This is a genomic window from Rhodococcus sp. IEGM 1354 (assembly GCF_030056855.1).
Taxonomy (GTDB): domain Bacteria; phylum Actinomycetota; class Actinomycetes; order Mycobacteriales; family Mycobacteriaceae; genus Rhodococcoides.
In genome coordinates this window covers 1-56,436 of record NZ_JASHKT010000008.1, presented here as the reverse complement: position 1 = coordinate 56,436, position 56,436 = coordinate 1, and the positions used below count along the sequence as shown (strand labels likewise).

The following is a 56,436-nucleotide window of genomic DNA, read 5'->3' as shown; positions in this document are numbered from 1 at the left end:
CTGGACCTTCTCCCTCGCCGTGGCCGGTCGGGGTTACGCGACCGAGGCAGTGAAAGCGTTGATCGAGCACGTGTTCTCGCTTCCCCAGATCCACCGAATCAGCGCACAGCTGGACGGACGCAACGACGCGTCGGCCCGGTTGGCGGCGCGGGTCGGGATGCGTCAGGAAGCGCACTTCCGCCAGAACTGGTGGTGCAAGGGTGAGTGGACCGACACGCTCGTCTACGCACTGTTGCGCGAGGATCGCTGACGCACATCACGCGACGTTCACCTCCGAGTCGGTTCCCCGACACCGGCCGGTGACCGCGGTGCGACAGTCTCGGAAAACTTCACTTTCCGAACTCTGGGAGTTTCACGAATGGCATCGCGTCGAAGAGCTGCTCTACTGGGCATCCTCGCACTGGTCTCTGTCGTCTCCACGTCGATGGGCGGCGTCGCCACTGCTGGCCCGGCACGGACGGCGTCGCCGCTGTGTCAGGTCGCAGACCTGCTCCCCAGTGGATCGTCGTCGGGCCTCGGTTACCAATGTGCCGAGGCGGGTGAGCTTCTCGATCTCCCGATCGGTGATGTGCGCGCGACGCAACCCTCTCTCGGATACGACGAGGTGTACTACAAGCTCGGTCGCTACACGCTCGGCAAAGACGAGATCAACAAGAAGTTCGACGACTGGTGCGAGGCCAACGGCCAGGAGGAGGCCGCCTCGGCATCGCCCGTTGCGCGACTGGACAATCCGTCGTCGTTCACCTGCACAGTCCCCGTCGGGCAGGAAACGCCCGACACCATCGCGCCCATGAAGACCGTCGTCATCGGGCCGGGCGGCGTGCCATACCTGACCGACGGACACCACACGCTGACCTCGTTCTACGAAACAGCCGACGGTGGGCCGAATCTGCACCTTCGTCTGCGGGTGGTCGCGAATCTCAGTGACCTGAGCCCAACTGATTTCTGGGCGCGGATGAAAGCCGAGAAGTGGGTGTGGAACTACGACGTCGACGGCAACGAAGTTCCGGTGGAGCAGCTTCCGTCGGGAGTGGGTCTCGCCAAGTTCCAGAACGACAAGTACCGCAGCCTGATGTACTTCGCCCGCGACATCGGCTTCAGCCCCGGCACCATCCCCTTCCAGGAGTTCTATTGGGGCGCATGGGTTCGCGACTCGGCGGAAGTCGACATCAGCGGATGGGACAGCAACAATCTCGCGAGCTACCTCAGCACCGTCGAGTCGGTCTCCCGCGCTCAGGTCGCCGCCCCGAAAGACGCGGTGATCGAGAGTGGCCGCACTGCAGCCGAACTCGGCGCTCTGGATGCGTGGAACGACGGCAAAGCAGCCAACAAGGGTGAATTCGGAAAGCTTTCGGCACTGTACTCGGACGCCAAGCCGGGCAAACTGGCGTATGCCTTGCAGTACAAGTCGGGACTGCCGCGCTAACTCCGCGTCGCGGTAGGTCTACGTCATGTCGCCGGGCTGGCGTCGGGCATTGCATACGTGATCGACCAGGTCCAGTTCGTGGCGTCCGGTACCGTCTCGCGTCATGAACCTGAAGCTGTGTGTGCTGCTGTGGGCGGCGGACGGACAAGCAGACGCGCTCACCCGCTACGAGGACACGGTGCTGGACCTGATTCCGAAGTACGGCGGCGAAGTAGTGAGCAGAGTCCGCCGAGTCGACACCGGCGACGGACCACTCGAGGTGCAGGTCATCCACCTACCGGATGATTCGGCCTTGCAGGCCTACATGAAGGACCCGGAGCGGCTTGCGCTCGCCGACGTCCATCGGCGGGCCGTGGCGAGAACCGAAATCATCCCCGTGGAGACGCTCGTCTGATGGCTGCGCCGGGCCGATGCGCCTACCAGCGATCGACGTGCAGAACCGTCTCGATCGGATCCCGCGGAGCAACCTTGAACGTCTCACCCGTGTAGTACGCCGTCGGAATGAGCGCACCCTGATGAAAATCCTCGGGAATGCCGAGTAGCTCGGATATCTCCCGCTCACGGGCGAGATGAATTGTGGTCCAGGCTGTTCCGAGGCCACGGGCGCGTGCGGCCAGAGCGTAGTTCCACACCGCCGGCAACAGCGAGCCCCACAGACCGGCCTGATTACCGGCCGGAAGCGTCTTACCGGCTTGGATGCACGGAATGAGCAGCACCGGAACCTCACCCATGTGCTCGCCGAGCCACCCGGCACTGTCGCCGACGCGCTTCTGTACCGATGCGCGCTCCGGATCGTCGGCGAACAAAGCCGACGCGGAATGCTTCGACGCCTGATATGCGGCGAACAATTCGCCGTAGATCGCGCCGATGCGAGCACGAAGATCAGGGTCGGTGACGACGATCCACTGCCAGCCCTGCTTGTTCGATCCGGACGGGGCCTGCAGCGCGATCTCGAGACATTCCTTGATCAGCTCCATCGGCACCGGCCGCCTCAGGTCCAGACGCTTACGCACAGTTCGCGTGGTGGTCAGCAGCTCGTCGGGAGTCAGATCAACGATCGGGAAAGAAGTCACCCTTCGATCATGCACCATTCGGCCTCTGCAGGGCCCGGTCGGTCAATTCTTCGTTCGCAGCGTCCCAGCGCGCCGCCATGGACAGTCCCCCATGCCCGTCGCCCTCATCGATGACGAGTGTCGACCCGGGCCAACGTCGGTGTAGATGCCACGGCGTGACAGCCGGTCCGGAAACATCCTTTCGGCCATGGATCAGGACGCCCGGAACATCTCGCAGACCGTCGGCACGATCGAGCAAGGGTGGATCGCAGAACCCGTCGTGCGACCAGTAGTGCGCGGCCAGCCGCACGAAGGCCAGCCGGAACCGGTCGTCGTCCCATCGCGGATTGCGCCGCACGCCATCGGTACCGATCGAGATGTGGACGTCCTCCCACAGCGCCCATTCCCGAGATGCGCTGTCTCGCAACTGTAAATCGGTCGAATTGAACAGGCGGTCGTACGCGTCGACTATGCGGCCCTCACCGCGTCGATAGCCGACTCCGGCCTGCTCGGCAAATGCGGCGAACCGATCCCACGCCTCCGGGAAGACCGCGCGGACCCCCTCCGTAATCCAGTCGACCTCAGCCCTACCTGTCGTCGTGACAGCAACGAGCACCATGCCGAGAACCCTTGTCGGATGCGCGAGAGCATAGGCAAGAGCGAGGGTGGATCCCCAGGACGCGCCGTTGACGATCCACGCCTCGACGCCGAGGTGAACACGCAGCGCTTCGATATCGGCGATCAGATGCGCAGTGGTGTTGGTAGCCAACGACGTCGAAGGATCCGACGCGTGCGGGATCGACCGTCCGCACCCGCGCTGCTCGAATCCGATTGCGCGAACACGGGACAGGTCGAAGTGGCGACGAAACTGACTGGAGTTCAGGGTCCCGCCCGGTCCGCCGTGCAAGTAGACCGCCGGGACGCCGTCGGACGGACCCCATTGCTCCCAGTAGATCCGTTGCCCGTCCCCGACATCGAGCATTCCGTGCAGTGTCGGTTCGTCCTCCGGTGTCATAGCGCCATCACATCATTCGAGAGGCAGCATCTGTCGGATCACTGCCCATGCGGACGCGTTGACCCATGAGGGGTTGGACTGCTGCGGCGACCGGAACACCTCGAGCATCGACAGTTCCGCAACGGCCTGCAGATCCGACGCGAGGATCGGCTCATCGAACAGCGCGATGTCCGTCGAGACCTTCCACTGCGGGCCGGGGACCGGGGTGCCGGTCAATCGACCCGCACCCCAGATCCCGCGTCGCGGGTGGCTGCTGACCCAGAACAACACAGGCTGCCCAGGTGCCATCAGACGAGTTCGATAGTTGTTCGCGACGCACCAATTCTCTTCCGCACGTGCAGCTTCGACCATCGGTGCAAGGTCGGTCTTGTGCGGATTGCACTTGATCACCCATGCGCCGAGCGTCTGGTCCGTTATCGCCCGTGCCGTCACACTTGCAATCCTAATGACGAACTACGCCACCGCGTCGTTGCCCTGCGCAGGGACAATTACCAACCCACCTGGTGTGGATGGCAGCTCGTTGGGATCTCCCACTCGCCGGCGACGCCGGTCGGTCATCCATTCAGGCGGTGGCTCTCGCACCAGCTCGTGAACCATTTCGTGCCGCCACTACTCTGGCCTCATGTGTTCCAGCGACACCGAAAGGACACTATGACGACCCTGGTACGAGGCGGCAATGCCCTGATCGAGGCACGAGCGTTCGAGGTCACCGTCGACGATGCCAACGGTCTCGACTTACTTGCGTTCCAGGTGAACACGGGTCGAAAAGTGCGCAACGACGACGATTTCGTGTTCTTCAACCAACCATCGTCGCCCGAGGGCGCGGTTCGGCTGTCATCGACGCGTTCGTTGAGCATCGACCTGCGTCTCGTGCCTACCGCCGTCGACGCCATCGTCGTCGCGGTTGCGTCGGACAGCGCACTGTCGACTCGCGCCGGAATGACCGTCAGGTCGAGCGACATCGTCAGTCCAGCATCGGGTTTGACGACGGAAACTGCAGCAGTCCTGGTCGAAATTTATCGCCGCGGCGGCGACTGGAAGGTGCGCAATGTGAGCGCCGGCTGGGACGCGGGCTTTGCCGATCTCGTCCGCGAACACGGGGTCGACGTCGAGGACACCGATACCCCGACAGTGCGTTCCGCAGCGGGCGAGGAAAAGCTCTCGATGGTCAAACGCGAGAAGCTCGATCTCCGCAAGAAACATGTACACAAGGTGTTGCTGACGAAAAATGCCGTGGGACTGCGGGCTCGGATCATTCTTGTCATCGACAAAACCGGCAGCATGAGCAAGCAGTACTCGACGCGCGTAGTGCACAGAGTCGTCGAACGAATGGTTCCGGTTGCGACCCAGCTCGACGACAACGGCGAGCTCGAACCCTACCTCTACGGCTCGTGGTACGCGCAGCTGCCAGTCATCACCGTCGCAGGCACCGATTCCTGGGCCGACACCTACCTCCACCTGTACGGCCACCATGGCGGAATCGACTACTCGTCGATCGGCGGCACCAACGACGAACTGCCGATCATGAATCAGATCCTGTCCACGGTGGCCTCGCGCCAGCCCACGTTGGTGCTGTTCTTCACCGACGGTGGCTTCACCAAACGCGGGCCGATCGCGAGCTTCATGCGGACGGCGTCGAGCGCGCCCATCTTTTGGCAGTTCATCGGTGTCGGCAAAGCGAACTACGGCGTTCTCGAAAAGCTGGACACCATGGAAGGCCGGCTCATCGACAACGCCGGGTTCTTCGCGCTCGACGACATCGACAAAGTCTCCGACGCCGAACTGTACGAACGAATCCTCAGCGAATTCCCGGATTGGATACGTGCAGCCCGGGCGGCGAAGATAATCGACTGACGACGGACACCCGACCTGATAGAAGTCAGACCGCCTGTCGTGGGCTCAGGCGGTACCGACCGCGTCGTTGCCCTGCGCAGCCGAGACCACCAGATTGTTTGCCGTGAGGCCGTTTCCGTTCTTGACCGCGTCGATCCACTGGTCGGTCGTCGCCACCGCTGCGAAATTGGACTGGTAAAGCACCATCAGCGCCTTGTGGAGTTGTTCGGCTGAGACCGTCCCCGCCTCGTTCGAGAGGTTGATCGCGCCGGTGGCGTCGGACAGAATCTCGACGGTCAGGTCCAGTGCTTCCGCGTCGGCGCTGGTGGCGAGATCGCAGTTGTTGGTCATGTATCCGACGATCGTGACGGTGTCGACATTGTTGCCCTGCAACCACTTCGCCACGTCGGTGCCAGCGAAGACGCTGCTGTACTGCTTCTCGACTCGCTCGAAGGACGGCTGCACGACGGCCTGAATGTCGGGATGAAGCTCGTACGTCGGGGTTCCCTTGACGAAAGCAGGCGAGCCTTCGGGCATCTCGTGCTGCACGATGGCCACCGGAACATCCTGCGCCACAGCCGCTTCGATGGTACGAACGATGTTGGCCAACGACTCGTCGCGAGGCGGGTACTGGATCTTCAGCACTCCCTCGAAGTACTCCTGCTGTACATCGATGACGATGAGGGCTCTACGCGGTGCGGTCATGAACGTTCTCCTTCAAGTGGCGTACTCGGTCGATACCCATACTTCGGCACCGACCTTGCGTTCGCGAGTGGCACGGATGCATACTTTCGATGAAATTGCGCCAATTCGTCGATCGGAGATATATGCGCGTCGCTCTGTACGTGTTCGACGGCATCACCATGTTCCACCTCGCCGCACCGTTGATGGTGTTCGGCGAGGTGACGCGCCTCGGGCTGGCCCCCGACTGGGAGACGCGGGTGTGGTCCGACAGGCCAGGGTCGATCCGCACCGAGGAGGGCTTTCCCGTCGGCGAGATCGAGGGCCCCGACATCGCCGATTGGGCCGACATCGTGATCGTGACGTCGTGGCCGGAGTCGTTGCCACACATCGGCGCTCACCTGTCCACCGCTCTTCGAGGTGCCCACAGACGGGGAGCCCAGATCGCAGGACTGTGTCTGGGGTCGTTTGCCGTCGCCGACACCGGACTGCTCGCGGGACGCCCTGCCGTCACCCATTGGTCCAAGATGACCGAACTGCGCGACCGCAATTCGCAACTAGGCCTCGACGAGTCCGTGCTCTACATCGACCACGGCGACGTCATGACCTCCGCGGGCACGGCATCGTCGATAGATTCCTGCCTGCACATCGTCCGCAAACACCTCGGCGCGGCAGCGGCTACGCGGGTGGCACGCAGCCTCGTCGTCGCACCCCATCGCGACGGCGGTCAGGCGCAATACATCGAACGGCCGGTCATCGAGGCGTCGGAGGACTCCGCGATCGCCGACGTCCAGAGTTGGGCGCTGGAACGACTGTCCGAGCCACTACCGATCGAGCGGCTCGCCGAGCGGGCACGTATGAGCCGGCGTAGCTTCATTCGGCAATTTCAGTATGCGACGGGAACCACGCCCGCGCGCTGGGTACTCGACCAGCGGCTCGACGCCGCCCGCAGCCAACTCGAAACGACCGGCCACAGCATCGAGACCATCGCTGCCTCGTGCGGATTCGGCAGCGCCGTCACCCTGCGTCAGAACTTCCACTCGGCGTTCGCCGTCACGCCGACGGCCTATCGGAAGCAGTTCGCGGTCGGTTGTGCAACCACGGACACCGCCGACAGGCGAGGATGAGCAACGTGATCCTGTGGATAGTTGCCGGAGTCGAGCTCGCCGCCATCATCGCGCTCGGTGTTGTCGTGATCGTCTCGCGCCGAAAGTTGAAGCACACGCGCCGAGCACTCGACCGCGCTCTCGAATCGCAGCACCGCCGTAAGCGACGCGGCCTGGTGCCCTTTGCGATCAGAACCGCCTTCCACACCACGGACCTACTCATCAACAAGGGATTCGGCGCAACTGTCCGCAACTCCGTCGAAGACCTCGCGGGTTGGGCCAAGGTGGAACGCCCCGATCTGGCGCGCATGACGGCCGACGGCGACATTGTGGTCATGTTCTCCGATATCGAGGGGTCCACCGCACGCAACGAGGAACTGGGCGATCGCGGCTGGGTGAAACTGCTCGAGAAGCACAACAAGCTGATCCGCAAACACGTCGACGACCACGGCGGCCACGTGGTCAAGAGCCAGGGCGACGGTTACATGATCGCCTTCTCCGACCCGGCCGAGGCCGTGCGCTGCGGGGTGAAAGTGCAAGAAGCACTACTGAACAATCCCGATCGGTGGGACCGCATCCGGGTGCGTATGGGCGTGCACGTCGGCAGCTCGGTGCGCCGAGGAGACGACCTGTTCGGCCTCAACGTGGCCATGGCGGCACGGGTTGCGGGACAGGCCGAGGGAGGTGAGATTTTGATCAGCGAACCGGTGCGCAATGCCATCAGCACGGCCGCCGATCTGCCCCTAGGCCTGCCCCGTGAAGTCGAATTGAAAGGAATGAGCGGAAGCTTCCAACTGTTTCCGGTCGAGCTCCCAGCGCTTCCCAGCGCACAGGTCGCCCTGAACGAATGATTCGCCTATTCACACCGGTCCCTTCCACTGGCTGCTATTCACCAACGGGATTGACAAGGCAGCGCGCGCCAAGCGTCCAAGAGCCGTCTCACTCGAGCCCGAACAGTTTCGAAAAAGTCGCCGCCGCACGGCCTCTGAGCTGTTCGCCCGACAGATCGTCCGGGCTATCGCGCAGCACCGGATCCGAAACGTAACTGTCTACATCGAAAAACAGCTTCTCGAGAAGCACGAACTCATTCCCCTGAACCTGAAAATTATCCTTGGTGAAGGTGTGAAGATATTCTGTCTCGAATTCATCCGCCGAAATTTCTTGTTTCACAAATTTCTCGATCAGTTCTCTGTATTGGCCCAGCATTGCTTCGACCGATCTCTGATGCTCCGCCATTGCTCACCTCCCCAGGATTCGCATGTCAGAGCGCATCGCTGACTTGTGAACGCGGATCAACGCGAGATCGACACTATCCATCTCGACTCAACTGACGGAGTTGCTCCAACGCTCCGGTCGCACATGTAAGCAATTGCCCTGCGTCCAGATCGTCATTGCCACGCAACCTGTCCTCAGCGACGTAAGCGTCCACATCGCCGAACAGGCCGTTGACGATTTCGGACACTTCCCTTTCAAGAATCCCCGGCGTCCGCTTTACGAGCCTCGAGTATGCCTCCTCGAAGTCATCGGCGGTGCAACTTCCATCGACGAAAGCCTCGATAGTGGGAACAAAAATCAAAGCCTGCTCGACCACCCTCCCCATAGCACTCATCAGTGCCGTCCCCCCTCGCTGAGAACCGACGCCATCTTGTCCTTACTCATTTCCCGTCCACTGACGAACCCTCCGGCTGAGCGTTGAACCACAATAGGCTTGGTGATTACCGGTCAGCGCACTGCCGCGGTGGGGAGCACCGGCACAGTCAGGGATGAACCTCCGAAGCCAGTGCGGACGGTGACATCTCCCGCAGGGGCGTCATCGGTGATGTCGGGGTAGTCGTCACTACGAACCTGGACCTGCAGCCGATGTCCGGCCGGCAACCGGAAGTGTGTCGGCCACGCCCGTACGTCCATTTCGTACTCCTGCCCGGGTATTACGGGCTCGCGCGCAGTGGATCCTTTGCGATGGCTTGCCTTGAGCCAGCCCTGAGTGATTCGCTCCACGGTGCCGTCCGGCGCGACGTCGTCGACAATGACAGCGAGGTTGCCGTCGGACGCGGTGAAGGTCGCGGAGACCTTCGCCGTCGGGGACCCTGCGATCACCACATCAGCGGGTAGCGGAGTGGTCGAAAAGACCACCGCGGCTTCGGCAGCGTCGGTGTGGTCCGTCGGCACCGTGTATGCGCGACTGCCCTGCTCGGTCGACACCGGACTCAGACCACCATCGGTTCCCATCGCCAGCGTCAGCTCGGTGGATTCGGCGGGCGGCCACTGGCCGAATTCCTGCCAGCCACGCTCGACGGGCTCCGAGGAGATCTCGTAGGAATTGATCCGCTGCTCAGGCAGAGGTGCGGAGCCGTCCTCACGGAGCCACCTGTCCCACCATGCCAGGTACGCCCCGGTACCGATATCGGCCCTCTGGCCCGCCGGCATCCCGTGTTTCCACGGCCCGGCAACGACCCACGTCAGATCCGGATGTGCGGAGTAGTTCTGCATCATTGGATCTCGGTAGCGGTCGTACCATCCCCCGACCTGCAACATGGGGACATCAATGTTCTGCCATTTCGCCTTGACGCTGCGGTCGATCCAGTACTCGTCGTACAGCGGATGCTCGTCGTACGGACCCTCGGTGGCCGGAGCTGTGCTCGCTTGCCACGTACGGATGGTGTCGGATCGAATTCCGCCGCGGTAGATGGTGTTCTCGTACCAGTCACTGAATGCATCGACCGGGATGACCGCAGCCAGGTGCGGTGGGTTGTTGGCCGCTGCGAGCATCGACGTGTGACCGCCATAGCTGACACCGGATTGTCCGACCTTGTCCGTCGACCATGGCTGTGCCGCAGCCCATTCGACGAGATCGTAGTTGTCCTGCTGTTCCTGCAGTCCGAACGGATCCAGTACGCCTGGAGAATCTCCGGATCCCCGGACGTTGCACAACAAAATGTTGTAACCACGTTCGACCAGATACGCCGAGTCCACTGCCAACTGGTCGAGGCCGTCGTAAGCGTTGAAGTCGTAGACAATGGTCGGGAACTTCTCTGCGACTGGGACGTTGCCGTCATCACCGGGTCGGTTCACGTCACACGCCAGCGTGGCACCGTCGCGCATCGGAACATCCATGCGCTCCGAGGTGACCGTGTATTCGGCCGCCCGCCCATAGGCGAAGAACGGGTCTGTCGGTATTTCGCGGGGTGCCGCCGCAGCAGTACCGGCTGCCTGTCCAAGGAGCACTACAGCAAGAGTCAGGGCCAGGGGTATGCGGGTGATACGGATGTCGATCTCCATCCATCGGGCGGCTGGGCCGCGAGAGTCGGGAAGCAGGGTCAAAGAGATTCGGGCACAGGCATACTGAGCAGGTGGTAGCTCAGGCACTTGCCGTGTCCGTCGAGAACAGGGCTACCCGTCACTCCCCCGCCGAGTACGCCGGGCAACTCGAACACCAACCCGGAGACCAACGGCATTTCAGTGCGGCGCACGTCTCCGGTGACGAGCGGTGCAAAGTGTGTGGCAACGGCATCGACAGTCAATTCACGGGACAACAGCTCGTAGCCTTCGTCGGTTCGTGGGAAGACAGCGAGAATGAGGGTGTCGCCCTTGTCCCCGGTTCGCACGTTGGCGAGATCGTCGACAGTCCTCATACCGTCACCTCCGTGATGTGCACGGCGGTCGACACCTGTGCACGTGGTATCAAACACGATCTGATGGCAAGAACCTCGGTGCTGCTGCGTCGTGCACCACCGCCGCCGGCCGGGCCGTTGGTATAGAGGCTTTCGACTTCCCATCCCACCAGTGCAGCGGCTTCGGCGTCGGGCACCTTTGCGGTCACACGCAGTCGCACTTCGCGGACATCGGTCATCGACGCAAGTCCGCGGAATGCAGCACCCGCCCCGATGTACTCGATGCCGACGTTCCCCGTCGGAATGCCGTGTACCTCCCACAGTCGTTGCTGCACAATCTCTCCGGCGAGCTGCGCGCGTTGCAGAGCGCGTGGCCCGGCGTAGCTGATCTGCCCCTCACCGAGCCAACCGCCGCGGAATCCGAGTGTCACTTTCAGCTCCTCGGGCCGCGTGCTGCCCGTCGCTCCGGACACCGCTACCCGATCGGGTCCGAGCGTCTCGAAGTCGACTCCGGTGAAATCGGCGGTCACGTCCGGCGTCAAGTATCTGGCTGGATCACCTACCTCGTAGAGCAACTGCTCGGCGCACGTTCGCCGAGACAACTCCCCGCCGGTGCCGTCGACCTTGCCGAATTCGGCTGTGCCGTCGGCACGTACGTCCCCGAACGGGAAGCCCAGATTTGCCAGACCCTGCACCGGCTTGGTGACCGGATCGGCGAAGTAGCCACCGGTCAGTTGGCCCGCGCATTCGAGTAGATGTCCGACGGCCGTCCCAGCGCCGAGTGTCTCCCAATCCTGCCCGGCCCAACCGAACTCGTGCATCAGGGGCGCGAGATACAGCGCCGGATCGGCAAGACGGCCGGTGACGATCACGTCGGCACCGACGTCGAGTGCGGGCAGTACCGCATCGGCCCCGATATAGGCGTTGGCCGATACGAGTTCCTCGGAATGCTCCGACAGCGGGCGGCCGGTCTCCCACACCACCGGATCGATGCGACGTACCGCGTCGAGCACGTCGTCGCCGGTGACAGCAGCGATGCGCACCGAACGCGAGCACACCTGCTCCGCCACCTGCGCGACGACCGCGGCTGCCGCAACAGGATTCGCGGCTCCGGAGTTGGTGACGACGGTGATGCCCTGCTCCGTCGTCGCGCCGAGTACTGCGCGCATGCGCGCTCCCAAGAGTGGGTCGTAGCCCGCCGTGGGGTCGAGCAATTTTCGGGCCTGCCCTGTCGCAACGGTCCGCTCTCCGAGGCACTCGAAGATGAGATAGTCGAGCTCGCCTCGCTCGGCCAGGATCTGCGCGGGGTCGATGCGATCGCCGGCAAACCCCGCACCGGCACCCAATCGGACAGTTTCGCGGGCCCTCATGAGACCCACACCGGGATGACGCCCGTCGCGAAAGCGACTCCGAGCATGCCGAGGCTGACGAGCCACGCCCACCCCAGGGTATGCCGGATGTGCCTGCCGATATCGACCTTGGCCAATCCGACGAGAAGGTAGAACGCGCCCGTCATCGGACTGATCGGGAAGCCGACGGTCTCCTCACCGATGATCGATGCCTGAGCGAGATGGATTGCGCTGATGCCGAATTGGTCGCCGACCTCGATCAGTACCGGCAGCACACCGAAGTAGTACGCGTCCGGGCCGAAGATCAGACTCATCGGTACCGCGAACACCCCGACGATGAGCGGAAGTGCTGGTGCCATCCAGTCCGGAATCACGTTGGCGGCGCTGACGGCCATCGATTCGATCATGCCGCTACCGTCGAGCACACCGAGCAAAACACCGGCGGCGAGCAGCGTGCCCACCATCAGCATCGCGCCGACGGCATGCGCCTCGATCCGCGCGGACTGCGCCTTCATGCCCGGGTAATTGATCAGGAGCGCAACGATGGTCGCGATGATGAAGCAGGTCTCCGGAGGCGCGACGGCCGCGATCAGTGCGGCAAGTGTCGCGACGACGAGAACGACGTTGACCCAGAACAGCTTCGGACGTAGCAAGCTGGGCTCGTCAGGCCTGTCGGGCTCTTCCGGGGTCTCGTCACCGCCCGAGCCGGCCGAGGCCGGCTCGTCGGTTCCGCCGGTAGCGGGTACGGAGATTCGCTGCCCGACGCGAGCCGTCGACTCCGCCACCTCTGCCTTGACATCACCTGCTGCGACCTTCGCCAACCGTGTCCGCTCGCGGCGTCCGAGGTAGTAGGCGATGGCCAACGCGAACACCACTCCGGCGATCTGCGCGGGAATCAGTGGCACCCACAGCTCGTTGGCGTCGACGCCCAATGTTGCTGCCGCTCGCGCCGTCGGGCCGCCCCAAGGAACGATGTTCATAACGCCAGCACCGAGTCCGACACAGGTGGCCAACACCAGCCGACTCATGCCGAGGCGCTCGTAGATCGGGAGCATCGCGGGAACGGCGATGAGGAACGTCACCGCGCCTGCGCCGTCGAGATGAGCGACCAGGGCGAGAGCCGTCGTAGCCACGGCGACAGTCGGCGGTGCGCTGCCTGCCCACTTCACGATGCGCGCGATGAGGGGATCGAACAGACCTGCGTCGCGCATGATCCCGAAAAAGACGATCGCGAACAGGAACATGGCTGCGACGCCGACAACGCCACCGAGCCCGTCCTTGACGAACCCTGCCACCTCGGATGGCGAGTTACCGGCCAGGAACGCCGCAGCAAGCGGGACACCCGCGAGCGCGACGATCGCCGCGACGCGTTGGGTGAACAACAGCAGCAGGATGATGGCAATCGTCCCGAAGCCGAGCAGTGACAGCATGTGATCTCCTTCATCGAATACGACGAGTGTTGTGCAGATCACTTACACAGTCCAACATCAGTTGGGTATAGATTCATGCATCATGGGCATAAACCTGGGCATTGCCCATCTACGCGCCGTCGTCGCACTCGCCGATCACGCGAGCTTCACCGCGGCGGCGACCTGGCTTCAGGTCTCCCAACCGAACCTGAGCCGCACCGTCGCCGAAGCCGAGCGCCGTCTGGGCGTGCGACTGTTCGTGCGCACCACCCGCAGTGTCGACCTCACCGGCGACGGACACGAAGTAACGGCCTATGCCCGTCGGGTATTACTCGAGTTCGACGACGGCCTGGAGCAGATCGGACGGTTCGTCTCGGGTGACCGCGGAACCGTGACGATCGCATGCCTGCCGTCGATCGCGGCAATCTTCTTGCCCCCATACATCGTGGAGTTCCGCCGCAGCCACCCCGACGTCTCGGTGCACATCAAGGACGGTCTACGCGACGACGTGGTGGCCTCCGTCCGCGACGGTTCCGTGGATTTCGCAGTAGTGGCAGCATCGGGGCGAGCGAACGATTTGATGCGCACGACAGTCAGCGCGGATGCGTTCGTCTGTGCGCTACCGCCGGATCACGCTCTTGCACAACGTAAAAACATGTCGTGGACCGACCTCGCCGACGAGCCCTTCATCGCTTTCGGCCCCGAATCGAGTATCGCCTCGCACGTGAAACTGGCGCTGGACAACGCAGGAGTGGACGTCGGACCATCGGTTCAGGCGCACAACGTCGCGGCAGTGGCGGGACTGACCGCCGCGGGACTGGGCGTCACCGTCGTCCCGGAACTGGTGGTGCCGATGATGTCGTTCGCGAACCTGGTCTACCTGCCGATCGAGCCGACGATCCACAGGACCATCTCCGTCGTCCAGCTGCCCGGGCGACGCCAAAGTGCAAGCTGTTCGGCGTTTCTCAGCGTTCTGGTGCCGCCCCAGACGGGATGAATGGGCCATTCAGTACGTCTGAGCGCGTGAAAGTCACATTGATCCGTCGCGGGCGTGCAATCCCAACCCGGGGGGCGAACTGTAGACCGCGGACGGTTCAGGGCTACCGGAGCTCGAAAGTTGTTGCCCCCGAACGAATGAATGGCCCATTCACAACGTCTGAGCGCGTGAATGGGCCATTCATCCCGAAGGGGGGGTGGTGAAGCAGGCAGAAGGAACTACTGCTTCGCCGACTCCAGTGCCTCGTTGAACGTCGTGGACGGACGCATAACTGCGGCGGTGGCTTCGGGGTCCGGGTAGTAGTAACCACCGATGTCGACCGGGTTGCCCTGTACCGCGTTGAGCTCGCCGACGATTTTCTCTTCGTTCTCCGAGAGGGTCTTTGCCAGAGCTGCGAAGTGCTTGGCCAGCTCGGTGTCCTCGGTCTGCTCGGCGAGTTCCTGTGCCCAGTAGAGGGCGAGGTAGAACTGGCTGCCACGGTTGTCCAGTTCACCGGTCGAGCGCGACGGGCCCTTGCTGTTCTCGAGCAGCTTGCCGGTGGCCGAGTCGAGTGCGTTGGCGAGGATGGTCGCCTTGACGTCACCGGTCTTGGTTCCCAGGTCCTCGAGGCTGACTGCGAGAGCCAGGAATTCACCCAGCGAATCCCAGCGAAGGTGGTTCTCCTCGATGAGCTGCTTGACGTGCTTGGGGGCCGAGCCGCCCGCACCCGTCTCGTAGAGTCCACCGCCGGCCATCAGCGGAACGATGGAGAGCATCTTCGCGCTGGTGCCAAGTTCGAGAATCGGGAACAGGTCGGTGAGGTAGTCACGCAGGATGTTGCCGGTCGCGGAGATGGTGTCGAGCCCGCGGATGAGACGTTCCATCGTGTAGCGGATCGCACGAACCTGCGACATGATCTGGATGTCGAGGCCCTCGGTCTCGTGATCCTTCAGGTACTTGCGCACCTTGCCGATCAGCTCGTTCTCGTGCGGGCGGTACGGGTCGAGCCAGAAGACGACGGGCATTCCGGACTCACGGGTGCGTCGCACTGCCAACGCAACCCAGTCGCGGATCGGTGCATCCTTGACGATGCACAGACGCCAGATGTCACCCTCTTCGACGTCCTGCGTCAGCAGAACCTCGCCCGTCGCCAGGTCGGTGATGTTCGCGACGCCACCGGCAGGGACCTCGAACGTCTTGTCGTGCGAGCCGTACTCCTCGGCCTTCTGTGCCATCAGGCCGACGTTGGGAACGGTGCCCATCGTCGTCGGATCGAACTGGCCGTTTGTCTTACAGAAGTTGATCATTTCCTGGTAGATGCGGAAGAAGGTCGACTCAGGGCTGACTGCCTTGGTGTCCTTCGGCCGGCCGTCCGCGCCCCACATCTTGCCGCCGCTGCGGATCATCGCAGGCATCGACGCGTCGACGATGACGTCGCTGGGCGAATGGAAGTTCGAGATTCCGCGTGCGGAGTCGACCATCGCCAGCTCCGGACGAGTCTCGTGGCACTTGTGCAGGTCGTCGATGATCTCCTCGCGCTGCGCGCTGGGGAGTGCCTCGATCTTGCTGTAGAGGTCCGAGAGGCCGTTGTTGACGTTGACGCCGAGCTCTTCGAACAGGTCGCCGTGCTTGGCGAACGCGTCCTTGTAGAAGACCTTGACGGCGTGGCCGAAGACGATGGGGTGCGAGACCCGCATCATCGTGGCCTTGACGTGCAGGGAGAACATGATGCCCGACTTGTAGGCGTCCTCCATCTGCTCCTCGTAGAACTCGATGAGCGCCTTCTTGCTCATGAACATGCTGTCGATGACGTCGCCGTCGGTGAGCGACACCTTCTCCTTGAGGACGATGGTCTCGCCGCCCTCGGTCAGCAGCTCCATCTTGACCTCGCGGTCGCCCTCGACGGTCATCGACTTCTCGCCGTGGTAGAAATCGCCGTGGCGCATGTGCGCAACGTGGGTGCGCGACGCCGGCGACCATTCACCCATGCTGTGCGGGTGCTTGCGCGCGAATTCCTTGACGGCCTTGGGTGCGCGGCGATCCGAATTACCCTCGCGCAGAACGGGGTTGACCGCGCTGCCGAGACACTTGGTGTAACGGTCGCGGATTTCGCGCTCTTCGTCGGTCTTCGGGTTCCCGGGGAAGTCGGGGATCGCGTAGCCCTTGTCCTGAAGTTCCTTGATCGCGGTCAGCAACTGCGGAACGGAGGCACTGATGTTGGGAAGCTTGATGATGTTGGTGTCGGGCAGCTGCGTCAGCTTGCCCAGCTCCGCGAGGTTGTCGGTCACTCGCTGGTCTTCGTTGAGGTAATCGGGGAACTCGGCGAGGATGCGGTTCGCAACCGAGATGTCACTGGAGTCGACGTCGATGCCGGCCGCGCTGGCGAAAGAACGTATGACCGGCAGAAACGCGTGAGTCGCCAGCATCGGCGCCTCATCGGTCAGGGTATAGATGATGGTCGGCTTCTTCGCAGTCATGTTTCGCCTTTGCCTCAGTTTCGACGTCGTCTTTTGGATGCGTTCGTCCTCAACTTTAATCTTCGTTCTCGCCGCTGTGGGGGGCAGTGGGGTATCACTCCATCTGCGCATCCAAGTTACCGACCAGTAGGGCGCTCAATGGATTTCGAGACCGTGTCCCGTCCCGCCTCTGACCACCGTCGGGCCATCCGATTTGCCCGATTGGGAACAACATCGGCCCCGCCGTCCGTTGAACCGAGCATGACGACCTACAAGACTGTCAATCCAGCCGACGGCACAACCGTCAAGGAATTCGAAACTCTCGACTCGGCCGGCATCGAGCGCGCCCTCGCGGACGCGCACGCTGGTTTCCAGACGTGGCGCAAGACCTCACCCGAGCATCGCGCAGAGATCCTGCACAAGGTCGCCGACCTCTATGTCGAGCGCGCCGACGAACTGGCCCGCACCATCTCGCTCGAGATGGGCAAGCCGCTGACCGAGTCTCAGGGCGAGGTCGAACTGTCCTCGAACATCTACCGGTATTACGCCGACAACGGCCCCCGCTTGCTCGAGGACGAGACACTCGACGTGCCCGGCGCGGAAATCAGTGTGCTGCAACGCAAGCCGGTGGGCGCACTCGTCGGCGTCATGCCGTGGAACTTCCCGTACTACCAGGTAGCCCGATTCGCCGGCCCGAACCTGATGGTGGGCAACACGATTCTGCTCAAGCATGCACCGAACTGCCCGCAATCGGCGTTGCTGATGGAAGAGATCTTCCGGCAAGCCGGGTTGCCGGAAGACGCGTACATCAACATCTTCGCGACCAACGAGCAGATCGCAGACATGATCGCCGACGCCCGCGTGCAGGGCGTCTCCCTCACCGGAAGTGAGCGGGCCGGAACGTCCGTCGCCGAGACGGCCGGGCGCAACCTCAAGAAGGTCGTGCTCGAGCTCGGTGGTTCGGATGTGTTCATCCTGCTCGACTCCGCAGACATGGACGCCACCGTCGAATCCGCAACCCGTGCGCGCCTGTCCAACGCAGGCCAGGCCTGTAATGCCGCCAAGCGCATCCTCGTTGCCGAGGACGTCTACGACGAATTCGTCGCCAAGCTCGTCACATCCTTCGAGGCCGTGCAGACCGGCGATCCGTTGGATGCCAACACCACTCTCGGTCCCCTGTCGTCGCAGACCGCCGCCGATACCCTGATCGAGCAGATCGACGACGCCGTGTCCAAGGGGGCCACTCTGCTCACCGGCGGTAAGAAGATCGACGGACCGGGTGCGTACGTGCAGCCGACGCTGCTGACGGACGTGACTCCGGACATGCGTGCCTACACCGAGGAACTGTTCGGCCCCGCAGGCGTCATCTACAAGATCCAGAACGCCGACGAGGCAATCGAATTGGCGAACTCATCCCCCTACGGACTGAGCGGGTCGGTGTGGAGCGCAGACCTCGACAAGGCCCGGGACGTAGCAGAACGCCTCGAGGTGGGCATGGCCTTCGTCAACGAACACGGCACCACACTGCCCGGCCTGCCGTTCGGCGGCGTGAAGCGCTCCGGCGTCGGCCGCGAGCTGGGACCGTGGGGCATGGACGAATTCGTGAACAAGAAGCTCGTCCGAGTCTCCGCGAAATAGGCTCCGCTGACAGAGCTCCCCGGGCAATTGCCCGGGGAGCTCTGTCGTTCTCCCTCGTCGAGCATTTCGACCCGATACCGCAGGCCTAGGAGATAAGTTCGAGTCTCGTCCTTATCACAGCTCCGAGGAGATTTTCGTGGCCAACGCTTCGTCGTTCGTATCCAAGCAGGACGACCTCGAGATCAGCACCTATACCTGGTCTACGTCCGCCGATCCTGCTCGCGGTGTCGTACAGATCGCACACGGGCTCGCCGAGCACGGCAGTCGTTACGCACGCTTCGCTGCCGCCCTGAACGACGCTGGCTTCCACGTCGTCGCGTCGGATCACCGCGGCCATGGCCAGTCGATCGTGGACACCCCCGGCGATTTCGGGGCCGCCGCATTCGCCGGCCTGTGGGCAGACATCGAGCAACTGGGCGAATCACTGCTGACCGAGTACCCCGACCTGCCTCTGTTTCTCTTCGCTCATTCCATGGGATCCTTTGCCGCCCAGCATGTTCTGATCGAGCGATCAGATCTGTACGAGGGTGTGGTGCTGTCGGGCTCGACGACACTCGACGTCCTCGCCGCCGGAATGGCCGACGCCCCCGCCGGGGACCTGAGCGTGTTCAACGCCGCCTTCGAGCACCGCACCGGTTACGAGTGGCTCTCGCGTGACGAGGCCGAGGTGGACGCCTACGTCGCAGATCCACTGTGCGGCTTCGACCTTCCGGCGTCGACGGTTCCCGCGTTGTTCGGCGAGGCCGCGAAGCTCGCCGATCCGCACAACCTGGAGCAGATTCGCTCCGATCTCCCCCTGCTCATCACGTCGGGAACGGACGACCCACTCGCCGGCGGTGGGCAGTTGATCGAGACGCTGGCCGCCCGCTACCGCGAGGCGGGAATGAGCGATGTGACCGTCACGCTCTACCCCGGCGCGCGCCACGAAATTCTCAACGAGACCAACCGTGACGAGGTCACAGCCGACATCATCGCTTGGCTCACCGACCGCGCCGGATCGGTCTAACGCCGTCTCAGCTGCACGGGCTGCCCGTCCTCCGGGAAGGGCAGCGACGTGAAGTTCAGCGGCGCAACGTAATCGGGGTCGACCGTCCAGTCGAACCGCAGCAGCAGGTGATGCATGATCGTCTTGATCTCGGCCCCGGCGAAGAACATGCCGATGCATTTGTGGACGCCGCCGCCGAACGGCTCCCACGCATAGCGGTGCACCTTGTCCTCGCGGCGATCGGCGGCGAACCGTCCGGGATCGAATTGCTCGGGGTTGGGCCAGTACTGCTCCATGTGATGCGTGAAGTGCGGCGCGACAGAGGCATACGTTCCCGCGGGGACGAACTTCCCTTGCACCTCGGTGTCCTTCACGGCGCGGCGGGCCACTACCGGTGTGGGCGAGACCAGGCGCAAGCACTCCTTCATCACCAGATCGACGTTGGTCAGCTCGTCGAGTTGCGCGAACGAGGGAGCATCGGTGCCCAGCGCCTCGCATTCGGCCCGGCACTTGTCCTGCCACTCCGGATGCTGACCGAGGTACTGCATCATCGTCGACAGCGTGATCGTCGACGTGTCGTGCGCAGCCATGAGCAGGAAGATCATGTGGTCGATCACTTCGTCGTCGGAGAAGTGCTCTCCGTCGTCACCCTCGATGTGGCACAACACCGAGAAGAGGTCGTCGGTCTCGGTGGCTCGACGGGCCGGGAGATAGCGGCGGAAGAACTGGTCGAGCACCGCTCGGCCGTCCAAACCTCGCTTCCACCGCGTGCCCGGAACCCGATAGCGCACGATCGACGTGGCGGCCTGCACGCAGGCAATGAAACTCGAATTGAGCTCCGCAATGTCGGCGTCCGTCGTTCCCTCCGCACCGCCCATGAAGATGCTCGTCGCGACGTCCAGCGTCAGTGCTTTGAGCTCCGGATAGACCTGGAAATCGCGGCCCGGCTGCCACGCGTCCAAACCTGTTGCCGTAACTGGATTCAACGCTGCGACGGACTTGGTCAGCCGGTCCCGAGTGAAGGCCTGCTGCATGATTCGTCGATGACGTAGATGCTCCTCGGAGTCGAGCAGCATCAGCCCGCCGTGGAAGAACGGCCCGATCAACAGCGACCAGCCGTCACCGTTGGCGAACGCCTTGTCCGCGTTCTGCAGCACTTGCTGACACGCATCGGGACCGAGAACGGTGATCCACTTCTGCCCGGCCATCGTCATCCACGAGACCTCGCCGTACTTGTCCCACCGACTACCGAGCAGCTTCAGAGGGTCTCGAATGTACTCGAGCGTGTGCCCGACGACGGGAAGACCGCCGTCGCCGAACACCGGTTGGAGAGCTGAATCTGCGGGTGGAGCAGCCAGCGCACGTGCCATTGTCGACCTCCGTCAATCTGACATGACGCCATGTCAGATGAGATGTAGTCTGCGTCACAGTCACGGTCTCTGTCAAGATCTACCCATGCCCCCTACGACGCGTCGCTACAACGGCATGAGCGCCGACGACCGCGCGGCCGACCGCCGAGCGAGATTGCTCGACGCCGGCCTCGAGGTATTCGCGGCAGCCGGAGCGAGGGGTGCGACCATGACCGCGATCTGCGCACACGCCAAGCTCACCGAGCGCTACTTCTACCAAAACTTCAGCAGCAGAGACGACTTGCTCGAGCAGGTCGTGGAATCGGTGTCCGCCGAGATACGAACGGCAGCGCTGGATGCACTGCACTCCCCCGCCCGGACCGTCGACGAGAAGGTACACAACGCGGTGACCGCGTTCGTCGGCGTCCTGACCGAGGACCGCCGCAAGGGCCGGGTCGCGATGATCGAATCGCTGGCCGTCGACTCCCTCCGCGAATACCGACGAACGTCCCTGCGCGGCTTCGCTCATCTGGTGGCCGAACAGTCGCGTGAACTCTACGGCGACAAGGCTTGGCCCCAACCACAGTCCGAGATCAACGGCCTGCTCTTCATCGGGGGTTTGGCCGAACTCGTGATCGCCTGGCTGAACGACGAAATCGACATCGCACCTGCAGACATCGTCGACGCCGCAACACGTCACTTCATCGCGACGGCGCATCGCTGAGGTGCGCTACGCGCAGTGGCGTGATTATGTGCCCGCAGAGGCACTTACCCGCACCACTGCGCCGCAGGCGCACTACTACCGGTCGAAGTGCGCCTTCGAGATCTGTCCGTGCACGCCGACGGTCTTGTCGACCACCTGCGAGACGGTGAAGTTCGCGGCAGCGGAGAGGTACGCATACGCCGTCGCTCGATCCATGCCGAGATCGGTCTCCAAGAAGTCGAGAGCATTGACCACAGCCCGACGCATCGCTGCGTTCAGGTCCGAACTCTGGCCGCCGACGGCCCCGTCCGGATCTGATAGGCCGATCGGAATCCACGAGTCCTCGTTCTCGGCAAAGGGATACGAGTACGCGACGGACGGCGCGTCACCGCTGCCCGCCTTGCAGACCGTAAGGCGGAAGGTGCCGCGCAGAGACCCCTCCATCGCGGTGAGCGCTACCTCACCGTCACCCATCGCCATGTGCGGATCGCCGACGTAGAACAGCGCGCCCTCCGCGAACACGGGAAGGTAGAACGTCGACCCGACGCCGAGCAGACCGACGTCGATGTTGCCGCCGCCGAGCGTCGGGGGAATCGAGTTGGCATTCGGGGATGTCAGACCTGGGTCGCTGGCGAACGCCACGCCCATCATGCCCATGAACGGGCGCAGCGGAAAGCGCACGGCCGCATCGCCGTACCGCATCACGCCCTGCCCGTCCTCGACGGCCGTGAACGTGGACACGTTGCCGTACTGCGTCGGGTCACCCGATTTCCTGCCGTCGCCTCCGATCGGCGGCATCACCTCGTCCAGGCCGATGCCCGCAGGTGCCTCGCCGGACGCTGTGACCGCCAGAGCGCCCTTGCCGTGCCTGCTCGACACCACGCCGTACGGCACCCGAGGAACGGCCTCGAGTGTCTCGATCTTGAGAACGTCTCCGCGCTGCGCGCCCTCCACGAACACCGGACCGGTCACCACATGCGGTCCGTCGACGTCGAAGTTGCGTACCGTCCGGTCGTATCCGCCGGCAATGTCGATGGCGTCCTGGAGTACATCGGACTCGGAAACGCCCTTGCCGCCGAAGAATTCGACGGGATCGCGGCCCTGGTCTTCGAGAATGCCCTCGTGGCTCAGTGCATCGATGGTCACGGTCTCGCCGGACTTCATCTGCAGTACCGATTCGGACTCGACCGTCGGGACGTAACCCCACAGAACCTTGTCTACCTCGGAGCTCAGATAGTGGTCTCCCGAAATGTCGCCCGATCCTGGGTTGAGAATGGCACCCGCGGACGCGGCAGGAGCCGACGAACTTGTTGCCGCGGTAATGGTCGAGGACGGCGAACACGCAGCTGTAGTCGCCAAACCAGCCCCTGCGCTCATCGCTGCCACCGCCCGAATGAAGCCGCGTCGGCCGATTCCTTTGCTGATCGTTTCCGCTGCGTGCTCTGCCATCGACTGCGCCATGCTGCCTCCTGAATTGTCCGAATCTCGAACGTAGATCAGGGGTGCTTCTCAGCAGTTACGAACGCGCGTCACGCGAATTGCTCAGCGACTCAACTGGGGTCGCTGCCGGCGATCGCCGACCACCAGATCGCGGTGACAGCTGCCAACAGACTCACCGCCAGAAATTGTGCAAAGCCCCCACCGTCGACGATCAACCACAGCAGCCCGATGAACGGGCCGGCCACTGCTGCGGGGGCGTCGAGCATGATTCGGCGGCGCAGAGAACCGAATCTGGCGCTGCGCGTGCGCAGATCGGACTCGTTGAGGCGCGGGGCATCGAGAGGTGCTCCCGGCGGTATGGTCGATCGACGCCGACCCGACGGTAGGGCAACGATCCCCGGTTCGACGACGAAAGCGCGGCGTCCGAGAAACGACCTACCGACCTTCGCTTCGGCGTCGGGGACCAGTCCGAGAAGACCGGTGTGGAAGTACACCGGATACCAGGCCCGGCCGGCGCCCTCCTGAACCTCCACATACCCGCGCGAGCGCATGCGGTGTTGAAACCGAACACGACGCACGGCGATTCGGTTCCCAGAGCGTGCTGCGGATCGTCCGGCCAACAAGGCCGAGGCCACAGACCAACCCGTCCAGATCAGAACGACGAGCGCAACCAACAGGCCGAGCGGGGTGTAGACAGCGGTCGATGCCGCGACAACCAGCGTGATTGCCGCGACACCGACCGGATATTCGAGCCCGTTGCCTATTTCAGGAACCCGACCTTCGACATATCGATGTCGCCGAATCCTGGAGCACCGAAGTTGGCGAGATTGGACTTCGTCGCATAGGTGAACGGACGCTGGAACAGCGTCAGGCTGTGGCCTTCGGCCCAGATCGCTTTGTCCGCCTCGTTGTAGTCGGCGATTCGTGCTTCGTCGTCGAGCTCGCCTGCAGCCTTGTCGAGTAGTCCGTTGATCTCCTCGGACCCGACCTGACCGTAGTTCTGCAATGTACTGCCGGGCGTCAAACGGAAGATGCCGTCACTGCTGGACGTGTACGGCGTTCCCTCCCAGGTGAAGTGGGTGACATCGAAGGCACCCACCAGGATGTACTTCTCGAAGAAGTCGTCCGACGGCACCGCATCGATGATGAGGTTGGCACCGACAGCCTTGAGGTTCTGCTGGATGATCTGCGCTTCCTGCGTCGCGTTCGGGGTATCGGCCGGAATGACGTCGTGCAGATCGAGCTGTTGGCCGTCCTTGGACCGGAAGTCGCCGTTCATCGTCCAGCCTGCGGCATCGAGCTCAGACTTCGCCTTCTCGGGATCGAACGTGATATCTCCGTTGTTGGCCTGGTAGCCCTTCTGGCCATCGACGTAAATGTGACTGTTCAGCACCGTCGGGTTGGAGGTGATCTGGCCCAGCTGGGAGGTAGCCAGGTAGTCGCGGTCGATTGCCTTCATCAGAGCCAACCGGACCGCCTTGTCCGACGTGATGCGTCCGGGAGCACCGTTGAAGTCGAAGTGGCGGTACTGAGACCCGAGGCTCTGCCGCAGGTCGACGTTCGGGATACCGCGGGCGACCTTGAATGCATCTGCGCTGCTGCCCAGTTCGTAGTAGTCGATCTCGCCGCTCTGCAACGCGCCGACGGACGCTGTCGAATCGAGCGGCAGGTACGTGATGGTGTCGAGCACTGCGGGATTTTCGCCCCACCAGTCCGGGTTGCGTTCGGCGACAATGCGCTTGCCACCGGGTTCGATGGTCCGGATACGGAACGGCCCTGCGGTGGCCGGCATCGTGCTCACAGATCCGGTGTTGAAAGCGTCGACACTGGCCATGGACTCAGCCGGCATCAGAGGCTCGTACAACGACCGCCAGTCACCGAACTTCTCGGCAAAGGTCAGGATGACCTGCTGGTCGTTCTCGCCGCGGACGACGGACTCGACCTTGTCCCAGCCAGCGGTGCTGGACGCCTCGTAGGCCGGATCCTTACCGTTGTTGGCAGTCCACGTTGCCACGAGGTCTGTGTAGTCCAACGGACGCCCGGTGCTCCACTTGGCCTTCGGGTTGATGTTGTACGTGATGACCTGCTTGCCGTCGACCTCGGACTCGGTGATGTCGGTGAAGAAATCCGTCGCGACCGTCAGGCTTGCATCGGCTGCAGCATTGAATGCTCTCGGCATCAATGCCAGGTAGTACCGTGCCGCATCGACCGTGGTGCCATCGATTTGGTAGTAGTTGTAGTTGGTCGGCACCTGCGAGAGCGGAAAGTTCATATTTCCGCCCTGCTGGAGATCGCTGATGGGATGCGGGTTGATCTGCGCTCCGCTCTCGAAGGACGCGGGCGCATCGGGGTTGGGCCCGGTATCGCCGGAGCTGCACCCCGCCACCAGTCCCACAGTGGTCACGGCCACCGCAATCGGGACCAGTGCCCGAAATAGCTTGGCTCTCATCAATTCACCTTTCTCAGTGTGCACGTAACCTGCAGGGTCAGATGGCGTCGGCCAGTGCTGCGGCCTCGGCGATTCGGGCTCGTTGGAGCACGGGATCGGGAATGGGGATGGCTTTGAGGAGTGCCCGCGTGTACGGGTCCTTCGGTGCGTCGAAAATCTGCTCCGTCGGGCCCTTCTCCACGAACACACCGTTACGCATCACCGCTACTTCGTCGGCGAGATGACGCACCACCGAAAGATCGTGCGAGACGAACAGATACGCCAGACCGAGCTCCTCCTGCAGATCCTGCAACAGGTTGAGCACACCCGCCTGGATCGACACGTCGAGAGCAGACACGGGCTCGTCGAGCACCAGGATCGACGGCTTCAGCGCCAAAGCCCGTGCAATGCCGACTCGTTGGCGCTGCCCGCCGGAGAACTGGGTGGGATACCGATCCGCGAGCTCGGGACGCATTCCGACGGTGTCCATCAGTTCCCGAACCCTGCGGGTGCGTTCGTCGACCGGCACGCCGTTGATCTTCAACGGCTCGGCGATGATCTCCCCCACCGGCATTCGCGGGTCGAGCGAGCCCATCGGATCCTGGAACACGATTTGGATGTGGGCGCGCAACTTTCGTTGCTCGGCGCGGCTCAGGCTGTAGGGCTCTACGCCGTTGATCTTTATCGAACCCTGCTGCGGCTTCACGAATTCCATGATCTCGAGGAGAGTCGTGGACTTTCCGCACCCGGACTCACCGACGATTGCCAACGTGGACCCCGCATGCACATCGAAGCTGATGCCCTGCACGGCAGGCACTTCCCCAGCCCGACGACGCAGCACGGAACCCTTGAACATCGGGTAGCTCTTGTGCAGATCGGTCACCGACAGCACCGGTGCGTCCTTGGAAACCGTCACCACTAGCTCCGCCGGGGCCTCCGACCGTGGGACACCCTCGAACTCGGCCTCCACCGACTCGGCTGTGGCTGCGTCGACGCGGATGCACGCCGCCCTGTGATTCGGGGCAACCTCGATCAACGGCGGTTCGCCTTCGTCGCAGGCCTCCGTGTGCAACGGGCACCGAGGCCCGAAGGGGCATCCCGTCGGCAGGTTCACCAGGGCAGGTGGAGTGCCCTCGATGGGCACCAGCCGCTCCTGCGCAGGACGATCCGGGCGAGGGACGGAGCCGAGCAGTCCCACCGTGTAGGGCATCGATGGGTGCGCGTACAGCTCGTCGACCGGAGCGGTCTCGACAGCACGACCGGCGTACATCACCATGGCCCGGTCGGCAACGCCGGCAACGACTCCCAGGTCGTGGGTGATGAACACGACGCCTGCGCCGGTGACGTCGCGGGCGGTACGCAGGAGGTCGAGGATCTGGGCCTGAATAGTCACGTCGAGAGCAGTAGTGGGCTCGTCGGCGATGATGAGATCGGGATCGTTTGCGATGGCCATCGCGATGACGACGCGTTGACGCATGCCACCGGAGAACTCGTGCGGATACGACCGCGCCCGGGCCGCCGGATCGGTAATACCGACCAGATCGAGCAATTCAAGGGTGCGCTCGTGAACCTTCGCCTTGGACAGTGACGGATTGTGTACCGAGATCGCCTCGGCGATCTGGTCGCCGATGCGGTAGATGGGCGTCAACGCCGTCAGCGGGTCCTGCGAGATCATCGCTACCGAACGTCCACGCTCACGCGACATTTCGCGGTCGGACAAGCCGAGCAGTTGACGGCCGTTCAGTTCGATGGATCCGGTGACCCGCGCGGTCTGCGGAAGAAGCCCCATGACGGCCAGGGACGACACCGACTTTCCCGAGCCGGACTCACCGACGATGGCCATCACCTCGCCCTTGCCCACCTGATAGTCCAATCCGCGGACCGCGGTGACGCGCCCCTCCTCGCTCGGGAAGCTGACCTCGAGTCCGCTGACCTTCAATACCGGCACAGTCTCAGCCACGTGCCTGTCCCCTCGTCGAGTTCGGATCGAAAGCGTCGCGCAGGCCGTCGCCGACGAAGTTGGTGGCCAGCACGATCAACACCAATGCGCCACAGCAGAACGCGAACAGCCATGGATAGGTCAGCGCGGACGACGTACCGTCTGCGATCAGCGTGCCGAGCGAGACGTCGGGTCGTTGCACACCGAACCCGAAGTAGCTCAAGGACGCCTCGCCGATGATGGCGATGCCCACATTGAGAGTCACGTCGACGATGAGAATCGAGGCCATCGACGGCAGCACGTGCTTGCCGATCACACTGCTCGGTGTCGCGCCCATGTACTTGGCGGCGCGGATGAATTCGCGTTCACGCAGGGACCGAGTCATCGCGCGAATGATGCGGGAGGTGATCATCCACGCAAACGCGGCGAGCAGCAGCACCAGGATGAAGAAGCTCTTGTCGCGGAACAACGGAGAGCAGATCGCGATGACCAGAAAGCTGGGTACGACGAGCAATACATCGGCGACCCACATCAGCGCCCGGTCGGTCCAACCGCCGAAGTACCCCGCCACCGCGCCGACGACGCCGGCAAGCACCGTGGAAATGAGCGCGACGAGCATGCCGATGATCAGGGACTTCTGCAGGCCGCGCAACGTCTGCGCCAGGACGTCTTGGCCGATCTGATTGGTGCCGAACCAGTGTCGTGTGGTCGGCGGCGAGTTGAGCGCGTACGCGTCGAGTTCCTCGTAGGTGAACGGGATGAAATGCGGGAGCACGAACGCGCCGACGAACATCGCGAGAAGGACCACGATGCCCACCAGCGCCGGCCGGTTACGCAGGAACCGGCGCAGCACCAACCGCCGACGGGTGATCGGGGCAGACGAGTCGATCGGGCCCTCGACCGCAGCGATCTCGGGAACCACAGGTGTCGCCATCGCCGGTCCTTTCCTCTACTCGAAGTGGTGGGTCAGTCCGCGTAGCGAACGCGCGGATCCAAAGCAGCAGTGAAGATGTCGGTCAACATTCCGGAAACCAGGACCGACAGCGCCGTGAAGAGCGAGACCGCGAGCGTGATGTTGATGTCCTGACTGGTGATGCCGTAGATCAGCCAGTCACCCATGCCGTACCAGCCGAACACGCGCTCGGTGAACGTCGCGCCGGTGATCACCGCACCCATACCGAATGCGAACAGCGTGGCCATCGGGATCAACGCAGTACGGAAGCCGTGCTTGAAGATTGCGCGACCGCGCGTGAGCCCCTTGCCGCGGGCAGTACGGATGTAGTCCATGTTCAGCTCGTCGAGCATCGAACTGCGCATGTACCGGCTGTAACCGCCGATGGTGAACAACATCAGCACGACGGTCGGCAACAACAAATGTTGTGCGCGGTCGAGTATTTCGTTCATCAGACCGGGGGCGAGCGTCGTCGACGTCTCACCGGTGTACTGGAAGAACTGACTGCCGGTGCTCTGATTGACCTGCACAGCAAGGTACTTGAGCACCGGTGCCAAAACCAGGATCGGGGTGCTGATGAGAATGAACGTCACGACCGTCGCGACGTGATCGAAAATCTTGTACTGCCGGACGGCGCCGTACGCACCGACGAGTGTTCCCAGTACCGCGCCGAGGACGGTGCCGAGCACGACCAACCGCAGCGAGACCAGGATGCGTCGCCACAGTTCGTCGTTGACCGAGCCCGCAGCGATGGTCTGACCGAAGTCACCGTGAAGAACGGCCCAGAGCCACTTCAAATACCGAAGCACGGGATTGTCGTCGAGATGCAGTGCCGCGCGCTTGGCGTCGAGCACAGCGTCCGACGGCGGCGGGTTGCGACTGAGCAGATTCGACAATGGATCGAACGTGAGCGAGGCCAGCAAGTACGTGAGAAACGTCGCGATGATCAGCAGGACGACGTAGTTCAGCAACCTGCGTGCGAGATAACCGCCCACGCGCAACCACCTTCCATCGAGCACCACGGCCGTGCCCGACGGCACTGCTCCCGGCATTGTTCACACCGCTTGTTTCCTGCGTGTTTCGTTAGCGGTGGAAACGGACATTCCTCAAGATAGCACCAGGAATTCGTATTTCGACGACGGTTGAGAAACTCTTACCGACACTTCGGACAATGCGGAATCATCGGTCGCAGAACAAGTCTGACGACCTGGCACTCGTAGGGTCGCCTAATTCATCGGCTCGGCGGACGCATTCGCGACAATGCGGACAGGAGACGAATAGGCGGTGCTCGCACACGTCGGTAGATTCACTGCCATGCCGACAGACTCCACACCCGACGGATTCGCTCTCGAACGCTTCGACGTCACCGATTCCGGGGCCATCGCCACGATCTTCGCCGCCAAGGACTACCGAAACGGACTCTACGTTCTGCATTTCGCTGACAACGCGGCCTTCGTGGGCTACTCCGAATCACTCGCGGCCCGAGTGAATGCCGACCGCGAGATCTGGCCAGACATCGAAGCCATCGAGGTTGCACCCGGTGCCGCAGATCGCCTGGAGCAGCTCACCGATCTCGTGTCCCAGCTCCACCCCCTGCGACAACGCCCGTCGGAGCCCAGCGCGATCGGCGAAACTCCGGGAGTGAAGACGGCACTGCCCAAAGAACGAGCCAAGCGCACGACGCTCCTCGACGCGGCCGTAGGACGCAGTCGTCGCCAATTCTGGGAACTGTCCGACCACATCGCGTACCCCGCCATCCGCAGCATCGTGGCCGACTACATCAACTCGTCGATCCCCGACCCAGCCAACACCGCGAAATACCTCTGGCAGACAGCCGCTCTGTCCGACGTACAGGACAACACCGGTCCGCGACGATTGCTGACGCTGACGTGCGGCGGCTTCGAGACCCTGCGAGTCGACGAAATCGTGCACGACGACGACACGATCGAGCTCGACCTGCGCATCAACACCAACGTTCCGCGCGACCGGACAGACGAGCAACTCGAGGTCTCCAACGAAACCGTCAGCGCCGGACGGGGACCGTACCGAGACGAACGGGTGTGGTCGTGGTCGATCGACCTCGGCGCGTTGCTGGAAGAAGACGTGGATGTCGATCTCGGTATCGACGACGACACGTTCGACGATCTCGCCTACGGCCTCAACGCGAGGCTCATGCGGTCCGGAAACTCAACGGGCGCAGCGGCACACAACAACGATCTCGCGGCCGACCTACTCGCCGAGGCATACCGGCAGCTGTTCGAGGCCGAGTGACCGACCGCCTCTGGTACGTCGCATACGGCTCGAACCTGTTGCGAGAGAGGTTCTCCGTCTATCTGACGGGCTCCGAGGAAGGATCGGAGTTCGGGGCGCATCCACCGGCACCCTCGTCGGAAGAGGTCGAGGCGGAACGCTGGTTGTGGATCGATCACGCCCTGTACTTCGCGGGCGTGTCCCGACGGTGGACCGGGGCGTCGGCCTTCGTGTCACTGACGACCGATCCCGCCGAACCTTCACTGGCACACGGATACCTGATCGACGGCGCGCGGTTGGCGCATGTTTCCGCAGTGGAGAACGTGGTCGATTCCGTCGATATCTCGGCTGTGGAATCGCTGGGCATCGGCGAGTGGGCCGCACTCGACATCGACCGCCGAGGTGAAGCATACCGAGGGAAATATGATGCGCTGCTACGGCTTCCGGACATCGACGGACAGCCCGCGTTCACACTGACGAGTTCGATCGTGCGGGAGCACGGCGAACCGTCGCGCAAGTATCTCTCGACGATCCGGCGTGGACTACTGTCCGCAGAAATCGACATGGACGTCGACGCCTACCTCGACGCTGCCGCCGGACGCGTCACTTCAACGCATCGAGGTTCGTCTTCAGAAGCATGACGTTGTAATCGGACCACCGAGAAGCCGTGAAGTACAGGTCTTTTCCGCTCGACATCGGGTGAATGAACGGCGCGTAGATGCCGCCTGCCGTCTGGTTGGCGTCGAGAATCGTCCTCGGTTCGCTCCACGGTCCCTCCGGGTTTTCCGCCGTGCGCGCCACCAGCGTCCGGTTGTTCTCGTTGCCGTACATCATGACGTACCGGCCGAGGTAGTCGTTCCACGCCACCGACATCTCACTGACCGGGCCCTTCACTACGGCGACGGTATCGCCGACGTTCTTGGACCATTGCTTGGCCGGATCGGGATCTTGCGTCGAATACTCGTAGGCGTCGAGATTCTCGATCTGATCGGGCGCGACTCGGGAGACGAACGCGTCGCCGAATCGTCCGTTGGGAGTACCGAACTGGTACAGGTACTGACCGTCTTGTCCCAGAACATAGGCGCTCTGCTGAAATTTGCCCTGGCTTTCGTGGACGTTGGTGAAGCCTGGGATCGTGACACCCTTGTTGACGCGGATCGTCTTGGGATCCGTCGTCCAATTCTGGCCGTTGTCGGTCGATTTGGCCGTCGCCGAGTAGTTCGTGATCCAGCGGCCGGGTGTGCCCCAGCTCTGCACCGACATGTAGTTGATGTACTGGGTGTTGCCGATCGCGATAGCCGCCGTGGGGATGGTCGTGTCCTCGACGCTCGGTAGCTTCGCGCTCGAGATGATCTCGGCGGCGTAACGCGGATTGTTCGCTTTGACAACCGCACCCGAGGTGGTGTTCGCCGGGTCGGCCGGACCGATCGTGATGCCCTGCGACAAGTTCGTCGACGCCTTGTCCGAGCGAAAGAGTGCATTGCTGCGCCACTGGGCATTGCCGGAGGAGCAATCACCGAACGTGTCACCGAACGCCATCAAGATCTGGCCCGCACCGTTGTCCCAAGTGATACCGAGGTCGGTTCCGGACATCGCCAGGTTGTCGTAGGTGTCGTTCACGCTCTGCGGACCGGTGACCCAGGCGATGCTCTGCGTGTTGCCGGTGATGCGCGGCAGAGGACCCTGCGGGCCCTGCGGGTTCTTGCCCGACATTCCTGCGCTGCCCGACGAACCGAACAGCGGTGAGGAGCCCGGCCCACCGAGCCCGCCGCACGGCTCGGCCGACACGGTGGGCGCAGTCAGAGCGCTGAGTCCGCTCACTGCCAGTGCCAGGACAGCCCCGACAGCGATCTGCCGACTACGTACACGCATGGACGAACCCACCGTTTCCCGTGTGACCCACGATACTGATGTGACTGATGGGACGAGTGTTACGCAAATCTACTGATCGCGCAACAAATCGGGCGTGTCGGTACTTGACAAAACGCCTACGGCGAGAATGACACTCGTGTGATTAGCCGGCAATCATGCGCGCGTGAGTCGTATCGAGTGCGAGCAGCGCAGCGCCCTGCACGACGACCGCCGTTCCGTGACCGATCGCCTGCTCAGCGGTGATTCGACGGCCGAAGCTGGGCTTCCGGACGGCGATGTGCGCACCGGCCGCGACATAGAGAACATCGAGCCCCGCATTGATCCACAGCAACTTGCTCAGACTCTTCGACGTCGGGACCGAGGAATTGAGCGCTCCCGCCCCTGCGATCGCCACATCGATCGCACCCCAACCCGCGGTCTGCTGGCCGAAGGCACGACGGGCAGGCGACGAGCCGCGCACCGCCAACACCGTTCCGGCAAGCACACTCACACCGCCCCATACGGCGAGACGCCGACCGAGTATTTGGGCGACGGCGGGAGCTTCCATACGAGTCATGGCTCCAGTGTGCCGGGCCCGACGCCGAGGGCGACCCGTAACGCGCGGTCCGTTGCTGCCGAACACCGAGCACCGGGTATTCGTGCTCGAAACGAACGGAGTCACCATGCTGAAGAAGATCCTCGCAGGCGCTGCACTGACGATCGGCGTAGCAGTGCTCGCCGCACCGATGGCATCCGCCGCGCCCGACGACAACCCGTTCGGCCCCAAGGACTCCACTTCGAGCTTCGTCAACGCATTCGACCCCGCGGCCTACAGCAGCGCGAGCGAGAAGTCGTTGATCGTCAGCCCATTCGGGACCACACGACAAATCGACTGTTCCTCGTTCCATGCCCGCACCTGGTGCACTCAGAACAGCCACGCGCTCACCGACATCCGCATTCCGGCCGGATCGTCGGAATGGGATTACCGGATGCTCTACGTCTACAACCCGTTCTGACAGTCGAATAAGGCACAGCCGCGATTACAGCCCGAGCGGATGCGCGTCGGCCCCGGGCAACCAACTGTGGCCCGGCCCGACCCACCCTCTCTCCTTGATCATCTTCTTCGCCGCACGTCGGTGGCGGCCGAGCAGGCGGTCGAGGTAGAGGAGCCCGGCCAGATGGTCGGACTCGTGCTGCAGACACCGCGCCAGATAGCCCGTTCCTTCCACCGTCACCGGGTTGTTCTCCACATCGACACCTGTGACGCGAGCCCAGTGGGCACGCCCGGTCGGGAACAGCTCCCCCGGCACGGACAGGCATCCCTCGGTGTCGTCCGGGTCGGGCATAGTCTCCGGAATTTCAGAGGTCTCGAGCACCGGGTTGATCACGTGTCCGCGATGACGGACCCCGCCGTCCCGCAGGTCGTAGACGAAGACCGAACGTGGGTCGCCTATTTGGTTGGCCGCGAGGCCCGCACCGGGTGCAGCCGTATTGGTGTCGAACATGTCCTCGACCAACGCTTCGAGTTCGCCGTCGAACACCGTCACGCGAGTTGCCGGAGTTGTCAGCCGGGGATCACCGGCAACCAGGATCGCTCGAATCGCCATGAGATAAGGATAGTTTCGCTCCGAGAGCGGCGAAGCCCTGGGCAACGAGGTTACTGTCGATCTGTGGCCCACTCCCGTCGTCCCTCCACCGCGCACCCCGCAGACAAGGTCTGCGCGTCGTGCGGTCGGCGGATCGAGTGGCGCAAGAAATGGGAGAAGAACTGGGATGACGTCAAGTACTGCAGCGACACCTGCCGGCGGCGCAAGGTGAGTGCAACCGACAAGGAACTCGAAGACAAAATCCGATCCTTGCTCGACGCCCGATCACGCGACGCGACGATCTGCCCCTCGGACGTCGCACGAGCCCTGTCCGACGACGACTGGCGCGACTTGATGGAGCCCGTTCGCCGCGCGGCCCGACGTATGGTCGACGCCGGCGAAGTCGAGATCACCCAGAAGGGGTCGGTCATAGATCCCTCGACCGCAAAGGGGCCGATCCGGATCCGTTGGAAGCGTTGACGGAAACCTGTCGGTGGGTGGGTATAGCTTTCGTGGTGTGAAGACATGGGGGGATGTGTTCGGGCTCGGGGACCAGGAGTTGGTCTCCGAGCTCGCCGACGTGGCTTCACTCGAAAATGTCCTCGCCGCAACCAGATTGACGTTGCTCGCCGAGATCGACCGCCGCGGCTTGGCAATGAAACTCGGGCACTCGTCCGTCACCCGCTGGTACGCGAAGTCGGTTCGGATCACCGACGGGTCAGCCGCCCGCCAGAACGCACTGGGGTACTGGCTGTTCGATCACCCCACCGTGCTCGACGCCCTCGCCGACGGCCGGATCCATGCCGCGCATGCCGCCGCCATCGCCGAGGGATACGACGTCGTGCTGGTGGCCGACCCGACGTTGAATCAGGACCGGCGCAACGGAATAGTCGCCGAATTGCTCGACACCGCGATGCGCAACACCGCCGGCCAAGTGACCTCCCGCGCGCAGGCTTTGGCGCATGCGGCCGCCGACGACGCCCGAGCGCGACACGCGAAAGCCGAGAAACAACGCCGAGAGCAGGAACAGCAGGAACAGGAACGCCACGATCAGGAGCGGCGGAAAGATGATACAGCGACCACTAACGGCACGCCTCCCGATCCGGAACCACCTGCGCCCGAGCCTGTTCCGCCGACACCCGCGCCGCGACCGGTGTCGGAGAACCCAGACCTGAACCGATTCGACCTGCATGCTCTGGCCAACGGCCGCTTCCAGGTCGGCGGCAACATCGACCGGTTGCTGGCCGAGAAGCTTCTCACTGTTCTGTCGCCGTTGACGGCACCGCGACCCGGTCCCGGCGGTGAACGCGATCCACGTAGCCCGTCGAAGCGCCGGGCAGATGCACTAGATCAGATCCTCGACCGGCACCTCCGCGGCGGCACCCGCGGGTCGGCGGGCGGGTCGCGGGCGTCGGTGCACCTGATCGTTCCCCTGCTCGACTTGCTCGCCCACGGCGGTGACAAGCAATCAGATAGCGGTGCAACGGATTCGGGTGACAAGGGTTCGGTCTCGAATGGTTCCTCGAGCGGCAGCGATAGCAACGCCTCGCGTCCGGATGGATCTGCTCGAGGGGATATCGCTGCTCACGGCGATGCGGCATCCAGTCGTGATGGTGTCGGTGGCAGTAGCGCCGGGCATGGGACTGCCCCCAACCCAGGGAGTATGGCTGCTCGCGGCGCAGCAGCGTCCGGTGGTGGCGATGTCGGCCGTGCCGGGCAGGAGTCTGCGTCCGCCCCGGACGACGCTGGTCCTCGCGGCGATGCCGCGGCCGGTCGTGGCGGTGGCAGTCACGCCGGGCAGAAGTCTGTGCCCGAGCCGGGTGACGCTGACTGGCCGTTCCATTTCGACTGGACCGGCCCGATCAGTCGATCCCTCGCCGAGCTGGTCACCTGCGACGCCGACTTGACCCCCGTCATCGTCGACCACCACGGCGTACCACTCGCGCTCGGACGAACCACCAGACTCGCCAGCGACGACCAACGCATCGCCCTGACCATCCGCGACACCTGCTGCGTCATGTGCGGCCGCCCAGCCCAGTGGTGCCAAGCCCACCACATCGAATTCTGGGAACACGGCGGCCACACCGACCTGATCAACCTTGCGCTGGTCTGCGGAGAATGCCACCGCCTCGTCCACCACGGCGACTGGCAACTGATCATGGGCGACGACGGACACCCCTACGCCATCCCACCCGAATCCGTCGACCCCAGACAGCAACCCCTCCCGAGCTACCACCGACGAAAACAGCGAGCCGCTTGAACAACTCAGGCGCGCAACGCGCGCTTGAGCAACTTTCCGCTCTGGTTGCGGGGCAACTCGTCCAGGAAAGTGACGGTCTTCGGCACCTTGAACGGCGCGATCCTGCCCTTCACGTGGTCGATCAACTCCTGCGCCGACGCCTCACTTCCGTCCTTGAGCACGACGACAGCAGTCACCGCTTCGATCCACTTGTCGTCCGGTGTCCCGATCACCGCAACCTCGGCAACGGCGGGGTGCGTGTAGATCGCGTCCTCGACCTCACGAGAAGCGACCAGAATTCCGCCCGTGTTGATGACGTCCTTGATCCGGTCGACGACCGTGATGAACCCCTCGGCGTCCCGAGTCACCAGATCACCCGAATGGAACCACCCACCCGAGAACGCATCCGCCGTCGCCTCCGGCTTGTCCCAGTAACCGTCGCACAATTGAGGAGAGCGGTAGAGAATCTCACCGGGCTCACCGTCCGGCACATCGTTACCGTCCGCGTCGACAACGCGGGTCTCGACGAAGAACACCGCACGACCACACGACGCCGGTCTGGCCTCATGCTCGGACGGCTGCAGAACCGTTGCCAGCGGACCGATTTCGGATTGTCCGAAGCAGTTGTAGAACTCGATGTCCGGGTATCGCTCACGCAGCCGGGTCAACACGGTGACGGGCATGATCGACGACCCGTACTGAGCCTTCTTCAGCGACGAGAGATCGCGGGTATCGAGGTCGGGATGATTGGCGAGCGGAACCCACACCGTCGGGGCCAGGAACAACGACTTGATCTTCTCGTCCTCGATCCGCCGCAGAATCTCCGCGACGTCGGGCTTGCGCATCAATCGCACGGTCGCCCCGACCGACAGGTACGGCAGCATGAACACGTGCATCCCCGCCGAGTGGTACATCGGCATCACCAGCAGCGGGTCGTCATCTCGGGTGAACCCCAGAGCGATCACGCACGAGACGTACTCGGCAACGAGCGCGCCGTGAGACATCATCGCGCCCTTGGGTTTCGACGTCGTGCCGGAGGTGTAGAGCAACTGCGCCAGGTCCGTGGAGTCCGCGGCCGGCTCGAGGACCGAATCATCCCCGGCAGCGTCGAGCAGATCCGGAAGCGACACCACGACCTCGACGGCGGTACCGCTCCGAACGGAATCGAGCGTGTTCGACAATTCCGGGTCGACGAGCACTGCCCGTGCGCCCGACTGATCGAGCAGATACAGCAGTTCGTCGCCCACGAGTGCGTAGTTGATGGGCACGTGCACCAATCCTGCTCGCGCACAGGCAAGAAATGCCACCACGTACGCGTCGGAGTTGACGCCGTACGCCGCCACCCGGTCACCCTTGTCCAAGCCCATCGCGATCAACCGACGGGCGGCTCGCGTCACGGCGGTGTCGAGTTCGCGGTAGCTATGGCTGCGGCCTTCGAATGTCACAGCCGGACGGTCGGGAAATTTCGCCGCCGACCTGCGCAGAACGCCGTCGACGGTGCTGACTCGGGTGCCGTTCGTCATGACAATGACGTTATAGGACGTCCAAGCTTCTTGCCTCGACTTCGACGTCGATGGTTCGCTCGCCGATCACGGGGCATTCGGTGTTGCATGACAATCAAACAAGCACTCGACAGCCTCGAGACTGCCTCGTTTCTCGACGGACCCAGCGACGCGATCCATGGCGTACTTGCACCTGCGGTAGCGGACAGCGCCGTCGGATCAGCGCTGCACGGCAGATGGATCGGGCACCCCATCCATCCTGCGCTGGTGACGGTGACCCTCGGCAGCTGGACCAGCGCAGTCGCGCTCGACCTCGTCAAGAACCAGTCCAGGGCGGCCAAAATTGTCGTCGCGCTGGGTCTCGCGTCCGCGCCTCCGGCGATAGCGACCGGATGGGCCGACTGGTCGACGATGAACACTGTTCAGCGTCGGGTCGGCATCATCCACGCGGCCTCGAACGCAACCGGGGTGTTCCTGTTTCTGGGCTCCTACCTCCGTCGCCGGAAGCAGACCGACGGAGTCGCCAAAGCTCTGGCGGCGGCCGGCCTCGCAGCCGCAGGACTCGGCGGACTGATCGGCGGGCACCTCGCCTACAGCACCCCCGGCAGCGAGGCCGAGTCGGAAGCTCGACACCGCCTACCGAGCTGACCACCCATCAACAGCTGTTCGGTTCCCCGGTCTTGACCACCGACAGCACGGCGTCGCCCTCGCCGATGAGGACGCCGGGAGCCGGATCCTGTTCGACGACAATCCAGTTCGAGTCATTGACCTGCATACGGCCCTCCCCCGACGCGTCCGCGCTGCGGGAGTAGAAGACACCGGCCGCCTGGATCGCGTTCTGCGCAGACTGCAGATTCATACACACAACCGGAGGCATGTAGGCCGGGGCTGCGGGTGCGGGCCTCTCGACCGTCGGGGTATCGGGAATGACGATCCTCGGTACAGCGGTAGAGCGCGTGAGGCCTTGCCCTGCCACCGCCTCGACCTCTGCGCCGACGTCTGCGCTCGGCGTGCTGCATCCCGCCAGCGCCGGCAACACGGCAATGCAAGCCGCGAGCACATGTCTTTTCGTCGACATCGGGACCTTTCGTCATGACGAACCCCCACCACAGCAACCGTCTTCTATGGATCGACCCTTGCGTCGATCCGTTACCGGTAGCGTTTCCGTACACCGTACGGTAGGCTGCGGCGGCACTGCGTGAACCACCATGGGTGTACGCCCTTCGGGGCGCGGCGAAAGGCAATCGACAACGCGATGACCGAGCCCCAGCTACTACAAGACCAGCCACCTATCGATGGACTGTCCACGATCGTCGTGCGTGGAGCCCGGGAGAACAATCTGCGCAACGTCGACCTGAATCTGCCGAAACGCTCGTTGGTCGTGTTCGCCGGCGTCTCCGGGTCGGGAAAGTCGTCACTGGTATTCGACACCATCGCTGCCGAGGCCCAGCGGCAGATCAACTCCACGTTCACCGCGTTCGCGCAGACGTTTCTGCCGTCCTACGGCCGACCGGATGCTGACCTGATCGCGAACCTGTCGGCCGTCGTCATCGTCGATCAGAAGCGACTGTTCGGTGGCCCGAGGTCGACGGTCGGCACCATCACCGACATCGGAGACTGGCTGCGCATGCTGTGGTCCCGCGCCGTCACGCCCAACATCGGCTACGCCAACGCCTTCTCGTTCAACGACCCCGCCGGAATGTGTCTCGAATGCGAGGGGCTCGGCGAGGCGAAGGTCGTCGACCTCGGCGAACTGGTGGACGAGTCGAAGTCGTTGCGCGAGGGCCCGTTCAAGCATCCCGACTTCGAGGTCGGCAAATGGCCGTACCGGGTGTTCGCCGACTCGGGCCTGTTCGATCTCGACGTCCCGATAGAGCAGTACTCGGCGCGGGAGCGTCACCTCTTCTTCGACGCCAAGCCCGGTGAGGTCGAGGTGACGAATCCCGACGCCGTCATGAAGAGCTACGAAGGCATCGTGTCCAGGTTCCGCCGAAGCTACCTCGCCAAGGATGCCGATGCACTCAAGGGCAAGTCCAAGGCCGCTTTCGAGCGGATCGTCACGCGCGGCGTCTGCGAGGCCTGCGGCGGTTCCCGCTACAACGACACCATCCGCGGCGCCACTCTCGAAGGACTGTCCCTGCCCGACGCGTTCGCCATGCAGGTTTCCGAACTCGCCGACCGTATCGAACAATGGGACATCAAGGGCCTACGCTCCGTCACCGCCGAAATCGTCACGCAGTTGACCAGGCTCGTCGATCTCGGCCTGGGGTACCTCAGCCTGGACCGTGCGACGTCCTCGCTCTCGGGTGGTGAATCCCAGCGCATCAAGATGGTCCGACACCTCGGAGCCACGCTGAACGACATGCTCTACGTCTTCGACGAACCGACGACCGGTTTGCATCCTCGCGACGTCCACCGTCTGAACGACATGCTGCTCGCGCTGCGCGACAAGGGCAACACCGTCCTCGTCGTCGAGCACGACCCCGAGGTGATGGCCATCGCCGACCGGATCGTCGAGATCGGACCCGGTGCCGGAAAGTCAGGTGGCACAGTGGTGTTCGAGGGAACCTTCGACGAGCTCCGCCGAGCCGACACCAGGACCGGCTCCGCGCTCCGGCGTGATGACGCCGAGATATGCACTCCCCGTGCGCCTTCGGGCTGGCTGAGCATCTCCGGTGCCACAACACACAACCTGCGCGACGTCAGCGTCGACATCCCGCTCGGGGTACTGACAGCCGTCACCGGTGTCGCCGGTTCCGGAAAGTCGAGCCTCATCCACGGTCATCTGCGCGAGGCCGCGCCCGACGCCGTTGTCATCGACCAGGCACCGATCCGGGGCTCACGCCGTTCGTCCCCCGCGACCTACACCGGTCTGCTCGATCCAATCCGCGCGTACTTTGCCAAGAAGACGGGCCAGCCGCCGTCGCTGTTCTCCCCCAACTCGGACGGCGCGTGCCCCGATTGCCAAGGCAGCGGCGTCATTTTCACCGAGCTCGGGTTCACCGATCCCGTGACGAGTACCTGCGAGACGTGCCAGGGCAGGAGGTTTCGATCAGGCGCGATCAGACACACCGTCGACGGCGTCAGCATCGCCGACATCTTCGAGATGTCCGTCGAGGATGCGCAGGACTTCTTCGAGGTCAAAAAGATTCGAGACATTCTTCGTCGCTGCCGAGACGTCGGACTCGGCTATCTCTCGCTCGGCCAGAACCTGTCGTCCCTGTCCGGCGGCGAACGCCAGCGGCTCAAACTCGCCACCGAACTGATCGGGTCGTCTTCGGTCCTGGTGCTCGACGAACCGACGACGGGCCTGCACCCGTCGGATGTGTCGAACTTGATCGCGTTGCTGTCCGGGATGGTCGACGAGGGCAGGTCGGTGATCGTCATCGAACACAACCTCGACGTCGTCGCCGCGGCGGATCACATCATCGATCTCGGTCCCGACGGCGGCCACAACGGCGGGCTGATCACGTTCACCGGGACGGTCGACGAATTGGTGGCCTCGGACACTCACACCGGTAGGTACTTGGCACGGAGCCTGGGGCGTTGACCGCTCCCCGATAGTGTTGGCGTTCGAAGAGAAACCGGACAACACAGGAGTGGCAGTGCAGCGTCGATCGGCACGAATGATCTCAGCCGGGTTCGCGGTCGTCGCGCTCGTAGCGGCGGGATGCAGCACGCAGGAAACGGACGCGCCACCCGCCGCCGATTCGGCACCCGCGGCGAGTGGCGAATTTCCGAGGACCATCACATCCGGCTCGGACGGCGGCACGGTCACCATCGACGCTGCGCCACAGAAGATCGTGTCGCTGAGCCCGACCGCGACGGAGACGCTGTACGCCGTCGGGGCGGGCGACCAGGTGGTAGCCGTGGACGATCAATCGGACTTCCCCGCCAATGCTCCGAAGACCGGACTGTCGGCGTTCACCCCGAGTCTCGAAGCGATCGTCGCGTACGACCCCGATCTGGTGATCGCCTCCACCGACCTGGGCCTGGTGACCTCGACACTGGCCGAGGCAGGCGTTCCGACGCTGGTGCTGCCTGCCGCGACGAGCATCGACGACGCCTACTCGCAGATCGAGCGCGTCGCGGACGCCACCGGCCACGACGCCGACGGCGATGCCGTTGTGTCCCGGACTCGTGACCGGATCGACGCAGCCGTCGCGAGCGTCCCGACGCGCGAAGCGCCGCTGACGTACTTCCACGAACTCGACGACACGTTGTACACGGTGACGAGTGCGAGCTTCGTCGGGCAGATCTACGGTCTGTTCGGACTCACCAGCATCGCCGACGGTTCCGATGCCGGCGACTACCCGCAGCTCGCCGCCGAGGCCGTCATCACGTCCAACCCGGATGTGGTGTTTCTTGCCGACGCCCAATGCTGCGGCGTCACAGCCGATTCCGTCGCGTCTCGACCGGGATGGGGATCGATGACGGCCGTCCGCGACGGCCGCATCTTCCCGATGGACGAGGACCTGTCGAGTCGATGGGGCCCACGTATTGCGGACCAGGCAGAGGCCGTCGCCGCGGTGGTACAACAGATCCCCGCGTGAGCTATCGATGCCCGATACGAACCTCGTCCACGAATACATCTGCCGCCCAATGCAAACGAGACCTCATCTGGTCGGGCAGGGTAACCGTCAATTGGACGAGGTACTGATCGACGATGTGGTGGACGACGACATAGCGGGTCCGGGCGAACAACGTCCGACCGTCCCACTCGTATCGACCCGCAATCGAAACGGACGGTAGACCGCAGAACGGGTCGCGGTCGTAGCTGACGTCGATCCACTGCGGAAGCGCCCGGGAGTCGCCGAACCCACAAGCCAGCAGGGTCTGCGGATCGAGTGACCGCGTCAACTTTCCGGTCAAGACTGCCGCGTTGGGAACGAACCCGTCGACCGCATCTGCCGGAGTACACAGCACCGCGGTGGCGTGCGGAAACAGATGCGCAGGAACGAGATCCCACCCCGGCAGCGCAGGTAGCTCCAGACCGAACCTGTCGCATTCGTCGAGATGTACGGGCACGAGCTCGATACGCTGCTGTTGCAGAACGCTCTGCATCGATTGTTCCCGAGTTGTCACTGGACGTCCCGTCGACCCGACATCGACGCCGCTCGGTCTGCTTCGATGCGATCGAGGAATCGAGGCGGGCGCAGTAGCTCTCGCGCGTCGTCGTGGGCAAGCTGCGCACGGCCCCAGGGATTGTCCCGACACCACTGCAGTACGGACAGCAGCGCGTTGGGCTCGACCTTCTTCTCGCACGCCATCAGGACCAGCACCTGATCCGTTCCACCGGCAGGGTCGCGATACACGACTCGGATGGTGGGGTACCAATGTGAATGCGATACCGCAGGATTCGGATGCGTCTGCGGCTGCAGCTCGACGATCCCGTCCCACGGGACAACCGTGATTGCAGTGGTGGCCTTCCATCCGCGGCGCCGATAGATCTCCTCCACGAGGCCATCGGGATGCAGTGAAATTCGGGTCCGGTTGACGACGAGCACACTCAGTGCGAAAAACAGCAGACATATCGGAGCGCCGAAGTGCGACATGACTACGACGCTCAGGTCGTGACGCGTTGTACTTACCCGTGCGTCTCCTCCCCAGTGGATGTAGGACAGGCCGGACACCAACGCGAATGCGAGTATTCCGCTGCGATACAACACAGTCCCCCGCCCCGGCACTGCCACGCCTCGGCCGACTCCGGCGACAGTCACCGGTCGCACGAACAGCGACAGCCGCGCAGACCCGATGCCGGACAACACCACGGCCGCTGTGAGCGGTATCAGCACCGCGAGCACCAGGGGCGACACGAGGAGAACGGTCTCCCCAGAAAGCGTCCCGAACAGGAGAACCGGAGTCACGATCGTCGCGGCAAGGACCGCGGACGAAACCCCGAGAGCTACCAGCCAACCCAGGTGAACACTGCGCCACGTCCGCACCCACAATGGATACTTCTGCGCTACCAGGCTCTTACGCAGCACGTCCTCGGTCCGGGGCGTGCGATCATCTCTGATCTCGCTCATTTTCCTGCCGCCTCGAACAACTTCTCCACGCCGTAGCTGACGACTTGGCCCAGAGCGATCCCGGCAGCGGCGCCGGCCACCGTGCCGGGCCCCGGAAAAATGGAACCCGCCATACCACCCACGGCTCCGAACGCCCAGGTCGTAATTGCTCCCGCGACTATCGGCGTCGCCTCGACGATCACGGCCTCGGCCGGGTTCACCCCCTCGTCGATCTTTCCCGCAATTCCAGGAATCGCACCGGCAACGACTCCGAAGACCCCGAGCCCGCGTCCGATGTTCTTGGCAACGTCGTCGACGGATTCGACACCGGGCAATTCCAGCGCCCGCCTCGTCACGGCGGCCATGCCTCCGACGACCGACGCCGCGATGGTCGACGGCCAGTCCGGCATCCAGGAGAACGACCCGTCCGGGTTCTCGACGAACTTTCCGGTGGGATTGTCGAGGGCGAGCGCCGTCAGCACCTCGGTGGGCTCGGCCAGCTGCTGCGCAGCGTCGAGAGCGACACTCTCGGCCTGGCGCAGAGCACTCTGGATGTCCTCGGTCAATTGATATGCTGCAGAACGCAGTTCGTCGGCTCGACGCGTCTTCTCTTCACCCAGGCTGTCTGGAATCAGCGCGATCATCCCTTCGGGATTCACCACACCGTCGGCCCGTACCGCGAACCCACTCGTCGTAGCCGCGGACACCTGAGCCTGCACGTGCGCTTGGGCGGCCTCGACGATGTCGGCCGCACCTTCGAATGCGGCTGCGAGCGAGTCGATTTCACTGCAGACGGAGCTCATCCGGGAGCATTCGGCCACCACGCGGTCGGCTGCGGCGCGTGCTGCCTCGCCGGTCCACGTCTCGGCCAGTGTGTCCTGCTCTTCCAACACCCCGGTTCGTTGGCCGTTGACGCGCTCGACTATCTCGGCCAGTTCGATCATCGTCTTGCGCATCGACTGCGGCTCCCAGCCGGCGACGTGCGGCACGGTCGGGGTCATTTCGGCTGGTCCATCGCAGCGAGGCGGCGGGCAAGGTCGTCGTCGGTGATCTCGTAGTTCTGCGCGACACCACGTGAGATGTCCGCAACGCATTCGGCTCGGCCGGCCAGAGCGGAGACAGCCCCCGCCGCCGCTGCGGACGCTGCCGCACACGCTGCGCGAAAGTCGGTACCCTGCAGCGCATTCTCGGATGCTCGGAACGGGGCGAGGATGTCCAACTCGGCGATCACCTCCCCCGTTCCCGACAGCACATTCGAGAACTGCCGCAGGATCACTGGATCCACATTCACTGTCATGACGCTCCCCCGAGTCGCACCGTATCGACGCCCGGTGAATCGGCGTCATCGGGTTTGACGCAGCGAGCCCGTTATCGGTTCCGTGCCGAAGCTAGGACCGCGACAGTTCCAGTCGCTCACGAAGCGGTGGTGGCACCAGCAGGTCGGGTGAGTCGTAGCCGGTCATGCGGATCCGGTTGACCGGGCCGTCGGTGCACCACTTCATCGATGCCAGAACGGCATTCGGCTCGGCTGCGAGCAAATGGATGCGAATCGCCATCCGGTCCGGTTGATCCAGCCGGTCGCGGGGACGCTCGATACCGAGCCCAGTCGCTCGGACATACAGTACGGGCTCGGTGAACCCACTCCCCCGCTTCTCTGACGTTCGGTACGTCGAGGCCTCGTTCTGCTCCACATCGCCCCAGCGCACGAGGATGTCGTGAGTGCGCGGAAAGAAGAACATGCACGACCGTCTGCGTCTGACAAATCCGTCCGCGAACAAGCGCAGTTCGACGCTGCTGCGGAAGCCGAGCGTCGCCACCAGTACAACGATGGCAATTCCAGCAATCGGCATACCGGCCGCGCCGAACACGTCACTCTTCGACAGGGCGACCCCCATTCCTGACACCAAAATGGACGCGACCGTGATCAACCAGAGCTTGGCGGTCCGAGGCGGAATGCAGACGCCGCTACCGAGCGCGTGGTCCTCGACGCGCCGAACGAATCGGACGGGGATTCCCCATCGAATCACGTTGTCGTTGATGCCGATCCAAACGCAAGCCATGAGGGCAAGTAGAGCGATCGATCCGATCGTGTGCCCATTGTCGCTTCCTTGCACCTCGAGCCGTCCGCGATAGATCGCAATGGCTACCACCGCGACAATCGCGATGACGGCCTGCCACAGGCGGCCCAACGTGTTCGGCCAGTACGGGACCCAGATAGGTCGTTCTGCGTCGGTGTACTTCGTCTCACTCATGCGTCCCCCACAGTCGGTATCAGGTATTGGACGCACCGGTGGTGCGATCGGTTCCCTGCTGCTCGGTTCGATGAGACGGGGATCCAACGCGTACCGTTGGCGCGGCTAACGACTTAGGAGGGCGATCGCAATGAACGGCCGTCGATTATCGTTCGCTGCCGCGGCCGGACTCGCGGCCGCGATGGGCGTCGGGCGATTCGTGTTCACGCCGCTGCTACCGATCATGGTCGACGCGGCGGAGGTGACCCCGAGCAGCGGTGCCGTCATCGCAACCGCGAACTATGCCGGCTACCTCGTCGGCGCGATCGTGTTGTCGGTGCGCCCGTCGATCAATACGACGACGTCGTTCAGGCTGTGGACGCTCGTGCTCATCGCAAGCGAATTGGCGATGGCTGCAGTGCATTCCACCGCAACGTTTTCGGCGCTGCGGTTCCTGGCCGGCCTGGCGAGTGCCGCCGTGTTCATCGCCTGCGCGAGCACCGTCACCAAGCACAGAGCCGACGGTGCGTCACCAGGAATCGCATTCGGCGGCGTCGGTGCAGGTATTGCAGCGTCGGGCATTCTGACGTTGCTCGCCGGACCACATCTGTCGTGGGAGGCGCTGTGGTTGTGCTCGGCGATACTGACCGCGGTGCTCGTCGCCCCGGCGTGGACGCTTCGGGTACACCCCGAGCCTGCAGGGCGGTCCGAGGCGGGCGAGGTGAACGCCGGAACCCGCACGGTGTGGCGGACATTGCTCGTCGCGTACTTCCTCGAGGGCCTCGGGTACATCATCGTCGGCACATTCCTCGTTGCGGCGGTCGGTGGCCACAGCAGCACGTCGGTGGGTCCGGTGGTGTGGATCGTCGTCGGATTCGCCGCGGTACCGGCGACAGTGCTGTGGCAAGGGGTGGCACGCCGAACCAGCCTGCGCAAAGCTCTGGTAGCAGCGTTCGCATTGCAGACCGTGGCCGCAGTGCTTCCCGCACTGACCGGGAACACCCTTGCCGCCGTATGTTCAGCGTTGTTGTTCGGGGGAACGTTCATGGGCATCACGATGCTGACGATGAGCACAGCGCAAACACTTCCCATCGGCCGTACCGCGGCGACACTGACTGCCGTCTACGGCGTCGGACAAGTGGTGGGGCCATTGGTGGTTGCGCCCGCAATCGGCGATTCGTACGCGATCGCCTTCGCCATCGCGACCGGAGTGCTGGTGCTCGGAACCGTGGCTTCTGTGCGGATACTGCGGATGTCGGCGTAAGGCCACCCCCACATTCGGTTGGGTGCTGACGGGAAAAAGCCCACGTGACGAAGATCGCGTTCGCTGTGACCAGGGCCTTCGCTCTTGACGGTTCACGCGTACCTACCCAGGATGTTTCGTACACCCTCGACGCCGGGAAGGCGTCGAGAATGCGCACAGGGCACATCGACCCCGAGGCACGCTACTACATCCGAGGAGAAAAACTATGTCCACCACAGTGGCCGATCAACTCGTTCGCGGACTCGTCGACGCCGGAGTTCGGCGCATCTACGGAATCGTCGGCGACAGTCTCAACCCGGTGGTCGACGCGGTGCGTCGGACCGGAGGATCGGCCAAGGGCGGCATCGACTGGATCCATGTTCGCCACGAGGAAGCCGCGGCGTTCGCGGCATCGGCGGACGCGCAGACCACCGGCACCCTCGCCGTGTGCGCCGGCTCCTGCGGACCGGGCAACCTGCATCTGATCAACGGGCTGTTCGACGCACACCGTTCCGGCGCACCGGTTCTCGCGATCGCATCCCACATTCCCAGCAGCGAGATCGGGTCGGGGTACTTCCAGGAGACGCATCCCGATCGACTGTTCGTCGAATGTTCGCTGTACAACGAGTTCGTCTCCACCGCCGAGCAAGCACCGCGCGTCTTTCGCGCTGCGATCAACGCAGCGATCACCGGCGGCGGAGTATCGGTGGTGACGCTCCCCGGTGACATCGCCGAGCTGTCCGCTGCCGGCGCAATGGATCCCATCGTCATTCCGTCGACTCCCGTCGTCACTCCTCCCGCCGCCGACATCCAACAGCTGGCCGACGCCATCAACAATGCCGAGAAGGTCGCGATCTTCGCCGGCTACGGCGTCAAGGGTGCCCACGACGAGGTCGTGGCATTCGCCGACACCATCGGCGCTCCCGTCGGACATTCGTTGCGCGGCAAGGAGTTCATTCAGTACGACAACCCGTACGACGTCGGCATGACCGGTCTGCTCGGCTACGGAGCTGCGCACGCCGGTATCCACGACGCGGATCTGTTGATCCTGCTCGGCACCGACTTTCCGTACCAACAGTTTCTTCCCGAGGATGTCGCGACCGCGCAGATCGACATCGATCCGACCAAGTTGGGTCGCCGTACCTCGGTGAAGTACCCCATCCACGGAGACGTGCGTGCAACTCTGAACGCGTTGGCTCCGTTGGTCACTCGCAAGACCGATCGCCGCTACGCAGAGAAATGGTTGGACAAGCACAACGACCTGATGGGCAAGACAGTCGGCGCGTACACCCGCAATGCCGAGAAGCTCGTGCCGATCCATCCCGAGTTCGCCGCGTCAGTGCTCGACGATCTGGCCGATGACGATGCCGTGTTCACCACCGACACCGGTATGTGCAACGTGTGGACCGCCCGATACATCAACCCCACCGGCAGAAGAGCTTTCGTCGCGTCGATGCTGCACGGCTCGATGGCCAACGCGCTACCGCACGCCATCGGCGCGCAGTTCGCGCACCCGGGCCGTCAGGTCGTCTCCATCTCGGGTGACGGTGGATTCTCGATGATGCTCTCCGAACTCCTCACCGTGGCGATGTACAAGTTGCCGGTGAAGATCGTCATGTTCGACAACTCGACCCTGGGCATGGTCAAGGCCGAGATGCTCGTCGACGGCCTCCCCGACTTCGGTGTCGACGTGCCACAGGTCGACTACACCGGAATCGCCAAGGCTGCGGGCATTCACGCGCAGCGCGTAGACCAGCCGGGTGATATTCGCGGCGCACTCGAAACCGCGTTCGCCACGGACGGGCCGGCCCTGGTGCAACTGATCACCGATCCGCTGGCACTGTCGGTTCCGCCGACCCTGACCGGCGAGCAGCTCAAGGGCTTCGCGCTCGCGATGAGCAAGGTGGTCCTCAACGGCGGTGTAGGAGAGGCAGTTCGGATGGCGAAGTCGAACCTGCGTAACGTTCCGCGCCCCTGATCCAGACCCGGCACCGGTGGTACGGCCTGTACCACCGGTGCTGTCGTCTACCGGATCTTGTCCCACAGCTCTCGCTGCGCCGCACGAGGATCCTGCACCGAAGCCGACTCCTCGTCGAACGTCATCACCGTTCGCTCCGACCCGTACGGGGCCCAGCCCGGGTCGCCTGCCGTGACGAAATCGACCCAGGCGCGGTGAGTTCGGTCGGCGAGTTCCTGTGGTGGGTTGGGCCCGAGGAGCAACCCACCGGTCCCTTCTGCGAGGTTGTCGAAGACGAACGGAATCTCGATGGCGTGGCAGGCTCCCAGCTTGCCCTCGTACGACGTTGACGGCCAAGCGAATTCGTACATATAGGTCGTAGAACTCGAACGAGCCTCGGCGATACGGATGGCAGGAATCCGGAAGAACCAGTCGGTCATCGCGGCCATCATGACCTCACCTGCAGTGGCATCGGGTGCGTCGGCGCGGTAGAGCTCGAGCACCCGGTCCGCGTCGGCGCCCATGCCCGCCATGGCCATCCGCAGCAGATTCTCGTCGATGTGCCGGAACACCCCGCTGGGTACGAAGAACAGCGCATGTTCGTCGGAGTTGGATCCGACCATGATCTCGACGTCTGCGGTGGAGCCAGCGGCGATCGCATCGATCGGCCGGGCCGGCACCACGTCCCCGTCGATGTGCGGCTCGTACGCCATGACATTGAGGACCAGCTCGCCCCACAGACGCGGATCGGGCTGCTTGGCAATACGATTCGACAGCGCGGTCTGCGCGGCCGTCAAGTCCACCACCGGCACCGAACCGAAACCGTCGACGGTGGGTTCCACACCGAGGTCCGACGCCAACGCCGCGGTGACCTTCTTCGCCGTCTCCTCCGAGAGCACGTGGTGCCCGCCGCCGCTCTGCAGGATGGCGCGGCGGAACAGCCCCTTCGCGCGAGGCATCGACAGCAGCGTGCCCACACTCATCGCGCCCGCCGACTCCCCCGCAACCGTCACCTGAGCGGGGTCGCCGCCGAACGCCGCAATGTTGGCGGCCACCCATTCGAGCGCCGCAACCTGATCCAGCAGGCCGCGGTTGGCGGGCGCTCCGTCGATCGCCAGGAATCCGTCGACGCCCAATCGGTAGTTGATGGTGACGCACACGATTCCGTCGCGGGCGAAGGCGGTGCCGTCGTACGTGGGTACCGCGCCGCTGCCGTTGGTGAACGACCCACCGTGAATCCATACCAGTACCGGCAACCCCGCGGCCTCGACGTCGGGCGTCCAGACATTCAAGTTCAGGCAATCGTCTCCGTCGATCGCCACCTCGGACAGAATCTGGTCGATCGGGCTGGGAAATCCGGGCTTGGGAGCCGTCGGGCCGAATTGGGTGGCCTGCCGGACGCCCTCCCACGACTCGGGTTGCTGTGGTGCCTGAAAGCGGTGTGCACCGAAGGGCGGTGCCGCGTACGGGATTCCCTTGAAGGCGCTCACCCCCGCAACTGTGCGACCACTGAGTTTCCCTTGCGCGACCTCTACGACCGGGTTCATCGGTTCCTTTCGGTTTCGAACGTGAGAACTCCATAGTGCACTCCCGGCCCACGTCGTCGACCCCGGTTGCGGTTATTCTCGACGGACCGCCCAAACCGGACATCGCGATCCGGAACTCGACCGTTTCGGAAGGCTCCACGATGGCCATCGACTACACCCGCAAGCCCTCTCAGCCCGCCCAGCCCGCCGCGTCGGTGAATCTGAGCAAGGTGACGCTGTCCAAGGCGTCGCCCACCATCAGCTTGACCAAGTCCGGTGAGAAGCAGGGTTCGATGCGGGTGAACCTCAACTGGTCGAGCGGCGCACCTGCCGCGCAACCGAAGAAGAAAGGCTTTCTGGCGAAGCTGGCTGCCGCGTCGTACGGCACCGGAGGGGTGGACCTCGACCTCGGCTGCCTCTACGAGCTGCGAGACGGTTCCAAAGGCGTCGTTCAGGCACTGGGAAACAGCTTCGGGTCGTTGCAGCAGCCCCCGTTCATCGCGCTCGACGGCGACGACCGCTCGGGTTCGGTCAGCGGCGGCGAGAACATGCACATCAATCTCGCCGACCCCGACAAATTCACGCGAATTCTGATCTTCGCGATGATCTACGACGGCGCACCCAACTGGGCCGCGGTCGACGGCGTGGTGACCCTGTATCCCACCAGCGGCCCGCAGGTGGAGGTTCGCCTGGACTCGGCCGAGAACTCCGCGCGAATCTGCTCGATCGCGTTGCTGCAGAACACGTCCGCAGGGATCACCGTGACGCGCGAGGTGGAGTACATCCAGGGCAGCCAAGCCGATCTCGACAAGAAGTACGGCTGGGGAATGAAGTGGGCTGCCGGCCGAAAGTGACCTAGGAAGCTCATTTCGGTTGCGGCGGAACCATTTCCAGTCGCACACCGATCAAGCGAACCTCTCGACTGTGGTCGAGCCGATCCACCAGGGCCACCGCGGCCGACGTGAGAATCGCAGAGTCGAAGGTAGGCGGGCCCGCGATCGGGGCGCTGACGGTATGCGTCTCGAAGGGCGCGTACCGGATCTTCAGTGCCGCGCGGACCGCAGGCCGGTTCTCGCTTTCGATGTCCGCCAGCACCTTCGACGTCAGATTCGCGACCTCGTCCCTGATCACGGTCCAGTCGGCGACGTCGGTCTGGAACGTGACTTCCCGACTGTGTGATCGCGCGACCCACGGTTCGGACGTCACCGGAGACAGCTCGATCCCCCGCCCCTTCGTACCGAGCCACGGCCCGATCTTCGGCCCGAACGCCGCGGCGAGGTCCGCGTCGTCCGCATCGGCCAATTCACGGACGGTGGTGATACCGAGTGCAGCAAGCCGGGTGGAGATCTTCTTGCCGATTCCCCAGAGTTCATCGGTGCCGCGCTCGCCCATCACCTCGTACCAATTGTCCTGGGTGAGTTGATAGATGCCCTGAGGCTTGTCGAAATCGGTGGCGATCTTCGCTCGAAGCTTGTTGTCCCCGATCCCGACCGAGCAATGCAGTCCGGTCGCATCGAACACCGCGTCGTGCACCGTCCTCGCGAATGTCCTCGGATCGTCGGTCTCGACGCCCAGAAACGCCTCGTCCCACCCGATCACCTCCACTACCACTCCGAGGGAACGCAGCGTGTCCATCACCGTCGCCGACGCCTCGTCGTACGCCGGCTTGTCGACGGGGAGAAAGACGGCGTCGGGAATCTTCTTCGCTGCGATCCGCAGCGGCAATCCGGATCCCACACCCTTCGCCCGTGCCTCGTAGGAGGCCGTCGACACCACCCCGCGCTCGGTCGGGTCTCCCCTACCGCCGACCACCACTGCTTTGCCCACGAGGTCGGGGTTCCTCAGCACCTCGACCGCTGCGATGAATTGGTCGAGATCGACGTGCAGTACCCAGCGCCGCCGAGTGGCATCGGTCGACGCATGCTCGGTCGTGGTGGTCCCGGTCATGGTCACCAGTGTGCCCGTGGTGTCTCATGGCGCAATGACGAAATCGATATCTCGGACCATCGGCCGGATCGTGCTGGGAGCATTTCTCGTCTTCGCCGGTCTGAGCCATCTGTTCTGGGCACGAAGTACCTTCGCGGCCCAGGTACCGACATGGATGCCCGTCGACACCGACTTCGTCGTGCTGGCTTCGGGCGTCGTCGAGATCGTTCTCGGTCTTGCTCTCCTGTTCTGGACGGCTCGCTCAGCGCTCGTGGGATGGGTGGTCGCCGCCTTCTTCGTCGCCGTCTTCCCCGGAAACATCTCCCAATTCGTCACGCACACCGACGCGTTCGGTCTCGACTCCGATGCCGCACGCGGCATCCGACTGCTGTTCCAACCTCTTCTGATCGTGTGGGCGCTGTGGTGCACCGGTGCCTGGGCACAGTGGCGCGCCTCGAGTGGGCGTCGCAGCCGGCGTCACTGAGCGGAGCTGTGCCCGGCCGGAACGATTCCATGGTGCAACAGAGCCACGTCGGGATGTGCGCGCGTACGGGATTTCCAGGCATTCTCCCCGTAGGTGTCGTAAATGGGGTTGTCGGGATCGTCCTCGACCCCACGTGAGTGCCGTGCCAGTTCCGGTGGCAGCGTGATGATCGGTACGACGGCATCGAGTGCGGGACTGAGGAAGTACGGCACCGATACCCGGTCGGTACCCGGCCCGGGGGCAATCACCCGATGCCGTGTCGCGCGGAGGTAGCCGCCCGTCGCCACCTCCAACAGCTCACCGATGTTGACGATGAACGCGCCCTCCAGAGGAGGTACATCGACCCAGGTATCCGCTGCCGTCTCCACCTGCAGACCGGCCGAGTCCGGTTCGACCAGGAGCAGGGTCAACACCCCCGAATCCTTGTGCGCACCCACGCCCTGCGAGTGATCCGGCGTCCCCGGGTAGCGCACCACTTTCATCAACGTTGCCGGCGCGGTGCCGAACGCGTCGTCGAACACGTGCTCGTCCGCGCCGAGAGAGGCCGCCCAATGTCGGAGCAGCGCGAGTCCGATCTGCGACACCGAACGCTCCCACTGCTCGAACGTCTCGCGGAAGCCCTCGGGTTCGGACGGCCACAGGTTCGGTCCCTGCAAATTCCAGTAGCCCCGCGCGTGCTCGATCGCCGGCCGCTCGGGACCGATGTCGATCTGCTCGCGCCAATCGACCCGACCGTTGGTCAGCTCGCCGCCCACTCGCGAATAGCCGCGAAAGTGTGGGCTCTTCAGTTGACTGATCTCGTCCTTGACGGCGTCGGGCACCGCGAAGAATGCCCGCGCCGAACGCAACACGTCGGCCACCCGGTCGGTGCCGATGCCGTGTCCGACGAGGTAGAAGAATCCCGAGTCGTGGGCGGCCTCGCGCAGAGCCCGTCGGAAGGTCTGTGGGTCGTGTTCGGACGACTCGAGATCGAGAACAGGGAGCATGACCCGATTGTCCTCCGCACCTGACGCGTCGGCCAGCAGTGTTGAGATTCGATGAATCCCCGTGCCCGGATGCCAGACTGGACGCCATGAGCTCGGAAGCACTCGACATCACCGTCGTCGGTCACGGCGAGGTGACCTACCCACCCGAACAATGCACGTTGTCCCTGACCATTCGTACCGACGGCCGCAGCGCAGAGTCCGCGTCGGAGCCGGCGGGGCAACTCGTTCGTGAGCTCACTCGCCTCATCGAACCCCTCTACAACAGTGAACACGGGCCGATCGATCGATGGACCATCGATCAGGTTCGGCGTTCCCGTCACCGCCCGTTCAACCAGGATGGCGAACAACTTCCGTACGTCTACCAGGCCGAGGCGTCCGTCGAAGTGAAGTTCAGCCAACTCGACCTGGTGGATGCCTTCGTGTACGCGGCATCCGCTCTCGACGGGGTCTCGATCGACCACTTCGATTGGGACCTCACCGAACCGAGCAGGAAAGCCCACACCCATGACGTTCGCGAACGTGCAGTGCAGGACGCTGTGTCCAAGGCAGAGGCCTATGCGTCGAGCCTGGGGAGGGTGAATGTGAAGGCTGTGGCCGTTGCCGATCCCGGACTGCTGACGGGGTCTGCCGAACACGGCGTCACCGAGCCGTCCCACCGCATGCTTGCCGCACGATCCGGGCCCGCCGCGTTCGCCCTGAAGCCCGAGAACATCACGATCTCCGCCAGCGTGCACGCCAGGTTCACCGCCTCCTGACGTGGCGCGCCTACCCTCGACATCATGAACCGCGACGATGCCCGACGCCTCTGGCCCCGGCCACCGCTGTTGCCTCGTCCGATTCTGATGGACCAGCGGTGGGAACGACTCGTCTTCCTGCACTGGCGAGTACCGAGTTCGGTCGTAGCGCCGCTGTTACCGGACGGGTGCGTACCGGACGAGTTCGACGGTTCGTCGTGGGTCGGTCTCATCGGGTTCCACATGGTCGGTGCCGGTCTCGGATATCGGCACCCGGTGCCGTACTTCGGGACCTTCGGCGAGATCAATGTACGGCTGTACTCGATCGACGCAGAAGGCCGACGCGGTGTCGTCTTTCGCTCCCTCGAGGCGACCCGACTCGCAGTCGTCGTGGGCACCAATGCCGCAAGAATCCCCTACCGGTGGGCATCGATCGATATCGATGACGACCAGCGAACAATTTCCTACCGAAGCCGGCGACTGGCACCGCCGAAGCGCGGTGCGACGACGGACTTCGGCATCGTGCGGGGCACACGCTACATGTCCGACGACCCGCTGGCGGTCTTCCTCACCGCTCGGTGGGGACTGCACACCGCGCTGGGCGGGCACCTGCTGTACGTGCCGAACGTGCATCGACATTGGGCCCTGGTCGACGCGGAACTGACCCACTGCTCGGATCAATTGATTGCCGCTGCGGGTCTTCCGGGGGTCAGTACTCGACCACCCGACTCGGTGCTGTACTCGGACGGTGTCGCAACTCAGTTCGGCAAGCCCTATGTGGTGCGTGGTCGGTAGAAGATGACGTGCCCCGACGACAACTCGACGACCCAGTCCCCGCCCGCGTCTGAACTTGCAGTAACGCTCTCCCGCAGCACCAAGTAACCCGCGTCGAGCGGTAGATCGAAATTCAGGCGAGTTCCGTCGGAGAATTCTACGGAAGCATCGTCGCCGGTCGAGATGCGAACAACCGTCGCACCGATCGAGGGCAGACCCTCCCGAGTGGATTCTTCGTCGCTTCGGTGCGGCGGTGCCGGCCACGATTCGACGGTGCCCCCGGCACCACTCAGAACGGTCGACCCGTCGGCCGCACAGAATTCCCACGACTCGACCTCTTGTCGTGGATGGGCCACAACCCGAGTCCGTCCGTCGAACGTCAGACGAAGAACACCGGATTCGTCGAACTCGGCTTCATCGCAAACGACACCGAGCAACACCGCGAACGCCCTGAGTCCCTCGAATTGATTGTCTTCGTCGACCACAAGATCGTCGACGACGACTTCACTGAACGCGACAGTGGCACCGCTGCCGAATTCGACGGTCAGGTCGAAATCGAGGAGAACCTTGCGGACGCGCTGGCCGTCGACGGGAAGTTTCATCGAAGACGACTGTGCCACACGAAACCAGCACGGTACACAGTGCGTACGCGTTCTTTCGATTGTGTTGTGTGGGTGTTGGTTTCGAATGCAAACAACCCCCGACCGTGATGGTCGGGGGTTGTTTGGTTCAAGTTGTGTTCGGCGGTGTCCTACTCTCCCACACCCTGTCGAGTGCAGTACCATCGGCGC

At 63.7% G+C, this 56,436-nt stretch carries 56 protein-coding genes and 1 pseudogene (1 of these 57 only partly in view); 25 read left to right on the top strand and 32 right to left on the bottom strand.

Annotation, left to right across the window (positions count from 1 at the left end; genetic code table 11):
• The 3 genes from QM588_RS18175 to QM588_RS18165 all read left to right on the top strand — a co-directional run.
• Window positions 1-250, top strand: partial view of a GNAT family N-acetyltransferase gene (locus QM588_RS18175; RefSeq protein ID WP_283315389.1) — the end only. It extends 281 nt beyond the left edge of the window; the window shows 250 of its 531 coding nt (coding positions 282-531); its start codon lies beyond the left edge, outside the window; the stop codon is at window positions 248-250.
• Between the two features lie 108 nt (window positions 251-358).
• Entirely contained in the window at window positions 359-1,426 is a 1,068-nt protein-coding gene (locus QM588_RS18170) for a ParB/Srx family N-terminal domain-containing protein (protein WP_283315387.1), read from the top strand.
• 103 nt (window positions 1,427-1,529) lie between these two features.
• Window positions 1,530-1,820, top strand: coding sequence for a DUF1330 domain-containing protein (locus tag QM588_RS18165; protein ID WP_283315386.1), 291 nt, complete (start codon window positions 1,530-1,532; stop codon window positions 1,818-1,820).
• Window positions 1,821-1,842: 22 nt separating this feature from the next.
• On the opposite strand, the gene QM588_RS18160 is transcribed toward QM588_RS18165, so the two are convergent.
• Genes QM588_RS18160 through QM588_RS18150 form a run of 3 tightly spaced genes read right to left on the bottom strand, consistent with a single transcriptional unit; the run spans window position 1,843 to window position 3,925 of the window.
• The gene (locus QM588_RS18160) at window positions 1,843-2,499 is read right to left on the bottom strand and encodes a nitroreductase family protein (protein WP_057474782.1); all 657 of its coding nucleotides are present in this window, start codon (window positions 2,497-2,499) and stop codon (window positions 1,843-1,845) included.
• A gap of 7 nt (window positions 2,500-2,506) precedes the next feature.
• The gene (locus QM588_RS18155) at window positions 2,507-3,493 is read right to left on the bottom strand and encodes an alpha/beta fold hydrolase (protein ID WP_283315385.1); all 987 of its coding nucleotides are present in this window, start codon (window positions 3,491-3,493) and stop codon (window positions 2,507-2,509) included.
• Window positions 3,494-3,505: 12 nt separating this feature from the next.
• Window positions 3,506-3,925, bottom strand: coding sequence for an EVE domain-containing protein (locus QM588_RS18150; protein ID WP_283315384.1), 420 nt, complete (start codon window positions 3,923-3,925; stop codon window positions 3,506-3,508).
• A 219-nt stretch (window positions 3,926-4,144) separates the two neighbouring features.
• On the opposite strand from QM588_RS18150, the gene QM588_RS18145 reads away from it, so the two are divergent.
• Entirely contained in the window at window positions 4,145-5,347 is a 1,203-nt protein-coding gene (locus tag QM588_RS18145; RefSeq protein WP_283315381.1) for a vWA domain-containing protein, read from the top strand.
• A gap of 45 nt (window positions 5,348-5,392) precedes the next feature.
• Here QM588_RS18145 and QM588_RS18140 read toward each other — a convergent pair whose 3' ends face one another.
• Window positions 5,393-6,031: an isochorismatase family protein gene (locus QM588_RS18140; protein ID WP_219520007.1), complete on the bottom strand. Its 639-nt coding sequence runs from the start codon at window positions 6,029-6,031 to the stop codon at window positions 5,393-5,395.
• A gap of 122 nt (window positions 6,032-6,153) precedes the next feature.
• Here QM588_RS18140 and QM588_RS18135 point away from each other — a divergent pair, with 122 nt between their 5' ends.
• Both QM588_RS18135 and QM588_RS18130 read left to right on the top strand, forming a co-directional pair.
• Window positions 6,154-7,134, top strand: a complete 981-nt coding sequence (locus tag QM588_RS18135; RefSeq protein WP_283315583.1) for a GlxA family transcriptional regulator — start codon at window positions 6,154-6,156, stop codon at window positions 7,132-7,134.
• The gene (locus QM588_RS18130) at window positions 7,131-7,964 is read left to right on the top strand and encodes an adenylate/guanylate cyclase domain-containing protein (protein WP_283315377.1); all 834 of its coding nucleotides are present in this window, start codon (window positions 7,131-7,133) and stop codon (window positions 7,962-7,964) included. The genes QM588_RS18135 and QM588_RS18130 overlap by 4 nt, the downstream gene beginning before the upstream one ends.
• Before the next feature lie 88 nt (window positions 7,965-8,052).
• On the opposite strand, the gene QM588_RS18125 is transcribed toward QM588_RS18130, so the two are convergent.
• The 6 genes from QM588_RS18125 to QM588_RS18100 all read right to left on the bottom strand — a co-directional run bounded on the left by QM588_RS18125 (window position 8,053) and on the right by QM588_RS18100 (window position 13,503).
• Window positions 8,053-8,349, bottom strand: a complete 297-nt coding sequence (locus tag QM588_RS18125) for a colicin immunity domain-containing protein (protein WP_080735808.1) — start codon at window positions 8,347-8,349, stop codon at window positions 8,053-8,055.
• 73 nt (window positions 8,350-8,422) lie between these two features.
• The gene (locus tag QM588_RS18120) at window positions 8,423-8,722 is read right to left on the bottom strand and encodes a colicin immunity domain-containing protein (RefSeq protein WP_283315373.1); all 300 of its coding nucleotides are present in this window, start codon (window positions 8,720-8,722) and stop codon (window positions 8,423-8,425) included.
• A gap of 113 nt (window positions 8,723-8,835) precedes the next feature.
• Window positions 8,836-10,338: a CocE/NonD family hydrolase gene (locus QM588_RS18115; protein ID WP_283315370.1), complete on the bottom strand. Its 1,503-nt coding sequence runs from the start codon at window positions 10,336-10,338 to the stop codon at window positions 8,836-8,838.
• A 92-nt stretch (window positions 10,339-10,430) separates the two neighbouring features.
• Window positions 10,431-10,745, bottom strand: a complete 315-nt coding sequence (locus QM588_RS18110) for an AtuA-related protein (protein WP_283315368.1) — start codon at window positions 10,743-10,745, stop codon at window positions 10,431-10,433.
• Window positions 10,742-12,094 carry an acyclic terpene utilization AtuA family protein gene (locus QM588_RS18105; RefSeq protein ID WP_283315365.1) on the bottom strand — a complete coding sequence of 451 codons (1,353 nt, stop codon included), beginning with the start codon at window positions 12,092-12,094 and terminating at the stop codon, window positions 10,742-10,744. Before QM588_RS18105 ends, QM588_RS18110 begins: the two co-directional genes overlap by 4 nt.
• Window positions 12,091-13,503, bottom strand: a complete 1,413-nt coding sequence (locus QM588_RS18100; RefSeq protein ID WP_222062990.1) for a CitMHS family transporter — start codon at window positions 13,501-13,503, stop codon at window positions 12,091-12,093. The genes QM588_RS18105 and QM588_RS18100 overlap by 4 nt, the downstream gene beginning before the upstream one ends.
• Window positions 13,504-13,585: 82 nt before the next feature.
• Between QM588_RS18100 and QM588_RS18095 the strand changes: the two genes are divergently transcribed.
• Window positions 13,586-14,479: a LysR family transcriptional regulator gene (locus QM588_RS18095; RefSeq protein ID WP_222062991.1), complete on the top strand. Its 894-nt coding sequence runs from the start codon at window positions 13,586-13,588 to the stop codon at window positions 14,477-14,479.
• A gap of 218 nt (window positions 14,480-14,697) precedes the next feature.
• Here QM588_RS18095 and QM588_RS18090 read toward each other — a convergent pair whose 3' ends face one another.
• Window positions 14,698-16,935 carry an NADP-dependent isocitrate dehydrogenase gene (locus tag QM588_RS18090; protein WP_283315363.1) on the bottom strand — a complete coding sequence of 746 codons (2,238 nt, stop codon included), beginning with the start codon at window positions 16,933-16,935 and terminating at the stop codon, window positions 14,698-14,700.
• A 240-nt stretch (window positions 16,936-17,175) separates the two neighbouring features.
• On the opposite strand from QM588_RS18090, the gene QM588_RS18085 reads away from it, so the two are divergent.
• Window positions 17,176-18,552, top strand: coding sequence for an NAD-dependent succinate-semialdehyde dehydrogenase (locus QM588_RS18085; protein ID WP_283315361.1), 1,377 nt, complete (start codon window positions 17,176-17,178; stop codon window positions 18,550-18,552).
• A gap of 136 nt (window positions 18,553-18,688) precedes the next feature.
• On the top strand, window positions 18,689-19,558 hold the full coding sequence (locus QM588_RS18080) for an alpha/beta fold hydrolase (RefSeq protein ID WP_283315360.1): 870 nt from the start codon (window positions 18,689-18,691) through the stop codon (window positions 19,556-19,558).
• Here QM588_RS18080 and QM588_RS18075 read toward each other — a convergent pair.
• On the bottom strand, window positions 19,555-20,907 hold the full coding sequence (locus QM588_RS18075) for a cytochrome P450 (protein ID WP_283315357.1): 1,353 nt from the start codon (window positions 20,905-20,907) through the stop codon (window positions 19,555-19,557). The genes QM588_RS18080 and QM588_RS18075 overlap by 4 nt on opposite strands.
• Before the next feature lie 85 nt (window positions 20,908-20,992).
• Here QM588_RS18075 and QM588_RS18070 point away from each other — a divergent pair, with 85 nt between their 5' ends.
• A complete protein-coding gene (locus QM588_RS18070; RefSeq protein ID WP_283315356.1) occupies window positions 20,993-21,610 on the top strand; it encodes a TetR/AcrR family transcriptional regulator in 618 nt (205 codons plus the stop codon).
• 75 nt (window positions 21,611-21,685) lie between these two features.
• Here the strand turns inward: QM588_RS18070 and QM588_RS18065 are convergent, their stop codons facing one another.
• The 6 genes from QM588_RS18065 to QM588_RS18040 form a co-directional block, all read right to left on the bottom strand.
• On the bottom strand, window positions 21,686-23,050 hold the full coding sequence (locus tag QM588_RS18065; protein ID WP_283315354.1) for an acetamidase/formamidase family protein: 1,365 nt from the start codon (window positions 23,048-23,050) through the stop codon (window positions 21,686-21,688).
• 89 nt (window positions 23,051-23,139) lie between these two features.
• Entirely contained in the window at window positions 23,140-23,580 is a 441-nt protein-coding gene (locus QM588_RS18060) for a hypothetical protein (protein ID WP_283315352.1), read from the bottom strand.
• A gap of 209 nt (window positions 23,581-23,789) precedes the next feature.
• Window positions 23,790-25,478, bottom strand: a complete 1,689-nt coding sequence (locus tag QM588_RS18055; protein ID WP_283315351.1) for an ABC transporter family substrate-binding protein — start codon at window positions 25,476-25,478, stop codon at window positions 23,790-23,792.
• 37 nt (window positions 25,479-25,515) lie between these two features.
• On the bottom strand, window positions 25,516-27,417 hold the full coding sequence (locus QM588_RS18050; RefSeq protein ID WP_283315350.1) for an ABC transporter ATP-binding protein: 1,902 nt from the start codon (window positions 27,415-27,417) through the stop codon (window positions 25,516-25,518).
• Window positions 27,410-28,330 carry an ABC transporter permease gene (locus QM588_RS18045; RefSeq protein WP_027497844.1) on the bottom strand — a complete coding sequence of 307 codons (921 nt, stop codon included), beginning with the start codon at window positions 28,328-28,330 and terminating at the stop codon, window positions 27,410-27,412. The genes QM588_RS18050 and QM588_RS18045 overlap by 8 nt, the downstream gene beginning before the upstream one ends.
• Before the next feature lie 32 nt (window positions 28,331-28,362).
• Window positions 28,363-29,343, bottom strand: coding sequence for an ABC transporter permease (locus tag QM588_RS18040; protein WP_032407015.1), 981 nt, complete (start codon window positions 29,341-29,343; stop codon window positions 28,363-28,365).
• A gap of 319 nt (window positions 29,344-29,662) precedes the next feature.
• On the opposite strand from QM588_RS18040, the gene QM588_RS18035 reads away from it, so the two are divergent.
• Together QM588_RS18035 and QM588_RS18030 are read left to right on the top strand one after the other, a co-directional pair.
• A complete protein-coding gene (locus QM588_RS18035) occupies window positions 29,663-30,619 on the top strand; it encodes a hypothetical protein (protein ID WP_283315344.1) in 957 nt (318 codons plus the stop codon).
• Window positions 30,616-31,239: a hypothetical protein gene (locus tag QM588_RS18030; protein WP_283315343.1), complete on the top strand. Its 624-nt coding sequence runs from the start codon at window positions 30,616-30,618 to the stop codon at window positions 31,237-31,239. Before QM588_RS18035 ends, QM588_RS18030 begins: the two co-directional genes overlap by 4 nt.
• Here the strand turns inward: QM588_RS18030 and QM588_RS18025 are convergent.
• Both QM588_RS18025 and QM588_RS18020 read right to left on the bottom strand, forming a co-directional pair.
• Window positions 31,202-32,470, bottom strand: coding sequence for a DUF4185 domain-containing protein (locus QM588_RS18025; RefSeq protein ID WP_283315341.1), 1,269 nt, complete (start codon window positions 32,468-32,470; stop codon window positions 31,202-31,204). The two genes, QM588_RS18030 and QM588_RS18025, sit on opposite strands and share 38 nt — an antisense overlap.
• Window positions 32,471-32,612: 142 nt before the next feature.
• Window positions 32,613-33,026: a DUF6992 family protein gene (locus QM588_RS18020; protein WP_283315340.1), complete on the bottom strand. Its 414-nt coding sequence runs from the start codon at window positions 33,024-33,026 to the stop codon at window positions 32,613-32,615.
• A 106-nt stretch (window positions 33,027-33,132) separates the two neighbouring features.
• On the opposite strand from QM588_RS18020, the gene QM588_RS18015 reads away from it, so the two are divergent.
• Window positions 33,133-33,465: a hypothetical protein gene (locus QM588_RS18015; protein WP_283315338.1), complete on the top strand. Its 333-nt coding sequence runs from the start codon at window positions 33,133-33,135 to the stop codon at window positions 33,463-33,465.
• 24 nt (window positions 33,466-33,489) lie between these two features.
• Here the strand turns inward: QM588_RS18015 and QM588_RS18010 are convergent, their stop codons facing one another.
• Complete coding sequence (locus tag QM588_RS18010) at window positions 33,490-34,056, bottom strand: peptide deformylase (RefSeq protein WP_283315337.1); 567 nt, start codon at window positions 34,054-34,056, stop codon at window positions 33,490-33,492.
• Window positions 34,057-34,119: 63 nt separating this feature from the next.
• Here QM588_RS18010 and QM588_RS18005 point away from each other — a divergent pair.
• From QM588_RS18005 to QM588_RS17995, 3 genes and pseudogenes are all read left to right on the top strand, one after another.
• Window positions 34,120-34,248, top strand: a pseudogene (locus QM588_RS18005) (DUF2256 domain-containing protein); the annotation flags it as partial.
• A gap of 15 nt (window positions 34,249-34,263) precedes the next feature.
• Window positions 34,264-34,515: a DUF3253 domain-containing protein gene (locus QM588_RS18000; protein ID WP_230073891.1), complete on the top strand. Its 252-nt coding sequence runs from the start codon at window positions 34,264-34,266 to the stop codon at window positions 34,513-34,515.
• A gap of 37 nt (window positions 34,516-34,552) precedes the next feature.
• Entirely contained in the window at window positions 34,553-36,295 is a 1,743-nt protein-coding gene (locus QM588_RS17995) for an HNH endonuclease signature motif containing protein (protein WP_283315336.1), read from the top strand.
• Between the two features lie 5 nt (window positions 36,296-36,300).
• Here the strand turns inward: QM588_RS17995 and QM588_RS17990 are convergent, their stop codons facing one another.
• The gene (locus QM588_RS17990; RefSeq protein ID WP_283315334.1) at window positions 36,301-37,797 is read right to left on the bottom strand and encodes a fatty acyl-CoA synthetase; all 1,497 of its coding nucleotides are present in this window, start codon (window positions 37,795-37,797) and stop codon (window positions 36,301-36,303) included.
• 87 nt (window positions 37,798-37,884) lie between these two features.
• Between QM588_RS17990 and QM588_RS17985 the strand changes: the two genes are divergently transcribed.
• Window positions 37,885-38,424 (top strand): DUF2231 domain-containing protein, encoded by a 540-nt coding sequence (locus QM588_RS17985; RefSeq protein WP_283315331.1) that lies wholly within the window; start codon window positions 37,885-37,887, stop codon window positions 38,422-38,424.
• Between the two features lie 7 nt (window positions 38,425-38,431).
• On the opposite strand, the gene QM588_RS17980 is transcribed toward QM588_RS17985, so the two are convergent.
• A complete protein-coding gene (locus QM588_RS17980; RefSeq protein ID WP_283315330.1) occupies window positions 38,432-38,854 on the bottom strand; it encodes a hypothetical protein in 423 nt (140 codons plus the stop codon).
• A 177-nt stretch (window positions 38,855-39,031) separates the two neighbouring features.
• Here QM588_RS17980 and QM588_RS17975 point away from each other — a divergent pair, with 177 nt between their 5' ends.
• Both QM588_RS17975 and QM588_RS17970 read left to right on the top strand, forming a co-directional pair.
• Complete coding sequence (locus QM588_RS17975; RefSeq protein WP_283315329.1) at window positions 39,032-41,326, top strand: excinuclease ABC subunit UvrA; 2,295 nt, start codon at window positions 39,032-39,034, stop codon at window positions 41,324-41,326.
• A 76-nt stretch (window positions 41,327-41,402) separates the two neighbouring features.
• Window positions 41,403-42,329, top strand: coding sequence for an ABC transporter substrate-binding protein (locus tag QM588_RS17970; RefSeq protein WP_283315582.1), 927 nt, complete (start codon window positions 41,403-41,405; stop codon window positions 42,327-42,329).
• Window position 42,330: 1 nt separating this feature from the next.
• Here the strand turns inward: QM588_RS17970 and QM588_RS17965 are convergent, their stop codons facing one another.
• The 5 genes from QM588_RS17965 to QM588_RS17945 all read right to left on the bottom strand — a co-directional run bounded on the left by QM588_RS17965 (window position 42,331) and on the right by QM588_RS17945 (window position 46,036).
• A complete protein-coding gene (locus tag QM588_RS17965) occupies window positions 42,331-42,840 on the bottom strand; it encodes an LpqN/LpqT family lipoprotein (RefSeq protein WP_283315328.1) in 510 nt (169 codons plus the stop codon).
• Between the two features lie 17 nt (window positions 42,841-42,857).
• Window positions 42,858-43,805 (bottom strand): hypothetical protein, encoded by a 948-nt coding sequence (locus tag QM588_RS17960; protein WP_283315327.1) that lies wholly within the window; start codon window positions 43,803-43,805, stop codon window positions 42,858-42,860.
• A complete protein-coding gene (locus QM588_RS17955) occupies window positions 43,802-44,785 on the bottom strand; it encodes a hypothetical protein (RefSeq protein ID WP_283315325.1) in 984 nt (327 codons plus the stop codon). The genes QM588_RS17960 and QM588_RS17955 overlap by 4 nt, the downstream gene beginning before the upstream one ends.
• Complete coding sequence (locus QM588_RS17950) at window positions 44,782-45,081, bottom strand: hypothetical protein (protein ID WP_283315322.1); 300 nt, start codon at window positions 45,079-45,081, stop codon at window positions 44,782-44,784. Before QM588_RS17950 ends, QM588_RS17955 begins: the two co-directional genes overlap by 4 nt.
• 91 nt (window positions 45,082-45,172) lie before the next feature.
• The gene (locus QM588_RS17945) at window positions 45,173-46,036 is read right to left on the bottom strand and encodes a hypothetical protein (RefSeq protein ID WP_283315320.1); all 864 of its coding nucleotides are present in this window, start codon (window positions 46,034-46,036) and stop codon (window positions 45,173-45,175) included.
• A 130-nt stretch (window positions 46,037-46,166) separates the two neighbouring features.
• Between QM588_RS17945 and QM588_RS17940 the strand changes: the two genes are divergently transcribed.
• Both QM588_RS17940 and QM588_RS17935 read left to right on the top strand, forming a co-directional pair.
• Window positions 46,167-47,279, top strand: a complete 1,113-nt coding sequence (locus tag QM588_RS17940; RefSeq protein ID WP_032388475.1) for a YbfB/YjiJ family MFS transporter — start codon at window positions 46,167-46,169, stop codon at window positions 47,277-47,279.
• 205 nt (window positions 47,280-47,484) lie between these two features.
• A complete protein-coding gene (locus QM588_RS17935) occupies window positions 47,485-49,236 on the top strand; it encodes a pyruvate dehydrogenase (RefSeq protein WP_283315318.1) in 1,752 nt (583 codons plus the stop codon).
• Between the two features lie 47 nt (window positions 49,237-49,283).
• Here QM588_RS17935 and QM588_RS17930 read toward each other — a convergent pair whose 3' ends face one another.
• On the bottom strand, window positions 49,284-50,762 hold the full coding sequence (locus QM588_RS17930; protein ID WP_283315316.1) for a carboxylesterase/lipase family protein: 1,479 nt from the start codon (window positions 50,760-50,762) through the stop codon (window positions 49,284-49,286).
• A gap of 140 nt (window positions 50,763-50,902) precedes the next feature.
• On the opposite strand from QM588_RS17930, the gene QM588_RS17925 reads away from it, so the two are divergent.
• Window positions 50,903-51,595 carry a TerD family protein gene (locus tag QM588_RS17925; RefSeq protein ID WP_032369113.1) on the top strand — a complete coding sequence of 231 codons (693 nt, stop codon included), beginning with the start codon at window positions 50,903-50,905 and terminating at the stop codon, window positions 51,593-51,595.
• A gap of 10 nt (window positions 51,596-51,605) precedes the next feature.
• Here QM588_RS17925 and QM588_RS17920 read toward each other — a convergent pair whose 3' ends face one another.
• Entirely contained in the window at window positions 51,606-52,688 is a 1,083-nt protein-coding gene (locus QM588_RS17920) for a DNA polymerase IV (RefSeq protein WP_283315313.1), read from the bottom strand.
• 34 nt (window positions 52,689-52,722) lie between these two features.
• On the opposite strand from QM588_RS17920, the gene QM588_RS17915 reads away from it, so the two are divergent.
• Window positions 52,723-53,151, top strand: a complete 429-nt coding sequence (locus QM588_RS17915; RefSeq protein WP_283315311.1) for a DoxX family protein — start codon at window positions 52,723-52,725, stop codon at window positions 53,149-53,151.
• Here QM588_RS17915 and QM588_RS17910 read toward each other — a convergent pair.
• A complete protein-coding gene (locus QM588_RS17910; protein ID WP_283315308.1) occupies window positions 53,145-54,137 on the bottom strand; it encodes an isopenicillin N synthase family dioxygenase in 993 nt (330 codons plus the stop codon). The genes QM588_RS17915 and QM588_RS17910 overlap by 7 nt on opposite strands.
• An 86-nt stretch (window positions 54,138-54,223) precedes the next feature.
• Between QM588_RS17910 and QM588_RS17905 the strand changes: the two genes are divergently transcribed.
• Entirely contained in the window at window positions 54,224-54,892 is a 669-nt protein-coding gene (locus tag QM588_RS17905) for an SIMPL domain-containing protein (RefSeq protein ID WP_283315307.1), read from the top strand.
• A gap of 24 nt (window positions 54,893-54,916) precedes the next feature.
• Window positions 54,917-55,666 (top strand): YqjF family protein, encoded by a 750-nt coding sequence (locus QM588_RS17900; protein ID WP_283315305.1) that lies wholly within the window; start codon window positions 54,917-54,919, stop codon window positions 55,664-55,666.
• Here the strand turns inward: QM588_RS17900 and QM588_RS17895 are convergent.
• Window positions 55,645-56,247 (bottom strand): DUF6188 family protein, encoded by a 603-nt coding sequence (locus QM588_RS17895; RefSeq protein ID WP_283315304.1) that lies wholly within the window; start codon window positions 56,245-56,247, stop codon window positions 55,645-55,647. The two genes, QM588_RS17900 and QM588_RS17895, sit on opposite strands and share 22 nt — an antisense overlap.
• Between the last annotated feature and the right edge of the window lie 189 nt (window positions 56,248-56,436).

Bases quoted from the DNA above. Each gene is read 5' to 3' on its own strand.
- QM588_RS18170 (WP_283315387.1), top strand. From the start codon at position 359: ATGGCATCGCGTCGAAGAGCTGCTCTACTGGGCATCCTCGCACTGGTC.
- QM588_RS18165 (WP_283315386.1), top strand. From the start codon at position 1,530: ATGAACCTGAAGCTGTGTGTGCTGCTGTGGGCGGCGGACGGACAAGCA.
- QM588_RS18155 (WP_283315385.1), bottom strand. From the start codon at position 3,493: ATGACACCGGAGGACGAACCGACACTGCACGGAATGCTCGATGTCGGG.
- QM588_RS18145 (WP_283315381.1), top strand. From the start codon at position 4,145: ATGACGACCCTGGTACGAGGCGGCAATGCCCTGATCGAGGCACGAGCG.
- QM588_RS18140 (WP_219520007.1), bottom strand. From the start codon at position 6,031: ATGACCGCACCGCGTAGAGCCCTCATCGTCATCGATGTACAGCAGGAG.
- QM588_RS18135 (WP_283315583.1), top strand. From the start codon at position 6,154: ATGCGCGTCGCTCTGTACGTGTTCGACGGCATCACCATGTTCCACCTC.
- QM588_RS18130 (WP_283315377.1), top strand. From the start codon at position 7,131: ATGAGCAACGTGATCCTGTGGATAGTTGCCGGAGTCGAGCTCGCCGCC.
- QM588_RS18125 (WP_080735808.1), bottom strand. From the start codon at position 8,349: ATGGCGGAGCATCAGAGATCGGTCGAAGCAATGCTGGGCCAATACAGA.
- QM588_RS18120 (WP_283315373.1), bottom strand. From the start codon at position 8,722: ATGAGTGCTATGGGGAGGGTGGTCGAGCAGGCTTTGATTTTTGTTCCC.
- QM588_RS18110 (WP_283315368.1), bottom strand. From the start codon at position 10,745: ATGAGGACTGTCGACGATCTCGCCAACGTGCGAACCGGGGACAAGGGC.
- QM588_RS18105 (WP_283315365.1), bottom strand. From the start codon at position 12,094: ATGAGGGCCCGCGAAACTGTCCGATTGGGTGCCGGTGCGGGGTTTGCC.
- QM588_RS18100 (WP_222062990.1), bottom strand. From the start codon at position 13,503: ATGCTGTCACTGCTCGGCTTCGGGACGATTGCCATCATCCTGCTGCTG.
- QM588_RS18095 (WP_222062991.1), top strand. From the start codon at position 13,586: ATGGGCATAAACCTGGGCATTGCCCATCTACGCGCCGTCGTCGCACTC.
- QM588_RS18090 (WP_283315363.1), bottom strand. From the start codon at position 16,935: ATGACTGCGAAGAAGCCGACCATCATCTATACCCTGACCGATGAGGCG.
- QM588_RS18085 (WP_283315361.1), top strand. From the start codon at position 17,176: ATGACGACCTACAAGACTGTCAATCCAGCCGACGGCACAACCGTCAAG.
- QM588_RS18075 (WP_283315357.1), bottom strand. From the start codon at position 20,907: ATGGCACGTGCGCTGGCTGCTCCACCCGCAGATTCAGCTCTCCAACCG.
- QM588_RS18070 (WP_283315356.1), top strand. From the start codon at position 20,993: ATGCCCCCTACGACGCGTCGCTACAACGGCATGAGCGCCGACGACCGC.
- QM588_RS18065 (WP_283315354.1), bottom strand. From the start codon at position 23,050: ATGGCGCAGTCGATGGCAGAGCACGCAGCGGAAACGATCAGCAAAGGA.
- QM588_RS18060 (WP_283315352.1), bottom strand. From the start codon at position 23,580: ATGCGCTCGCGCGGGTATGTGGAGGTTCAGGAGGGCGCCGGCCGGGCC.
- QM588_RS18055 (WP_283315351.1), bottom strand. From the start codon at position 25,478: ATGAGAGCCAAGCTATTTCGGGCACTGGTCCCGATTGCGGTGGCCGTG.
- QM588_RS18045 (WP_027497844.1), bottom strand. From the start codon at position 28,330: ATGGCGACACCTGTGGTTCCCGAGATCGCTGCGGTCGAGGGCCCGATC.
- QM588_RS18035 (WP_283315344.1), top strand. From the start codon at position 29,663: ATGCCGACAGACTCCACACCCGACGGATTCGCTCTCGAACGCTTCGAC.
- QM588_RS18025 (WP_283315341.1), bottom strand. From the start codon at position 32,470: ATGCGTGTACGTAGTCGGCAGATCGCTGTCGGGGCTGTCCTGGCACTG.
- QM588_RS18020 (WP_283315340.1), bottom strand. From the start codon at position 33,026: ATGACTCGTATGGAAGCTCCCGCCGTCGCCCAAATACTCGGTCGGCGT.
- QM588_RS18015 (WP_283315338.1), top strand. From the start codon at position 33,133: ATGCTGAAGAAGATCCTCGCAGGCGCTGCACTGACGATCGGCGTAGCA.
- QM588_RS18010 (WP_283315337.1), bottom strand. From the start codon at position 34,056: ATGGCGATTCGAGCGATCCTGGTTGCCGGTGATCCCCGGCTGACAACT.
- QM588_RS17990 (WP_283315334.1), bottom strand. From the start codon at position 37,797: ATGACGAACGGCACCCGAGTCAGCACCGTCGACGGCGTTCTGCGCAGG.
- QM588_RS17985 (WP_283315331.1), top strand. From the start codon at position 37,885: ATGACAATCAAACAAGCACTCGACAGCCTCGAGACTGCCTCGTTTCTC.
- QM588_RS17980 (WP_283315330.1), bottom strand. From the start codon at position 38,854: ATGTCGACGAAAAGACATGTGCTCGCGGCTTGCATTGCCGTGTTGCCG.
- QM588_RS17975 (WP_283315329.1), top strand. From the start codon at position 39,032: ATGACCGAGCCCCAGCTACTACAAGACCAGCCACCTATCGATGGACTG.
- QM588_RS17970 (WP_283315582.1), top strand. From the start codon at position 41,403: ATGATCTCAGCCGGGTTCGCGGTCGTCGCGCTCGTAGCGGCGGGATGC.
- QM588_RS17965 (WP_283315328.1), bottom strand. From the start codon at position 42,840: ATGCAGAGCGTTCTGCAACAGCAGCGTATCGAGCTCGTGCCCGTACAT.
- QM588_RS17960 (WP_283315327.1), bottom strand. From the start codon at position 43,805: ATGAGCGAGATCAGAGATGATCGCACGCCCCGGACCGAGGACGTGCTG.
- QM588_RS17955 (WP_283315325.1), bottom strand. From the start codon at position 44,785: ATGACCCCGACCGTGCCGCACGTCGCCGGCTGGGAGCCGCAGTCGATG.
- QM588_RS17950 (WP_283315322.1), bottom strand. From the start codon at position 45,081: ATGACAGTGAATGTGGATCCAGTGATCCTGCGGCAGTTCTCGAATGTG.
- QM588_RS17945 (WP_283315320.1), bottom strand. From the start codon at position 46,036: ATGAGTGAGACGAAGTACACCGACGCAGAACGACCTATCTGGGTCCCG.
- QM588_RS17940 (WP_032388475.1), top strand. From the start codon at position 46,167: ATGAACGGCCGTCGATTATCGTTCGCTGCCGCGGCCGGACTCGCGGCC.
- QM588_RS17935 (WP_283315318.1), top strand. From the start codon at position 47,485: ATGTCCACCACAGTGGCCGATCAACTCGTTCGCGGACTCGTCGACGCC.
- QM588_RS17930 (WP_283315316.1), bottom strand. From the start codon at position 50,762: ATGAACCCGGTCGTAGAGGTCGCGCAAGGGAAACTCAGTGGTCGCACA.
- QM588_RS17925 (WP_032369113.1), top strand. From the start codon at position 50,903: ATGGCCATCGACTACACCCGCAAGCCCTCTCAGCCCGCCCAGCCCGCC.
- QM588_RS17920 (WP_283315313.1), bottom strand. From the start codon at position 52,688: ATGACCGGGACCACCACGACCGAGCATGCGTCGACCGATGCCACTCGG.
- QM588_RS17915 (WP_283315311.1), top strand. From the start codon at position 52,723: ATGACGAAATCGATATCTCGGACCATCGGCCGGATCGTGCTGGGAGCA.
- QM588_RS17910 (WP_283315308.1), bottom strand. From the start codon at position 54,137: ATGCTCCCTGTTCTCGATCTCGAGTCGTCCGAACACGACCCACAGACC.
- QM588_RS17905 (WP_283315307.1), top strand. From the start codon at position 54,224: ATGAGCTCGGAAGCACTCGACATCACCGTCGTCGGTCACGGCGAGGTG.
- QM588_RS17900 (WP_283315305.1), top strand. From the start codon at position 54,917: ATGAACCGCGACGATGCCCGACGCCTCTGGCCCCGGCCACCGCTGTTG.
- QM588_RS17895 (WP_283315304.1), bottom strand. From the start codon at position 56,247: ATGAAACTTCCCGTCGACGGCCAGCGCGTCCGCAAGGTTCTCCTCGAT.